Raw genomic sequence first — 57,671 nt, 5'->3', positions numbered from 1 at the left:
GTTATTCGGCTTATTCAAGTCAAATAACGGTTGTAGATGAGAAAGAAGGAAGCTTCGACTATAAAATTTTTATGAATAATATATTGGACCATAGAGGGTATCGCTTTTTTCAATCGAGTTTTGATCCCGATGAAAAAGGCACGATTCTATCTGTAAACCACGATTATTGGGGCACTTTAATTACCTATATTGGTTATTTTTTACTATATTTTGGATTGTTGGCTATTTTGTTTACTAAAGGATCTCGTTTTGGCGATTTAAAAAACCAATTAGAAAAAGTAAAAGCCAAAAAAGCAAAATTACTAGGAGTTTTTATTTTATGTTTTGGGTTGAATTCGTTTGCTCAAACACATTCTGAAAACGATGGACATAACCACAGAGCGAAACCAACAAAGACGCAAATAGATTCTGTTTTGGCAGCAAACATCACCCCAAAAGAGCATGCCGATGCCTTTGGACATTTGGTGATACAGGATTTAAGTGGGCGTATGATGCCGGTGAATACGTATGCCTCCGAAATGCTTCGCAAATTAAGCAAGGATGATACTTATGGCGATTTTGATGCGAACCAAGTGTTTTTATCAATACAGGAAAGCCCAATGCTTTGGTACAACGTGCCAATTATTTATTTAGCAGCTAAAAAAGCAGATACCATAAGGCATCTTATTCAAGTAGATACCAAAGAAAAATATGCAACCCTTGCCGATTTTTTTACTGAAAGAGGTGAATACAAATTAACCCCATTTTTAGATGATGCTTATAAAGCTTTAGCGCCTAATGGATATCAAATGCAAATTAAAGAAGCAGACCAGCGTGTTAATTTACTATATAACACCATTGAAGGAGCTTCGTTAAAAATATTCCCGATTCCAAATGATGAAAACAACAAATGGATTTCTGCTTACGATTACCAACATGGTGATTATAAAGTACAAGATTCCCTTTATGGAAACTTTATAAAGAATGGTTTCAGAATGTATTTGTATACATTAAATACAGCGAAACAAACGGGCGATTTTTCTGAAGCAACAAAGTTATTGGACGCTTTCAAAAAAACACAACATCAAATTGGGGCTTCGGTCATGTTGAGCGATAAAAAAATCAAAACTGAAATTCTATACAATAAGTACGATATTTTTAAAAAACTATTTAGTTGGTATTTATATGCAGGCAGCTTATTGTTTGTGTTATTAATTGTTCAGATTTTTAAGGAGAAAAGCAACCCTTTAGATACTTCCATAACGGTTTTTAAATTCATCATTTTAGGGTTGTTTATTTTACACACTTTAGGGTTGATTACACGATGGTATATCTCTGGTCATGCACCTTGGAGTGATGCTTACGAATCGATGATTTATGTGGCTTGGGCAACGATGCTTTTTGGATTGATCTTTGGAAGAAAAAGTGATTTAACCATGGCATCTACAGCATTTGTAACCGCTATGTTGCTTATGATTGCCCACTGGAACTGGATGGATCCCGCCATCGCCAACTTGCAACCTGTTTTAAACAGTTATTGGTTGATGATTCATGTGGCGGTTATTGTGGCAAGTTACGGTCCCTTTACTTTAGGGATGATTCTGGGTGTGGTATCATTATTATTAATGATTTTCACCACCGAAAAGAATAAACTTAAAATGGATTTAAACATTAAAGAACTTACCATCATAAACGAAATGGCGCTAACCGTAGGCTTGGTGATGCTAACTATAGGAAACTTTTTAGGAGGCATGTGGGCAAACGAAAGCTGGGGACGCTATTGGGGTTGGGATCCAAAGGAAACTTGGGCACTTATTAGTATCATGGTTTATGCCTTTGTTATCCATATGCGATTAATTCCAGGACTTCGTAGTAGATGGTTTTTTAACCTCATGTCCATTGTCGCTTTGTCAAGTATTATTTTTACCTATTTTGGGGTTAATTTTTACCTATCGGGTTTACATTCATACCAGTCAGGTCAACAAATTGCGAGTTTTAATATTATTGCCATAACCATTGCTATAGTTGCTTTATTAGCCGTTTTTGCATATCGTGGGTACTCTAAACATTATAAAAAATAATTTAGTACATGACAAAAATCCAAATATATTCAGATGTCAGTCTGAGCGCAGTCGAAGACATTGGAAGTATTGTTTTTAATAGCATTTCGACTTTAGTTTATCTTGAGCATTATCGAAAATGAAAATATATTTTTATTTGAAAATAAAAGCGTAGCTTACGAAAGGCTCAATGTGACACGCTTCAATTTTTGTCATGTACTAAAAAAAAACAACTGTTGTTATGGCTAAAACGGGTCGGGATAAAAACACAAAAAACAAAGCAAAGCATTCCAGGTTAATGGTTCAAAAAAAGAACAAGAAAAAGGAAGAGGAGCAGCTACGAAAAGAACGTTTAAAAGCCATTATTCAAAAAGCAAAACAAGATAAAAAGGATTAGAAACTGTTTAAGTTTTATTATTGGAATGTTTTAACTTAATAACATGGCGCTCGCGATAGCGGGGAATTTTTTGAATGTTTTAGTTTCCATAATATAAAATAAGAGCATAAACCATACGTACCGAACCAAAATAGGTTGTATAAAACCAAATCGAATTTGTTTTTTACAAGTGTGGTAAATTTCACAAAAAACCTTATATTTGGTTCATGGAAACAGCAACAAAACCAAACCACATAGGCAGAAAGATTAGCCGTATCAGAGAGCTAAGAGGCATGAAACAAGAAACACTAGCCGAAGAACTGGGCATTAGCCAACAATCCGTTTCTCATTTGGAACAATCCGAAACCATTGAAGATGACAAACTGGAGCAGATTGCAAAAGTTTTAGGAGTTACCAAGGAAGCAATTGAAAATTTTTCTGAGGAAGCTGTTTTTAATATTATGAATAATACATTTCAAGATAATAGTTCGAACAACAACAATTACCTTTGCACAATTAATCCCCTAGAAAAAATTGTTGAACTCTACGAACGTCTTTTAAAATCAGAACAGGACAAAATCGAGTATTTGGAAAAGCTCCTCAATAAATAATACCATACCAGAAGAAAGTAATTGCTAATTTATTTAATTCCCTTTTATATGTTATCCGGCTGAAAGGAGCATATTTAAAGGGAATTTTATTTCACGGTGTTGTAGTGCGTTTTTTTATTTATTATTCTTCCCAAATGCAATTTCAAAAGAAGAGTAACCTTTAGCCTTCAACTTCATTTTTTCTAAAAGGTTTTTATTTTCATTCTTATATTTGTCGTTAGAAATATGATTGTATATTTTAATCAAGTCATTATAATCCCATTCTTTTCTTTTATTAATGATATGATTGCTTTCAGAAAGATAAATTTTCAGATAATACTCAACATTTCCTCTTCCAAATCCCTGCGATTTAATTCTAATTGAAGTGTTTTCAATTTTGTCTGACTCACTCCAATCTGTGTCAATTTCTTTGCCTTGTATTAAAATATTTCCATTATTTATTTCAATCCGATTAATAGAATTTCTAACCATAAAATGAGTAATAATTGCCCAAACAATGGAATAGCCAAGAATTATATAGAGAGTAAAATTCAAGTCAGTCAATTTATAACTAATCAAGGATATAATAGTAACTACAATAACTGGTGAGAAAAATTCGGTTTTGAATCTTGCAAAATAATTTTTGTTTTCTATTGTTTTATATTCTATTTCCATTTTTTATCAAAAACGCATTAACCTTTGATTAAGCACTAAACTAAGCATTATTTATACGGTGTTACCACCAGTTATTTCTTTTCCTCTTGTTTAGGAAATTCATAATCTATTTTTCCTTTAATTCCATAGAAATAGAGATATTGTCCGTGAGCTGTAATATGTAAATGTGATCCCCATTGTTGTGCTATTCCAGCAGAAATTAAAAATGCTACATTGTCATCAAATTGCGAATAGCCCCTATAAAAAGGTTTTTCTTCCTCAGCTATTTCATTTAGAAAATCAATTGCAGTTAGATTTAATCTTTCTGTGCAATATGATAAATTTAAAAAACCTTGCCAATCAAATTTGTCATTTAGATGAGAAGCAAAAAGGTTAGCAAGTATTTTCGATTTTTCAATTTCTAATATTCTTTCGTTGAGTATCATTATTTGTTCAACTACTGAATTTCGATATTTTTTGTCGGTTTTAAATTTCTTTTGAAATTCAATTTTTATTGAGTCTTTGAGCTTTGCAGAATGAAATTCTTTTAGAAATGTCAATAATTTTTTTGCAAAATAAATCTCCCGAACTTTCATTCCACCTTTTACAATACCAACAATAGACTTTACAATTGGGATTTCTTTAATTGCTTCATTATCTAAAAAAGAATCCAATGCCAATTCAGCATAATTAACTGTCAAATCCATAGTTGGTGATTCTAATCCATCTTGAATTACTTTTTCAATTGATTTTTCATTCTTTTCCTTTGGTTTCATCGGTTTGTTCTAATTGGTGGTAACAACCATATAACCACAACAAACAGCTATTCAATTGTAGTTATATTCTTTATACATGCAATATATTACTTTTTAATAAGCTATTAAATAAAAAAAAACACGCCTTGTTGCAAAATGTAGTTTCTTATATATGCTTTCTTTAGCTTTAATATTGCTACGAAGTCACTGACTTTAAAGAGCTGGTCTAACGGGCTAATAACCGGTTCTGTCAACAGGACGTTTATGTTGGATCGTACCGACCATAAGAACGCTATTTATTGTGCCTTGTTTTTTTCTTGTTTAATTATTCCGATGACCTTTGTCAATTTATTCATGCTATTTTTTGAATTCAGTCTAAACAAAAACTCAATAAATACAAACCTTAAAGTTAAAATGAATAGAATAATTCTTAATGCATTTTCTAATTCGCTCCGAATTAATGAAATAATTAATCCTGAAATGACAAACAAAATTAAAGCCCCTAAAAGCAGTTTGTATATTTTACTTATTTGAATTTCCAATATTCCATTTTTGTTATCTAATTTTCCTTTAATGATACAAAATGACCCAAATATTTTTTTTGCTAATTTTATTTCAAAACTATTTTGATTTATCTTTCCGATAAATATTTTATTCCATTCCACAATAAATTGTTCGTCCGACAAAGTTTCATTTTGTAAGTCAGAAAGAGTTTTCGAACTCTCATTCTTTAAGTCAATTAAATACTTTGTTTCTGGAAATATCTTCAATTAGTTCAGGTTTTTTAAATGAGGTACAACACCCATACAACCACAACAAACAGCAATTCAATTGTAGTTATATTCTTTATACATGCAATATATTACTTTTTAATAAGCTATTAAATAAAAAAACTTATTGCAAAATGTAGTTTCTTATATATGCTTACTTTAGCTTTAATATTGCTACGAAGTCACAGACTTTAAAGAGCTGGTCTAACGGGCTAAGAACCGGTTCTGTCAACAGGGCGTTCATGTTGGGTCGTACCGACCATGCGAACGCTAGTTATTGGCAATAGTCTTTTTCGTCATTCATAGTTTACTACTTTGTTGTCTTTTATGATTATAAAAAAGCTATTACCATAGGACACATTTTGTTTCATTCTTTCAGAATACGACGGAACCATAATCGGTAGATTTTCTATAGTTTCAAGTCCGATTTTTTCTAATTCCTTGTTGATTGATTTAATTGAACTTTTCCAAGGTTTGGTTGAGCCGTCAATTTGTACTAAAAAACCAACTTTCAAAGTGTCATTTTCAATTCTAATATTTTCTTTTTCCAATCTCTTTAGCACTAAATCTCTAACTTTATTGTTCATACAGCTTATTTTGGTATCACTATTTTCACAATCTGGGAAAGTTGGTTCTTGACTGCTAACGATTGGATTTTCAATATTCGGTATCGGTTTTCGATTTCGTTTAATCAACTCTGCGTTTTCATAATCAGGTTTGTCTTTTAGATTGACTGCTTGGTATGATAGATATATTTTATGAGATGGAAAAATCTTTTTTGACGTGTCATACTGGTTTGACATCGTTATGTTCAATTCTACATCTGTTTTTCCAAGTGACCATTTTACCTGTTTATTGTATGAATTGTTGTCGTCGACAATAGTTGGAAGATTTCCCGTTATCGTTCCTTTTCCATAGTTTTTTGTTAAAGACTGTTCCAACATTGAATAGAATTTGGCTAAATCATTTCTAAAGTCTTTACTTTTTCTATTGTTCAGTTTTTTATTGTGATTTGCCACATCCCATTCGTTTCTAATTTCTTTAATTAAGCTGTCTTTCTTGAAAAAAATATACCGAACTATTAAATCAACATCGGGAACACTCCCGTCAGACCTTATGTATGAAATTAGCCCTAAATCCTTATTAGTTGTTTTATAGTCAGAGTCCGAAATTTTTCCACCAACAAAATCCTTTTCTTTTTCAAAATAGTCTTTTAGCGAGCTTGAATTTATATCAACACTTTGATTTTGACCTATCCCAACAAATGGTAGTAAGAAGATTAGGAATAGTAATAGTTTGTTCATTAATTCACGGATGTTTTTCAAGATTATTGCTAACAATCGTATAACCACAACAAACAGCAACTCTATCGCAGTTATATCGTTTATGTATGCAATATATTACTTTTTTACCTATGGATTTATAAAGGTTTATGCTTTTTGTTTAAAAGCCATTATAGACCATGTTTTATTGCGCAATAATCGTCTTGAACTTAGACTGCAATAACTTCCATAAAAAACAAACGCCCTTAAAAGGGCGCATTTATATCTTGTTTTTATAAAATTATGGGCTTGTGCAACGGTTATCGGTAACTGGCTTTTTATATTTTTAGTTTATTCCAAAAGGATTTTTTCGGAATTATATTTTTTCTTTTATTGTCAAGTACTTCTTTAGAATTGGCTTTTATCAACAAATCTAAAAAGGCATTATATCCATTTCCGATTTTATATTCTAATTCATTTTTATAAAGAGGAAACAAAGAGTAAATATTAATAATTTTCCCATTTTTTTTAATTTGTGTAAACTTTTCATCAAAAGTTACAGGAGGTAATATTATTCCACCAACAAAGTCCGTTTCAGCGCTATAAGTTTGCAAATCCGCTGTAGCCTGAATTGTATGCCCAATTCCAATCCAAGTATCGTATTGATGAGGAAATTTAGCTGTTTGTTTGAGCATAGAAATAATCCAGTCATTTATATTTTCACCAGTATAAACTTGCTGAAATTCAATATCTTTTGGTATGAGTAACATTAGCTCGGCAAATCTTAAATCTTCTTTATTCTTTGCGCCTTCCTCAACATTCATTTCAAGCGAACTCATTCCGGAAGTCAATAAAATATTAAAAGAATGTTTTTTAGAATTTATAAAGTAAATATGTACTTTAAAATCAAACGTCATAATTTCATGGAAAACTTTTATTTCACTTTCGGAATAATATTTATCCAAATGGTCAGAAATATATTCGGCGTGCTCGTCAAAATATTTCTTGTTTTGAAAATGGTCTAATGTTTCTTTTAAGTTCATTTTTTTAGCTTATTGCCAACGTGTTTGTGCAAAGTTGCGTGTTTGAGGGCGAGGATTTTGCTTCGCCAGTTCGCTGCGCTCGTGTCCGAAGGAAAATCGGAAGCCAGCAAACAAGCAACCAACTTTGTGTTAGCTAAAACTAGCAATTTTTTATACACGGTGTGTTCGTTTTTTACCATTCAACAAATTCCGTATATTCTTTATTTCTATAATCTGCAAAGTCCTTTATTTTATTCAATTCAGCGTTCTCAATATTTAATTCCCAAATAGATGAATTTTCACTCCAAGGGTCAGTAAGAATTTCAACTATTTTTTCGTTTTTTATTCTCAAAGAGTGAATCCATTCAAACGATTCATTTCGATATTTTTTTCTTTGAGTTGGTTTCCACAAAATCAGATGAATTCCACCTATAATTGTCCAATTATTATTTGAGTCAATAATTCCACAGTTTGGGCTTCCATAAAATTCTTCTTCGAATAAAATTTTCCCGCTAGATTTTTCTTTTAATTGAACTAATTCGTGTTCAAATTCAAGTTTCAATTTTTCTGTTTCGTAAAGAATATTCATTTATTTTCGAAGTTTTTTAAATGACACACAACAATTGTATAACCACAACAAACAGCAACTCCATTGTAGTTATATGGTTCATGTATGCAATATATTACTTTTTAATAAGCTATTAAATAAAAAACTTAGTCTAAAATATAGTTTCTTTTATATGCTTACTTTTCTTTAATATTGCTACGAAGTCACTGACTTTAAAGAGCTGGTCTAACGGGCTAAGAGCCGGTTCAGTCAACAGGGCGTTCATGTTGGGGGGTATCGACCACACGAACGCTAGTTATTCTACACCGTTTTTATTTCAGCGTAAGAATTTAAAATTCAACTTATTTCCATCAATTAGTAAAATTCCGTCCTTTTCGCTTTCTGCAATCTCAAAAGTAAGTACTTGTTTTCCGTTTTGTAATTGTTGATTGAATTGAGGATAAAACTTAAAATCAAAAGTATAGATTGGTTTCATTTTTCCGTTTTCAATTTCGGCAATGTAAGTTCCGTCATCATCATTGTATATATGCACTAATTTGCTTTTAGCAACAAAGGAAGTCGGAATGTAAAAATCCATTGTATCTAATACTTTTTCAATTCCTTTTTGATTTTCACTTCCAAAACGTCTTTTAAAATCCCATTCCGATTTTTCAAGCTTTCTTGGGTCAGAAATTTTATTGACACTTGCAAATCCAATCATATGTCCCATATAATTAGTGACAAAATATTCAGCTCCGATTTTGTTTACAACGATTGGGCAAGTAGATGAACCCTCAAATAATTCATTGGTTTTTTTATCTTGGAAGAATATTGTTCCTCCCCATTCTCCTCGACAAGTTGAATACACATTAAATTGTTCGTCTTCGTACGTTTTAAATGCTCTTGTTTCGGTCGGTTGAAAATCTGCAACATATTTTCCTAAAACAAAATTTTCCTCATCAAATTGGGCTCTTTGTAGAAATAGACTATCATTTTCTATTCGAATGTCATAGTAAATCATATTCTGTATTCCTCCAGGTATAAAAACATCCTCAACAAAACTCCCATTTTTGTCAAGTACAACCATTTTCTTTAAAGACTTTGTTGTGTTTTCTCGATTTGTTTCAAACATACAGTAATACTTATCATTAAAATAAGTTACTTTTCTTAAGTCTCCGTTTATTGAAAAGTCAAAAGTGTCTTTACTTATTTTAAATTCCGAACTTTTATTAGATATTTCTGTTCTATTAATTGCCAATGTTTTTTTATTTCGGTTTTTTCCGCAAGATGCAATTAGGATAGAAATTAATAAAATCAGAAGTATGTTTTTCATTTAGTTACAAAGTTTTTTTCAAATGGTGTAGAACACTCATATAACCACAACAAACAGCAGCACCATTGTAGTTATATCGTTAATATGTTTACGAATATAATAAAAAACGACCTACAAAAAACATTTTAAAAATGTAAAGTAGGTATGACGGCAGTCTTAGTTTAGTTTCGTTCGCCCTTTGTTCGGGCAAATCCCCATCCAAAAAATAGACCCCCGAACCGTAGCTGAACAAAACCCGAACAAAACGCTAGGACACTTGCTTTTTTATTTAAGAAAATAAATGGACCTCAAAACGTAACAAGCTTCAATTTAAGCCTGCCAGAATTTAACTAAACTGCTTTGCTAAAAAATCAAAAAGCCCTTGAAAAGGGCTTAAATGAATTCGTTTTTTATGAATTTATGGACTTGTGCAACGGTTACCGGTGTTACCCAATGTTTTTTACTCGTACACCAAAGATAGTCTATCGTTCTCATAATTTTTTACTCTTATATGGGGAATGAATTCTTCGATTCTGTCAATCTTAAATATTTGGATGTATGAATGTTTCCTTCCTTTCTTTGGTCTTTTTAATTTATACACAATACCTGTATCAATGTAATCTAGCGTGAATTTTACCGATTTCTTTTGTGTTAAGAATTGAAATGCTCTTGAACTTATATTATCTGTTATTCCAAAAATTAACATCTGTTTTTCAAAGTCAATATCAGAAATATCAAACTGAAGTCCATATTGTTTTTCAAAAGCAATCAGTCCATGTTGTGTATTTATTTGACCAGAATAAACTCTATCATTTTCTTTTCTAGTTACAAGTTCAGAAAAAACTTCATTTATTTCAATCTTTTGATATTTCTCATATTCGTGCTGCGGGTTTGATTGAAATATGAGAAATAACACTCCTACAAAATAATATACTAACTTCATGACTTGCTTGGTTTAAATATTGGGTAACAATTGTATAACCACAACAAACAGCAATTCAATTGTAGTTATATTCTTTATACATGCAATATATTACTTTTTAATAAGCTATTAAATAAAAAAAAAACACGCCTTATTGCAAAATGTAGTTTCTTATAGATGCTTACTTTTTCTTTAATATTGCTACTAAGTCACAGTTTTTAAAGAGCTGGTCTAACAGGATAAGATCCAGTTCAGTCAACAGGGCGTTCATGTTGGGTCGTACCGACCACACGAACGCTAGTTATTAGCATACGTTTTTTAATTCAGTTAGTTCATTTATTATTTTTGGAAAATTAGTTGGGTCAAATTCAAATTCCATTTTTACAAGATCTGAATCTTTTTGGTAAGGACTTTCTTTTTGAATTTTCAGCTCCACAGATAAATGTCCGAGATTGTCAATATTCCGAAATCTTAAATAAAATTCGTCTGGACTCATACTTTCCATTTTAATGTCTCCAGTTCTGGTTTTGTCTAATTCAGTTAGCTTTTGAATGAAAGATTCCAAATCCGTTAACGAAATCCAAATCGGCCGATTAAATTCAGCATTTAATTCCTCAGTTGATAGATTTATTTTCAAACGATAACTCGGATAATTTACAGTTTCAAAATCAGATATATTCAGTTCTATTTTTCGATTTCCTATTTCATTTTGTATCGTCATGTTCAAATGTATGCTAATGTGTATAAGATTAGTTGCGAGGATTTTTGTAAGTAGGCTTGCACTAACAGTTAATTTTATATGGTATTCTAGTTATTAGGTGCAGTTTTTATTCCATTTTTTTTCTATTCAAACCCAAGTTTAAGGTCAAACTCAAAAGTCCTTTATCGATTGGCTGAAAATTTTTATTTGTCAAAATCAAGTGCGGATTTATCGTCAATTTACCTTTTTCTCCGCCAATTCCAATGAAAGGAACTAATCTTAAAGTCCAATTATCAAAGTCTGTATAAGTTACCAATTCTGTTCCAATAACAATTCCCATCAAATTTATAGCTCCGCTTATTTTAGGACCAATTGTGAATTTTTCTGTATTCAGTCCAATTTCAGTTCCAATTCCATATTGATACCCACCACCGTGTCTCCCACCATACATTGCTTTGTTTATTCCGATATCAAGTAGGTGAAAATTTTTGTCATTCGGGTCGCCGAAGCTATAATTATATCCCAAATTCAGATTCAGAGATTTATAATGGTCATAGTCCCTTTCCTTTCGGTTTTGTCCAAATCCGACACTTATTAAACAAACTAAAAATATAATTGTTATCTTAATTTTCAATGTTGAGTTTTTTTTTCAAATTGCACCTAACAATTGTATAACCACAACAAACAATAACACCATCGTAGTTATATCGTTTATGTATGCAATATATTACTTTTTAATAAGCTATTAAATAAAAAAAACACGCCTTGTTGTAAAATGTAGTTTCTTAGATATGCTTACTTTAGCTTTAATATTGCTACGAAGTCATAGACTTTAAAGAGCTGGTCTAACGGGCTAAGAACCGGTTCAGTCAAAGGGCGTTCATGTTGGGGCGTACCGACCATGCGAACGCTAGTTATTGCTAACTGTTTTTTATTTTCCGAAATATGGATCAAACAATTTAATTATAATTCGGGTCATATTTTTTTATTTCAATTCTTTTAGAACTTAATTACAAACCGTTCAAATCTAAATATGGAATTGAAATTCCAAGCAACAAAACTACTAATATGACTATTTCAATTTTTCTTCTAGCAGATTCCGCTAATCCATAAGTTATTAATGTCGTTACTGCTAAATATATTAATGAACTGAATAAATAATTGTTTCGAACAATATTGGCGAATAATAAACTGAATAAAATATTAAAACTTCCATATTGTCCAATTACTCCATTGAAACTTAATAAAAAACTTATGGAATTAATTAACAAATAAAGGATTGCCAAAATTCTAATATTTTTTTTTGTCATTTTATAAGTCGATTATCCATGGTCTGTTCAAATAGTTGGCAACGTTTATATGTATATCTTGGAAAGTTGCGTGTTTGCGTGCGAGGATTTTCCGAAGGAAAATCGGAAGCCGGCAAACAAGCAGCCAACTTTGTGTCAGCTAAAACTAGTAATTTTTTTTTACGGTGTTGGCACACGTTATTTTATTTTTTTCATAATAACATCTGTAATTGGCGCGCAATCTGTTCCACCAGTTGAATTATCAATATATTTAATTTTAACTTTAGTAGAGTCCAAAGCAACTCTTATATAAATTACGTATTCTTTCTGGTCATTTGAATATTCATCAGTATCATATCCATATCCGTCGTCATCCACATCAATTTCTGAATCCGTCCCGTAATTTTTATTAAATGCTTTTCCATAATATTCAGTATCACAAGGCATAGTTTCTGAACTTAAATAATAGTCGATACTGTCTTTTGATATAAATGTAATTCCGATTAATTGCCTAGAATCCATTCCTTTGTATTCATAAACTTTAGAATACTTAGCAGAAAGAAAGTCAAACATTTTTTTGGTCGATTCTGAGTTCATTTCCGTTGAATCAACTTGAGTTTTGGTTTCAGATCCGATTTCTTTTTCTAATTCAGAGCTATTCAATTGTTCAGATTCAGTTGTCTTATTTTTACAACCAATGAATATTAAAATCAGAATAAATATTTTTATAGTTCCTATTTTCATCTAATGTGTGCCAACAATTGTATAACCACAACAAACACCATCCCCATTATAGTTATATCGTTTATAGGTTTACGAATATAATAAAAATCCACCTACAAAGAACATTTTAAGAATGTAAAGTAGGTATGACAGCAGTCTTAGTTTAGTTTCGTTCACCCTTTGTTCGGACAAACCCCCATCCAAAAAATAGACCCCGAACCGTAGCTGAACAAAACTCGAACAAAACGCTAGAGGACGCTACGAAAGGCAAGTGCCAAAGCACCGTAGCACCCGTATTTGGAACACTCACTCAGTTTCTGGGACTTCGAAAAGTAAATACCATAGGCATAGCGCAGGCAAACAAGGTGATGCACATGTCCGCTGTTGCTTATAACGTTAAAAAGTATTTGAAGTTTACCAAAAAACTACCAAAAAGCAGTGCTAGAGAACTTGCTTTTTTATTTAAGAAAATAAATGGACTTCAAAACGTAATAAACTTCAATTTAAGCCTACCAGAATTTAACTAAACTGCTTTGCGAAAAAATCAAAAAGCCCTTGAAAAGGACTTAAATGAATTCGTTTTTTATGAATTTATGGACTTGTGCAAGGGTTACCATTGTAGCACGTTTTTATTTTATTAATATTTCAATGTCTTTTGGAGTGAAATTTTCTTCTATTCCGCTGTAGACAGTATGACAATTTCCTTTTATAGTTATTTTGTGATTTACGAGAAGTTCCGATTTCTCTACACTATCTGCTATATTTAATTCAGGTATTTCAAAAATTATTTTTTCTTTGTTTTCTGAAATCATTCCCTTAAAAGTTTTTTTAAATGGTTGAGTCTTTGAAATGGTAAATTCATCCAAATACTCGCTTTCGTCTTGAGTTAAACTCGGTCCCTCAATGAAATGTTTTTTTAATTCTTGAGAAAACCCTTGGTCTTCTACATTTGAATGAAATGAGATTTTCAGATTATTTAGATTTTTAAAAATTCGGATTTTCTTTTCTCCGCTTTTAGGATAAATCAAAGCAGTTATTTCAAAATTATCATCCGTTTTGTAGGTTTCTTTGTCAGTCGTAAAATACATTTCGGTATCAGAAAAGTCATTTTTATTACAACTAAAAGTCAAAATCAAAAGCAGGAAATATGTTAATTTATTCTTCATTTCTCAAATGTACTACAACAATTGTATAACCACAACAAACAGCAATTCAATTGTAGTTATATTCTTTATATACGCAATATATTACTTTTTAATAAGCTATTAAATAAAAAAAAACACCTTATTGTAAAATGTAGTTTCTTATATATGCTTACTTTTTCTAATATTGAAAAGAGCTGGCAGTTTAAAGAGCATCAAGCCATGTATCCAACAAGTAGAAACTCAAAATTGTAACGGTTTGGAAGGATTGGGGAGATTGTGCGCTTTTGGGTTTTAGGGGCGGTTTGTGCATTGGTAAAAACTAAAGGTGCTTAAATGTGCGGTGGACTTTTCTAAATCATGGCATGAAAACTAATGGTATAGTGCTTAGTATTTTTAATCAAAACCCATTTCTGAGTAATACCATCTTTTATCCACTTGTATAATCCTGTATGATGCTCCAATAATACTGTCATTTCCAAAATTCCGAGGATTTTTATTGAAATCATAAATTATCCGTCTCTCCACATCAATTATGCTACTTGACCTATTAATAAAAATAATCAGACTGTCATTTTCTTCGATGAATCCAGAATAATTCGGATTTTTCTTCCCGCTATTTTTTACAACTAAATCAATGTCCAAGTCACGAATATCTCCAATTATGAATTCATCAATTTCATCTCTGTCATAAGTTCCATTGTCATATTTCTCTATTTTTGACACTAAATTGTTCAGGTCATCTTTATACTCCAAAACCCTATTTTCATCAAAAGGGCTACAAGAAATAAGAGTTGATGATAAAATAATTAGGACATTTTTTTTCATATTATTACAACTTTTTGCGTGTATGGAAAGTTATGTGTTTAATAGAAATGACTTTACAAATAAAAATCGGAAGCCAGCAAATATGCAACCAACTTTGTGTTAGCTAAAACTAGCAATACGGTGCCACACGTTTTTTAATTAAATAATCTTCCTTTTTCTCTTTCATTTTTCATATAGTCAATAATCGCTAACCACATTATGGCACTTGATATTATTTGATATTCATCGCTGATAATGTGTAAATAAGTCAGAAGACCATTCGTGTAAGCAGCAAACACCCAAAAAAGCTTTAAAAAATCAAGTCGTTTTTTTATTGGTTTATTTAGAAAACTTAAAGTATAAGTTATCACAATTCCAATAAAACCAACAGTCATAATCAGTCTGTTGTATTCCCAATGTAATATTCTAAGCAATGCTGCAATTAAAATTATTGCAATAAAAAGTTTAGCTATTTTGAAATATCTGGTCTTTATAAATGTTCCATTGAATAGTAGCATTAGAAATCCGATAAATTCACTAATTCCAAGTCCGAGTTGAGTCCAAAATTCAGTATCTGGATTATCGTTAAATTGTGATATTAAAAAGCCGATTAGAGCTATTACAAGTCCAATTCCGATGATTGCTATATAATAAAAGTTCTTTGTTTTCAAATGTTGGGTAACAATTATATAACCACAACAAGCACAATTCAATTGTAGTTAGATGGTTTATGTATGCAATATATTACTTTTTAATAAGCTATTAAATAAAAAAAACACGCCTTATTGTAAAATGTAGTTTCTTAGATATGCTTACTTTAGCTTTAATATTGCTACGAAGTCATAGACTTTAAAGAGCTGGTCTAACGGGCTAAGAACCGGTTCAGTCAAAGGGCGTTCATGTTGGGGCGTACCGACCATGCGAACGCTAGTTATTGTGCCTTGTTTTTTTCTTGTTTAATTATTCCGATGACCTTTGTCAATTTATTCATGCTATTTTTTGAATTCAGTCTAAACAAAAACTCAATAAATACAAACCTTAAAGTTAAAATGAATAGAATAATTCTTAATGCATTTTCTAATTCGCTCCGAATTAATGAAATAATTAATCCTGAAATGACAAACAAAATTAAAGCCCCTAAAAGCAGTTTGTATATTTTACTTATTTGAATTTCCAATATTCCATTTTTGTTATCTAATTTTCCTTTAATGATACAAAATGACCCAAATATTTTTTTTGCTAATTTTATTTCAAAACTATTTTGATTTATCTTTCCGATAAATATTTTATTCCATTCCACAATAAATTGTTCGTCCGACAAAGTTTCATTTTGTAAGTCAGAAAGAGTTTTCGAACTCTCATTCTTTAAGTCAATTAAATACTTTGTTTCTGGAAATATCTTCAATTAGTTCAGGTTTTTTAAATGAGGTACAACACCCATACAACCACAACAAACAGCAATTCAATTGTAGTTATATTCTTTATACATGCAATATATTACTTTTTAATAAGCTATTAAATAAAAAAACCTAGTCTAAAATATTCTTACATATGCTTACTTTTTCTTTAATATTGCTACGAAGTCACAGACATCAAAGAGCTGGTCTAACGGGCTAAGAACCGGCTCAGTCAACAGGGCGTTCATGTTGGGTCGTGCCGACCACACGAACGCTAGTTATCGTGCTTAGTTTTTTTCTTCGGCTTGTTCAAAAAGTTGATTGATAATTTCCTGATATTCTGATGTGTCGAATTCGGATTCTGTAATAAAATCATTGAATGCTTTATTATTCATCCATTTTGGCTTTTCAAAAGGATAACCACCATGTAATCCTAATGCCATGTCAAACCTCAATTTACTTCCCATAGCTGTCATTTCATCAAATGTTGAATGAGATAGCCATAAATCCATTCGTCTTTTAGCTTCAATATAAATTTCAAGTATTCGGTCTTCAGATATTTTTGATGATGTTGTCATTTTTAGTTTTTATTTCGTTTCGTACCAATTTTTATAGGCTAAGTGCTTGTCAAATTCCTCATCATTCATTTTGAACAGAATCTTTGAATATTCCCTTGATTTCGAAATTCCCTTTTCGTTCAGAAAATCAGTAATCATAAAATACACAGAAGGATGTTCAATATCATCCATTTTCAATGTCGAATATCTTTTTCTTGATTTTGGGTATTGTTTCCAAAACCTTTTGTAATCACTATAAATTTGGTCTGTTACTTTCGAAATTATTTCACTTAGTAATTCAATCGGAACCTGATTGTCAGAAAGTCTAGCGTAATACTCTTTAATTTTAGAGTAAAAGTCCTTTTTAGGTTCAATTTTATTTTCAGTTTTCCAGAAAAGCATTTAAGTCAACTGTAATACAATATTTTCGTGTTCTTTTATTATTTCAATTATTCGGTCATAATATTTTAATTCCGATTTGCTTTTTTCACTGCGATGCCATTTTAAGATATATTCCTCGTCAACATCGTGAACTCCAAATCCGCCATACAAAACATCATTAAATGCGTTTAAATTCCGTCCAATTTTCCAATTCAGTCCGAAAGTCATTTTTGATTCTACCTCTCGATAAAATCCTTTCATATTTGAAAATTTATTTCCGTTTATCTCGATTATTCGCATTTTGGTAAATTAAGCACAACACTCATATAACCCCAACAAACAGCAACATCATTGTAGTTATATCGTTTATAGGTTTACGAATATAATAAAAATCCACTTACAAAAAATATTTTAAAATGTAAAGTAGGTATGACAGCAGTCTTAGTTTAGTTTCGTTCGCCCTTTGTTCAGACAAACCCCCATCCAAAAAATAGACCCCCGAACCGTAGCTGAACAAAACTCGAACAAAACGCTAGAGGACGCTACGAAAGGCAAGCGCCAAAGCACCGTAGAACCCGTACTTGGAACACTCACTCAGTTTCTGGGACTTCGAAAAGTAAATATCATAGGCATAGCACAGGCAAACAAGGTGATGCATATGTCCGCTGTTGCTTATAACGTTAAAAAGTATTTGAAGTTTACCAAAAACAACCAAAGAGCAGTGCTTTGTTAGGTTCCTATTGTTTATAAACCATTTTTCTCTGAACTTGTTTTTTAGGGAATTTTAACAGAAACCTTTCCGTTTAAAGTGTTTCCATCTCTTAAAATTGTATTACAAAAAATCAATGTTAATCTTTCACCATCATTGTTAACAAATAATTCAGTTTCAGGAGTAGAATAATATTCCATCAATGCTTGATTACTAGATTTTACAAGCTCTCTTTGTATGTTAGAAATGTCGAACTCATAATTTACACCAAAATATTGTCCTGTTTTTGGATATCCATTGTTCAATTCATTAAACCTGATTTCAAAAATATCTGGCCACGTCCCGAATCTAAATCCAACGTTTCCATCTGAACAGCAATTTGGATCGGTAATTTCTACATTTGCACTTTTCCATGTTCCAGCAAAACTATAATAATTATCTTTTTCAAAAGCACAGGGAATAGCAGAAGTAGTGAATGAAATCCAATTATCCTTTCCGTCAGAACCATTTATTGTATAGGCGGTATAATAATAGGTGGTATTTGGTTCTAAAGAGTCAATATCATGACTAAAAACATATGTTCCTGTATAGTAATCTACCTTGCCTTCAAGTTCGATTACTTGATCATTACTTGAATCATTTTCATCTCCAGCTCTAAATATAAAGCCCACTTTATAAGTATCGGCACTTAGAAAAGCTCTATTAGAAAGATCAATAAAACCATTTAGTCTTACCGAGTTTTCAGAAATATAAGTGGTATATGACGTTACATACGGAGCTTCATAAATTCCTTTTCCTGTTTCAGTTTCCGTTTCTTTTTCACTGCAAGAAGTCATTATACATACAATGGCTAGAAAAGCAAGTAGTTTATTCATTCTGTTTTTTTTAACTAACTTAAATGCTTAATTAAATAAAAGGGCATTTTTATTTAGAGCATTCAGCATTATATTTTTCAACAATTTGAATTAAGTCTTGGTAACCAATTTTACCTAAAGATTTTATAAAACTTATGACTTTTGGACAATCTGAAAAATATTCAATTAGAATTTCATTCCTTTTCTTATGTAAAAGTAAATCTGCTTTAATTCTGGTGCCAGCAAATTCTTGCGGCCTTTTTAAAAAATAGTCTACTGTAGATGTCTTCAGATCCCATACTGTAACTTCTTTATATAATTCACAATAACCTTCTAATATGATTTCGGTAAACTCCAAATTCTTTTTCTTTTTATTTTTATTAAGGGGTTTATGAGTAGTAACAAATGTTTTGTCAGATTTATGATTTAATATAACAACTTTTGAAACCTCATTTCCAGGAATTTCAGATGCTTTTTTAAAAGTCCCTTTTGAATATATAAAATTATTTTTCTTAAGGGAGAAGTATCCAATATCTGCAATGATTTTAGTACCGTCAGTTTTATAAATTGTATCATTTTTTTGACAATAAACACTCAAGGATGTGCAAATTATTAATAATAAAAATGTTTTTTTCATATCATTCTTTTGACTAAGTTATACAGCAATAATACTGAATTTTTTATTAAAATGATTAGCAAATACAATTAATATAATTTAAGCTATTTGTAGAAATAAATTATCCAATTCTATTTGACTTTATTTCTGGTGGTTACAACAAGATTGTGTTGATTAAGCCAAAAGCGTTATGTAGTTTGTTAAAGTGATTTGGTGTTCCAATGGATGAGGGTTCCTTTTTTGTTTTATAGCTATAGTAGTATTCTCCACTATAGTTGCATATTGAAAATCTTTATTCAATTCTATTCTTGGTCTTTTTATATAAACAGAAACAATACCGTTGAAAAAATCTGCCCACATAGTTTTCATAGTCAATTCGTCCAGAACATTGCTGTGATATTTGAATAAAATTTTCTCGTATTTTTTTCGGTTTCTGTCATTCCGAAATGTTGCACAACACTCGTATAACCACAACAAGCAGCAATTCAATTGTAGTTATATTCTTTATACATGCAATATATTACTTTTTAATAAGCTATTAAATAAAAACACACACCTTATTGTAAAATGTAGTTTCTTATATATGCTTACTTTTTCTTTAATATTGCGACGTAGTCACAGACTTTAAAGAGCTAGTCTCACGGGCTAAGAGCCGGTTTAGTCAACAGGGCGTACATGTTGGGGCGTACCGACCATGCAAACGCTAGTTATTGTACGCAGTTTTTTATTATCTCAGTTATAATTTTTCATTCAAATCTTGTCTTCCGATGATTGTCATTATTTCGACAATGTTTTCATTGATTTTATAATAAATACTATCAACTCCACATACGCATCGTCTATATCCTTTTTTAATATAGTCAACGGATTCAAAGGAAAAAGGTCGTTCGGCAATAATGTCAAAATATTCAAAAAAAGATTCGAAATATTTGTCCGCTTGGGTCATTCCAAATTTTTCAACTCCGTAATGGTGAATTCGAATCAAGTCATTTTTAGCTTCATTTGTCAGTTTGTATTTAGCCATTTAGCAAGGACTTTGATTGGGCTAGAATACTTTCTTTACTGTCATTAGTAAATCCGCTGTTTTCAGCTTTTTCCAGTTTAGCTCTAATCCAGTCAATTTGAACTTGTTGTTTTCGGGCTTGCCTGATTAAATCGTTAACTAACTCACTTTTACTTGAATATTCTTTATTGTCAACTTGGGCTTTTAACCACTCGTCGTTCGGCTTTGTAAAAGATATACTTTGTCTTGACATAATTTTATTATTTGATGTAAAAATACACCAAAATCGAATCAAGTGCAAATTTTATGATTAATTAAGTAAATTACAACAAAGTCAAAACGTTTAACCATTTTAAACAAAACATTATTAGAATTGTAACTCCAGTACTAACGAAAACTACACTTTTCCAATAATAAATTCTCGCTAGTTTCCACATCTTTTTACGATATTCCTTTTTTCTATAATCAGCAGTAAGCTTCCAAATAAGAAAAGCAATTATTAAAAAAAGTGATATTGTTATAGGGTATGACTGCAGTCTTGGTTTAGTTTCGTTCGCCGTTTGTTCAGGCAATCGTGAAAGGTGAATCGTGAAAGGGGATTCGGGAATAGCGTCCTGTCATCGTTTTAAAACATCTTTTAACCTCTCGGGTTCTGTTCTTGCTGAATCTTATAATTCTGAATTCTAAATCATCAATCGTTAATCGTTAATCAGAAATTCGTGAAAGGGGAATCGGGAATGGTTGTTGGTTGTTGGTTGTTGGTCAACTATAATCAGGGAGGTTCAAATCGTGAATCGTGAAAGGTGAATTCGTGAAAGGGGAATCGTCAATCGTCAATCATCAATCGTTAATCAGTCTCTTAGAGTAATTTTTTAATTTTATCAAAATCAATTTCTTCAAACTTTTTTATTACTAAATCGGCTTTACTATAGTCTTGGTTTTTTGAGTGGAAACTATCATAACCTATACAAAATATGCCAGCACCTTTAGCGGCTTCAATACCATTGGTAGAATCTTCAATGACAATACATTCATCAGCTTTAAAACCAGAAGCTTTAACAGCGTTAATGAAAATTTCGGGGTGCGGTTTCGATTGTTTTAAATCGGCGCCACTCAATTTTGCAATAAAATATTGATTTAAATCAAACCGATTAAAAATACGCTCAATACTCGGCATGGTGGCAGACGATCCTAAAACCAAGGTGGTACCATGATGGTGTAAATCTTTTATTAAATCCAAAACACCTTCAATTAAATCGAAATCAGTACTGTTATTAAAAACATAATCAAAATGCTTTCTTTTTAACGACACTAAGTATTCTGGGGTTTCTTTTAAATTAAAACATTCACAGACTTGTTTGCAAACGTTAATAGTCGATTTTCCCGTAAAAGTTTCATATAATGAGTCGGATACTTTAACATTCACATCCTTAAACATCCTGTGGTAAGCATAATGGTGTAGAGGTTCGCTTTCAATAATAACCCCGTCCATATCAAAAATAACGGCTTTTAGCATTTCAATTTTTTTTTTGCGAAGATAAAAGAATAGAAAACAATAGCCTAAAATCTGGTTCTTGGGTTTATAATAAAGGTCGAAGTTTAATTATAAAATAAAAATTAATTAAAAACTTATACATTTAGCAAGTTATTACATGTTAGAATGATAAATTGAAAAGTTTAAACGAGTTCTATGCATAAAACTATCTGATTTTTAGAAATTTAACTTAAATGGAGAGAATACAAGCAACATATTTTATTGAAACACCTTATAAGGTAGAACAAGCCGCGGCAGTACTTGCAGGTGAACAATCTAGTGGCACTTTTGTGTCAGTTCCCGGTGAAACAGACGAACTTAAAACACGTTTTGCAGCTCGGGTTGAAGCTATTGTAGTATTGGATGAGGTTTCCGTACCCAGTATGCCAGGCGAAATAATTGATAACAAAACCTATACACAGGCCAAGGTGACCGTATCTTGGTCGGTAGAAAATTTTGGATATAATATTCCAACATTGATATCCACACTTCAAGGCAATTTATATGAATTACGTCAGTTTACAGGGCTTAAATTAGACGATTTTGAGTTGCCAGAGTCTTATAAAAGCTATTTTAAAGGGCCTAATTATGGCATGAACGGCACTAAAAAACTAGCGAGTGTTGGACCAGAACGCCCCATGATTGGTACCATCATTAAACCAAGTGTAGGTTTAACCCCAGAATATACAGCCAATTTGGTTAAAACGTTGGCTGAAGCAGGTATTGATTTTGTTAAAGATGATGAGCTGCTAGCGTCTTCAGGAAACTCGCCTTTTGCAGTTAGAGTTGAACAGATTATGAAAGTGATTAATGATTATGCTGATAAAACAGGTAAAAAAATCATGTACGCCTTTAATATTACGGGCGATTTAGATACGATGAAAACCAATTACGAAACGGTTGTTAATGCGGGAGGTACTTGTGCGATGCTAAGTATTAACAGTGTTGGTTGGGCAGGAGTGAAGCAAGTCTGTGATTGGGGAGAGCTCTCCATTCATGGACATAGAAATGGTTGGGGCATGCTAAACAGGCACCCACTTTTAGGTATAAACTTCCCGGCATACAATAAAATTTGGCGATTGGCAGGTGTCGATCAAATGCATGTGAATGGGATAAAGAATAAGTTTTGGGAATCAGACGATGCCGTGGTACGTTCCATAAAATCGTGCCACACACCCTTTTTAAATAGTGAGTCCGTTATTCCTGTAGTATCTTCTGGGCAATGGGGCGGACAAGCTTTTGAAACTTATAAACGAACACATACAACCGATTTACTTTATATGGCCGGTGGTGGTATCATGGCACATCCATCGGGTCCTGCGGGAGGTGTACGGGCATTGCATCAAGCTTGGGATGCTGCCGTAAAAGGCATGACTTTAGAAGAAACAGCGAAGCAGTATAAAGAATTTGGGGAATCTGTGGTTAAATTTGGTTAAGCTTCATGGGAAAGACTAAAGATATTTTATTGGCCTTTTATGGTGATGACTTTACGGGGTCTACCGATGCCCTTGAGTTTTTAAGTAAAGCAGGTGCAAAAACCGTGCTTTTTCTTGAAAATCCAACCACAGAACTTTTGGAGCAATTCAAAGATTTGGATGCCATTGGTGTTGCGGGAATGACGCGTGCCATGATTCCTGATGACATGGCCAAGGTTTTAGACGAAGCCTTTCAATCTTTAAAAGAATTAAAGCCACGTCATGTACATTACAAAGTCTGTTCAACCTTCGATTCTTCACCTGAAATAGGAAATATAGGAACCGCCATTCAGTGTGGCGTAAATGCTTTTAAGAATGACTTCACGCCTATTTTAGTGGCAGCACCCAATTTAGGGCGTTATTCAGCATTCGGGCATTTATATGCACGTATGGGGATTGGCAGCCAAGGCGCTATTTACAGGTTGGATAGGCACCCGTCTATGAGTAAACATCCTATTACCCCGTCGCATGAAAGTGATTTAAGAGTTCATTTATCAAAGCAAATCAATCAGCCAATGGGGTTAATCGATTTGATGGATTTAAGTAAAGATGTTTCAGAAATAAAAGAAAAACTTTCGGATGACATAGAAGCAGGTAACCAGATCGTATTTTTTGATGCGATGTACGAAAACCAAATGCAAATTATAGGTGAAGTTATTGATGCTAAAGTTGATGAAAACACACCACTTTTTTCGGTTGGTTCGTCTGGTATAGAAAAAGCTTTGGGTGATTATTGGGCGAAAACAGGCACACTGAAACTACGCCATGATTGGAAACCATTAGAAGCATGTTACCCGATGTTGGTACTTTCGGGAAGTGTATCTCCAGTTACGGCATCTCAAATTAATTGGGCAGTTGCTAACGGATTTGAAGACATAGCAGTTTCAGTTGAAGCTTTGGAAAACGAAGCATTAGAAGCAAAGTTGATTAACGACTATCAGGAAAAAATAGCAACCTTCTTAAAGGCAGGTAAAAGCGTTATTCTACATACATCAAAAGGCCCTGAAGATTCTAGATTTCAAGAAACCAAATCATTTTTCAATAAACAAGGTTGGGACGAGCAAAAAATGCGTTCACAAACTGCTAAACGTTTCGGTAAAATTTTAGGGCAATCGGCAAGACGTGCTTTAGAGCAGATTCCAGTGAAGCGATTGGTTATTGCGGGTGGCGACACCTCAAGTTATGTCGCCAGGGAATTGGGCATTAAAGCTGTGGAAATGATAGCTCCGGTTTTTACGGGAGCACCTATGTGTCGGGCATTGGCACCAAATTCACCAGTAAACAATATAGAAGTTAATTTAAAAGGCGGACAAGTGGGCGATGAAACCTATTTCGGTGCTTTACAAAAAGGCAAAAAATCAATTTAAACATATATAAACATAGATCATGGCAAAAACATTAGCATTAATACATACATCGGCAACTTTAGTGCCTCTATTTCAAGATTTAATTGATAAACATTTAAAAGGGAAAGACATTAAAATATTTAATATCGTTGATGATAGTTTAATAAAAAACACCATCGAGCGTGGTAAAGTAACACCCGATACCTCGCGTAGGGTTGTAAACTATGTTGGGTCTGCGGAAGAAGCTGGTGCCGATTATATCATGGTTACCTGTTCATCCATTGGTGCTGCGGTAGAAAGTTCGGTACCATTAACAAAAGTACCTGTGTTGCGTGTCGATCAACCTATGGTAGATAAAGCAGTACAATTGGGTAGGCGAGTAGGTGTGATAGCAACGTTGCCAACAACTCTGGAACCTACAAGCGATTTGGTTAGAAGACGAGCCGTTATTTTAAATCAGGATGTAGAAATAACCTCAAAACTATGTGAAGGCGCTTTTGAAGCTTTAATGGGAGGCAAACCAGAGATACACGACCAAATGGTGGCTTCGGCTTTAAAGGAATTAACAGAAAAAGTAGATGTTATTTTATTGGCACAAGCATCCATGGCTAGGGTTGTGGGGCAACTCTCTGAAGCTGATAAAAAAGTACCGATTTTAGCTAGCCCAGAAATAGCTATGGAATATTTAGCCAACATTTTATAGCCTATGAAGCAGGTTGAAAAGTATGCGTTATGGTTGGGGCTTATTTCGGCAGTTGCTCTTTTATTAGCTATAATAATTGATTGGGAAAACTTTATAGCGCCACTATCTGTGATTTCAGCAATTGCTTTGTCTGTTGGTATGCGGACGGTAGCAGCTTTAAAAAGCTACCAGTACACCGCTTGGATTTTAGTCGCTATTGTTTGTGGCATGTTTTATCCATCCGCCTTTCTACAATGGGGCAGTTTCGATCTTCGTAACAAATGGCTCATACTTATTGTGGTCCAGGTCGTTATGTTTGGTATGGGCACGCAAATGAGCATCAGGGATTTTTATGGTATCAAAACCATGGGGAAAGGGGTTTTGGTTGGGATTCTTTGTCAATTTACCATCATGCCTATAGTAGGATATATGTTAACCCGTATATTTAATTTTGAACCTGAAATAGCAGCGGGCATCATCCTTATAGGTTCATGCTCCAGCGGGTTGGCTTCTAATGTTATGGTTTTTATAGCCAAGGCGAACCTAACGCTTTCGGTAACATTAACGGCTGTAGCGACCTTATTGGCACCTATTATGACGCCATTAATGATGAAACTTTTGGCAGGTACCTATGTTGAAATTGATTTTATAGACATGTGTATGCAAATTATAAAAATTGTGATTGTGCCTATTGGTGCAGCGTTACTTTATGATGTTTATTCACAAGATTTCAAAGGAGCCAGAAAACGTATTAATACAGCCTTTTTTGTAGCATTCGGTTGGTTGTTGGCTATGATTTTTGGACTTTGGAACTTTTTGGAGTCTCTTTCATCTGAAAGTACGATGCAAATCGTAGAACTAATCAATTTCATTTTTGGGGCCGTTATTGTGGGTAAGCTCTATTACCATTTGGTTACTTTCAAACCTACAATCCATAACTTTATGCCCATACTTTCTATGTTTGGTATTGTGTATTTTACAACGGTGACCACCGCAGCAAGTAGAGATAATATACTTACCATAGGCATTTTTATACTATTAGCATCTATTATACACAATGCATTAGGCTATACTTTTGGATATTGGATTAGTAGAGCCTTAGGGTTAGATAAAGATTCATGCAGAACCGTCGCTTTAGAGGTTGGCTTGCAGAATGGCGGTATGGCATCAGGATTAGCTGGTTCTATGGGAAAACTGGCAACGGTTGGTTTGGCGGCAGCGGTTTTCAGCCCTTGGATGAATATTTCAGGCTCATTATTGGCAAATTATTGGAGGAAGAAAGAAGAAGAAATAGTTTCTAAAGAGGATACGGCATAATTTTTTTGGCGTTACCCTATCGGATCGACATATGAATATCAATTTATTCTCATTTAGTCTATATGTATTCAGTGTTCAGTGTTCAGTTCAGTCGCAGTTGGTCTCAGTCGCAGTTTTCAGTTGCAGTGGAATTTAATCCAAATACAGATTTTGAAATAGCAGGTTTCTTTTTGAGCCATAACAACTCTGCAACTCTGCAGCTTTGAAACTCTGCAGCTTTGAAACTTTGAAACTTTGAAACTTTGTAGCTCTGCAACTTTGCAACTTTGAATCTTCAATCAGGGACTAATGATTTAAAATATTAACTTGTGAATATAAATATGTTACTATATTAGACACATCAAAAACCAATTTCAATGATGACAAAAGGACGATTAGAAGCATTTACCGATGGCGTTTTAGCAATCATTATAACCATTATGGTATTAGAATTAAAAGTACCCCATGGTGGAACTTTTGAAGATTTAAAACCCTTGCTACCTGTCTTTGGAAGCTATATTCTTAGTTTTATTTACATCGCCATTTATTGGAATAACCACCACCACATGATGCAAACCGTTAAGCATGTAACGGGCAAAATTTTATGGGCAAACATGCATTTGTTATTCTGGTTATCATTAATTCCATTTGTATCAGGTTGGATGGGAGAAAACCATTTTACAACAGCAGGGGTGTTTTTGTATGGCGTCGTTTTATTGGGTGCAGCAATCGCTTATTTTGTATTACAATTTTTAATTATCAAAAGTCATGGCAAAGATTCTATTCTATCTAAAGCCTTAGGAAAAGATTTAAAAGGGAAAGCATCTCCAATACTTTATATTACAGGTATTATTTCGGCATTTTTTAATGTTTGGATCAGTGGTTTTATGTTTGTTTTTGTAGCTATTATGTGGTTAATACCAGATAAGCGTATTGAAAACAAGCTTAAAGAGGAACGTTTTAAAAACGGTTTATAGTTTTTTTCTCAAATCGGTTTTAATAAAAATACCCACTTGTAATCTGTGTAAATTTAGTCCGTTTATCTTATGGTTTAAATACCCCAATTGTATGTTATTGGTTTTGGATATATTTAGACCCACGGCAGCGTAAAGTCTATTTTCTCTAGCTGTGTCTTTTTTTAGATTGGCAAAAAATTCGTTATTAACATTTAAAAAATAATCTTCTGTCAAGGCTATTTTTGAACCTAAGCAATAGCGCAGTCGGTGTTTCGTATCCAATTTGTGCGCAAAATTCAAAAAACGGTGCGCTATTCTTAATCTATGGGAAATAGGTAATTTATTAAGTTTGTGTTTATAGCTTAATTGTTCGTAAATTCTATTTTCATAGAGGTGAGGAAAACCAATATCCGTAAAAGTTCTGTCAATATCCAAATACCCATAAGTTAGGGTGAAAGTAGTGTTTTTGCTTATTTTGTAATTTATTCCTGTGTAAACAAACAAGAGGTTTATATTGTTAAAAACTTCGTAGGATCTTAGTTGTACACCTGTTTTAATGCCAATTTTGTTAGATACTGCGTGGGTTGCATCAAGCATATACCAAGCGCCTAAGGAGCTTTCAGGGGTTTTTTGTGCTTGGCATAAGGGCATAGCAAGAGCAAGAGCTATAAAAGCTGTGATCGTTTTCATTTTTTAAAAATTTGAATTTTAATAAGATAAAAGGAGCTCAGTTTGAGCTCCTTTTACGGCTAGTAAGTACCTGTTAAATGTGTTCTTCTAAATGATGGTGTTCATCAATTAGTGGTCCACCTTCTATAATTTGTTGAGATGCTTGATGTGCAAATTTCTCGAAGTTTAAGTGGAATGAATGGGCTAGTTGAATCGCTTTTCCAATGTATGCGCCTTTTTGTAACCAAGTATTCATAGGATCTAACATTTCTGTTGGAACTCCAGGGCAATATTTAGGCATAAATAAGCCAAAGATGGGATTTTGCTCGTAATCTACATGATCGAGTTCACCATTAAGTATGGCAGTAATCATAGTTCTGGTATATTTTAATTTGATACGGGAACCTACACCATAAGGGCCTGCGCTCCAACCTGTATTAATCAACCATACATTAACACCTGCTTCTTGCATTTTTTTACTTAACATTTCGCCATAAACCGCAGGGTGCAAAGGCATAAAAGGTTCTCCAAAGCAAGCAGAGAACGATGGAACAGGTTCGGTAATACCAGCTTCTGTACCAGCTACTTTTGCGGTATAGCCAGAAATAAAATGGTAGGCAGCTTGACCAGGGGTTAGTTTAGAAACTGGAGGCAATACACCAAAGGCATCACATGTGAGGAAAAATATGTTTTTTGGGTTATTGGCATACAAGGTTTCCTGTATGTTGTCTATATGGTAAATAGGGTAGCTTACACGCGTGTTTTGGGTAATGCTACTATTCATATAATCGACTTCACCGTTATCTTTAAGCACCACGTTCTCAAGTAGTGCTCCAGGTCTAATGGCCCTGAAAATATCTGGTTCTTTTTCTTCGGTTAAATCAATGACTTTAGCATAGCAACCACCTTCAAAGTTAAAAATGGTGTTATCGGCAGTCCATCCATGTTCGTCATCACCAATTAGCTTTCTTTCGGGATCGGCAGATAGGGTTGTTTTTCCTGTACCCGATAAACCAAAGAAAATAGCTGTATCGCCTTTTTTGCCCACGTTTGCAGAGCAGTGCATGGGGAGTACGTTTTTTTCAACAGGTAAAATTAAATTTAATGCAGAAAAAATACCTTTTTTCATTTCGCCGGTATAGGCAGATCCTCCTACTAAAGCAATTTTATCGGTAAAGTTTATAATAGAGAAATTGCCTTGGCGGATACCAAAACCGGCTGGGTCTGGGCAAACATAGCCTGGTGCGCAAAGTACCAACCAATCTTCTTTAAAGTTTTCTAGCTCTTTTTTGCTAGGTCTTAAAAACATATTATATACAAATAAGTTAGACCAAGGAAGCTCCGTAATGGTTCTTATATTTGTTCTAAATTCTGGCTCGGCGCATACATAACCATCTCTGGCATAAAGTTCTTTTCCTGAAAGGTATTTAATCACTTCATTTTTTAGTTTTTTAAAGTTTTCTGGTGATACAGGTTTATTTGTTTTACCCCACCAAACTTTTTCGTTCGTGTAATCGTCTTTTACAATAAAGCGGTCTTGGGGAGAACGTCCTGTAAATTTACCTGTATTAATAGCTAAAGTACCGTTTGCAGTTTCTTTGCCCATGTTTTTTTCAACTGTAATTTGTTGAAGTTCTTCGGGTTGTAAATTCCAATGTACGGTTACGTTTTTTAAACCATAGCTTTCCAAGCTTTTTTGTGGTTTAAGTGTTGTTGCATCATTCATTTTTTTAATTTTAAAGTTCTTATTAATATTTTATTTTAAAAAGGCCAAATAATTGGCACTAGTATCAGTGTTATGACAAAAAGTAGCAGTAGTAAAGGGGTTCCAACTTTTAAGTAATCTAAAAACTTATAGCCTCCTGCAGTCATTACCATAGCATTGGTTGGCGTTCCAATAGGTGTTAAGAATGCTGTTGAAGCGCTTATGGCCACCACCATCATGAACGGCTCGGGCGCTAAGTTTAATGAGCTTGCTGCTAGCATGGCTATAGGAGCCATAAGTACGGCGGTCGCTGAGTTACTTATAACTTGACTAAATAAAGTTGTTAGTAAAAAGACCCCTGCTAATAATACTATGGGGTGTATCGCACCTAAATTATCCACTAGGCCAGTAGCTACAAGTTGTGCAGTGCCTGTTTTTTGCAACGCAATACCCATCGGCAACATGGCAGCAATTAAAACCACGCTGGTCCAACTAATGCCTTTATAAGCTTTGGAAATCGGTACACAGCCAGTGAGTAAAACAATGCCAGCTGAAATTAAAGCAGCAATAGAGCCAGGAACTATATCGAATACCATAAGCGCAATCATTATTAGTAATGAAGCTAAAGCGATGTAAGATTTAAAATTTAGGTTTTCAATATTTTTAGCCATGCCTTCGGGGCTTCCTATTATTACCAAATTTTCATGTTGCTTTTTTAGTTCATCAATGTGTTCCCAAGTACCTCTAATTAAAAAAGCATCTCCAGCTTTTACTACAATCTCTTTATCTTGTAATGGTTTGTTGTTTCTTGAGGCAGCTAATAATTGAATACCAAATCGTTTAAAATAATCCCCTAGTTTGTATTTTCTTCCAACTAAAATAGAATTAGGGTTTACAATTACTTCGGTCATACCAACCTCTTGGTTTATAAGGTTGTGTTTAAGCTCATCCATAATGGGTTCTAGAGGCAGAAGTCCTAATCTGAAAGTAATCATTATTTTGTTTATGGCTTCAGTTTCCCCTTTAACAGTAATGATGTCGTGGTAATATAATTCGGTCTGCGGACTTGGAAATTCTTCAAACGTATGAATGCCTTTTAACACCTTTGGATGCCTTCTTTTTATTCTAATGATGGAAACATTGTAATTTTTTTCAAATAGCCAATCTTCCAATTTTGTATTTATAAGTGGCGATAGTGATCTTATACGTAATCTATAATAATCGTTATCTACTTTATACGCTTCAATCCAATTGTGTAGGGTAGATTCAATATTTACGGGTCGATTATTTGTTTTGTTCTTCGGAAGTAATTTGTATCCTAAATATTTGAAATATAGCAAAGTGGCTATTAAAAGAGGCAGTCCAATTAGAGCAAATTCAAAAAATGAAAATCCTTTGTATCCTGCATCTATTAGCACATTGCTTGCAATGATATTTGGAGGCGAACCTGTTAGTGTTAGTAAGCCTCCCGTATTTGATCCAAATGCTAAGGGCATGAGCATCTTTGATGGTAGTGTACCAATACTCCAAGCCGATGAAATTGTTAAAGGCGTTAGGGTAGCAACCGTTCCTGTGTTGCTTACTAAGCCAGAAAGTAAACCAGCGCCTAATGTTATCATAAACAATAATTTAGGGATGCTTTTGCCGGCCCATTCAACAAATTTTTTGCCAGCTATGGCAGTCCAGCCTGTTTGCGCTATGCCTTCTCCTACAATAAATAGTGCTGCAATCAATATCACAGTTGGATTGCTGAATCCGCTTAAAGTTTCAGTAATATTTAAAATTCCAGTTAAGAATAGACTTAACATCGAAATAAGTGCAACAACATCTGGCGTGAATTTTCCCCAAATAAAAAGTAGTATTGTTATTGCTAAAATGGTGAGCATTAAAGGTACCATATCTAATAATTGTTTATTAAGTTTACAATTTATTAAGCAACCGTAAATGTTTGTAATCCAAGGTTGTTTCAGTAGTTTACAGGATAAAATTAGGCTGTATTATGTTTAAAAAGCATGACATAAGTCAGGCTTTAATAAAGTATAGCATATTTAAATTATTGGTATATTTAAGCTATAATTGATGTGTAATAAGTAAGCGAAAACGTATTCGTAATTAAGAATTTTAGGTATTGTGTTGTTTTTATTTAGAATTATACTTTTAACATTTTATAAACTTTAAGAAAAAGGACTAAATAATTAAATAAACAGCGTTAATTTTGTTATAAAATATTTAAAAAAGATGAAGTTAGACATACTTGCTATAGGAGCACATCCAGATGATGTCGAATTAGGTTGTGGCGCCACCATAGCAAAAGAAATAGCAAACGGTAAAAAAGTAGGTATCATAGATTTAACACAAGGCGAATTAGGAACGCGTGGCACTGCTGAAACAAGATTTGAAGAAGCCGAAAATGCATCTAAAGTATTAGGCGTATCGATGCGTCTTAATTTGAAATTTGCCGACGGTTTTTTTGACAATGATAAAACACATCAATTAGTTCTTATTAATAAAATACGTGAGTACCAACCAGAAATAGTTATTTGTAATGCTATTGATGATAGGCACATTGACCATAGTAAAGGGAGTAAATTGGTAAGTGATGCCTGTTTTTTAAGCGGACTTGTGAAAATTGAAACAAAAACTGAAACTGGCGAATTGCAAAATGCCTGGAGACCCAAGCATGTGTACCATTATATACAGTGGAAAAATTTAGAACCCGATTTTGTTGTTGATGTTTCTGAGTTTATGGAAACCAAGATGAAAGCGGTATTGGCATATAAAACACAATTTTATGATGCCAACAGTAAAGAACCAGAAACGCCTATTTCCAGTAAAAATTTTACCGATAGTATTTTATACCGCGCCAGGGATTTGGGGCGTTTAGTGGGTGTAGAGTACGCCGAAGGTTTTAATGTTGAGCGTTTTGTTGCTGTAGATAGTTTATTCAATTTGAAATAGTTATCAATAAACAGTTTTTTATTTATAAAATTAGTTTAAAATTTTCAAAAAAGTCTTTGTAGAAAAGCTTGAAATCAGTTACATTTGCACTCGCATTAATAATGCATGCTACATGGTGGTTGTAGCTCAGTTGGTTAGAGCATTGGTTTGTGGTACCAAGGGTCGCCGGTTCGAGCCCGGTCTTCCACCCAAAAAGCAAAAGCCTTTCAAGAAATTGAAAGGCTTTTTTTGTGCTCAAAAGGCACATTCAGAAGTAAGAGTACTTTTGAGTAAAACTAACATAAAAAATGACCGATTTTGATTTTCAAAATCGGTCATTTTTGTTATTTGGAGTTTTTTAAGGATAATTTTATAGAAAAGAATGCGTTTTTGTTTCCAACAGGACACAAGTATCCCATCGAAGTTAGCTTTCGTTTTTTTAAGCAGCTAAGTTTTTAAATCGAGAGCTGTAAATTCTTCTTCCAATTTCAAGAGCATTGGCTGTATGGATTCCGAAGAAAATCCAGAGAATCTCGCTCTTTTGGGTTTTGGCCTTGATCTTTTTCAGGTTGTAATGTTCTTTTTCTTTACCAAAGCTTCCTTCAAGACGTGTGGAACGTTCTTTTTTGATTTCTCTGGCCAAAATTTTACGCTGTTCTTCGTTTTTACCAGCCTTTCCTTTTCTGATAAAATCGGTCTGGATTTTGCGACTTGAGGTAAATGTTCGGTTTTTATTGGTAGCATAAATAGCATCTGCCCCCAGTATTTTTATTTTAGTCTTGGTCAGGTTTTGGGCGCAAGATACACTGCTCTGCAAACGGGTCCCTTCATTGAAGGCACGGTACTGGATATGCTCAATAAAATTGATTCCGTCTATTTGAACTTTGTTCACTTTTGCTCCAAATTCTACCTGTTTGGTTTCTTTGCCCCGCACAATTGGACGAATGTAACTTTTGCTGATGCTTACGATTCTATCGGGAACACTTTTTCCTGTTTTAAATATTTGTGCCTGTTGCCGGTAAACTTTGGCAATAATGGATCGTTGTCGCTTGTATTTAGCGGTGGATTCAAATGGATATTGATTTTCTATCTGACCCAGTGCACCGTTAAGTTTGTACAGTAATTTCAGTAACCCTCGGGTTACTTTTGTGCGGTATTTGGATTGTTTCTTTCGTTTTTTCGAATACTCGTTATAGCGTCTGCACCAATCCAGATATTTGGTCCTGGGCAATTTGATTTTCAAAGTGCGGCATAAGGATTCCATTTGTCTGTAGTTCCACTGAACGCATTCCCAAAGCAATTTCTGATTGGTTGGAAAACGCACTTCGCTCTCGTAACAGGTCGCATCGGTAAACATTTTGTCCAGGTCCTTCATATAAGGAATCCAGTTCTTGGCAAGTACTTCTTGGGATCTTCTAATATTTAAACCCTTGGAAAGCTCCATCCTGATTTGGCTCACGATCTTAAAGTTGGTCAGCGGTTTATCGATGGGAATTAGAATATCGCAAAAAAACTGCATGAAAATATTTCCATTCAAAAGCTCGATCAGTTTCTTGTCCGAGCATCCATAATAGTTTTTGAGCATCATCAGGGCAATTTTCCCTTTGGGACTAAAATAGCAATGGGTTCCTTTTTTAGAATCTTTCAATTTGAAAGATTGACCAAGCTCGGAAAAAGGCGTGGAAAGGTAAATTTTGCCCAAATCGGTTTTTAGAAATTGGGCATAAAATCCATCAAAATCTTTATTGATGGCGAAAATTGGAATTTCGTATTGAAATTCGCTTAAACGTATTATTTTTGGCATCACACTTTAAAAGAAAACCCCGTTTTTGGCCCGTTTGGAGCAATTTCGGGGTTTGTTCCTTCTAATATAATACCTATTTTATTGAAAAACAATAGTTTATATTATTATGAATATGCCTCAAAAATTTAGTTTTTAGTCTGCCTTAATCCGCTTATCCCTATTAGCCAATTCCCAAGCGGTATGGAAAATCAAGCGTGCGCGGGTTTCTAATAAATCATATTGAATTTTATCAGGGGTATCGGTTGGTTTATGGTAATCGGCGTGGATGCCATTAAAATAAAAAATAACAGGAATATCATTTTTTGCGAAATTATAATGATCGGAGCGGTAATAAAAACGGTTTGGGTCGTTATCATCATTATAGGTATAATCAAATTCCATATTAAAGTATGCCTTATTAACAGCTTCAGAAACATCGTGTAACTCTTGGCTTAATTTATCAGAACCTATTAAATATAAATAATTGCGCTGGTTTTCGTGTTTAGGATCGACACGTCCAATCATATCTATGTTTAAGTTAGCTACCGTATTTTTTAAAGGAAAAATAGGATCTACATCGGTATAATAGCGTGAGCCATAAAGCCCTATTTCTTCTCCTGTTACGTGCAAGAAGAGTACGCTACGTTTAGGACCATGACCTTTATCTGCAGCCTCTTTAAAAGCTTTGGCAATTTCTAAAATGGCAACAGTACCAGAGCCATCATCATCGGCGCCATTATTTATACTTCCGTTTCTTGAAATACCAATATGGTCTAAATGCGCCGAGATTATAACAACTTCATCTGGTTTTTCTGAGCCTTTTATATAAGCTAATACATTTTCAGAAGCTTTTGCATTATTAGAAAAGAATGTTTCAGGAATTTCTTGAAAATAATCACCATCTGCAATTGGTGAAGGTATTCCTAAATCAACATAGTGGTTTTTAATAAATTCAACAGCTTTTTTTTGACCTGGTTCACCTGTTTTTCTGCCTTCAAATTCGTCGGAAGCATAGATGTAAAGTGCCTCTTTTAAATTATTTTCAGTAATGGTTTTTGCATAATCTGTGGCTTTGTCAGCATTGTTTGCAGTGTTTTTATTTTGACAGGTACTACAGCTTACTATTAGTAAAGTGATGCAAGAAAGCAAGATTGTTCTTTTCATTTGTTGAGGCGTTAATTTTATACTATAATACAAAAATGAATTATAGAAAGCAATTTTTAAGATTAATTTAGGAATTGGTTATTGGCATCTATCTGAAGACGTTTCGATTGATTGGCTATTTGCCATGCCGTTGCAAAAATGAGTTTAGTTCGTTTTTCTAACAAATCGTATGCTATTTTATCGGGTGTATCGGATGGTTGATGGTAATCGCTGTGTTCGCCATTAAAATAGAATATTACAGGAATGTCTTTGCATGCAAAATTGTAGTGGTCTGATCTGGTATAATATTGATTTTTGTCTCTTTCGGCATTATACCTATAATCTAAATCTATATTAAAAAAGGCGTTATTGACTTTTTCAGAAAGGTAATGCAGCTCTTTGCTTAACCTATCTGAGCCAATAAGGTAGATGTAATTTTCATTGTTTTTATGAATATCATCAACTCTACCAATCATGTCAATATTAAGATCGGTAACAGTGTTTTCTAAAGGAAACACAGGATTAAGAACATAGTATTCAGAACCTCGTTTTCCAATTTCTTCGGCAGTGAGATGCAAAAAAAGAATGCTTCGCTTAGGTCCATGCCCTTCTTCTTTTGCAATGTTAAAAGCCTGTGCTATTTCCATGATAGCTACGGTACCCGATCCGTCATCGTCGGCACCACAGTTTACCTGTCCGTCATTGGTAACCCCAAGATGGTCTAAATGCGCAGAAATTATAATCACTTCGTCTGGTTTTTCAGAACCTTTTATATAGGCAAGAACATTTTCGGAAGCTTTAATACCATTTGAAAAAAAGTCTTCAGGTATAGATTGGTAGTAATTGTTAACTCCTAAAGGCGATTTAATGCCTTCTTTTTGATAATACGTTTTAATGAATTCTGCCGCCTTTTTTTGCCCAATTTCGCCCACACGCCTGCCTTCAAAATCTTTCGAAGAAAACGCATATAAATGAGTGCTTAATTCCTTGGATGTTATTGTATTAGCATAATTAATAACTAAAGTGCTGTCTTCTAGTTTTATACTGTCTTTAATACTTTGTATTCTTGCAGTATATTTTGGTGTGGCACAAGTGCCAACTAACGTAAATGCAGAGAGTATGAAAAAGGTTTTCATATATAAATTATGCTGTTTAGTTATCTTATAACTTACAGTAAAACCATTCTCTGGGGCAGGAAAACGTTTAGAATGTTAGTTTCATTTATTAAATTGTTTTACAAAGATACGATAAAAGAAGAAATTACTTACTGCTCTATATCTAAATCTGTTGTATTATTTTCAACATCCTCAAATTCAGATGTTTCAATGTCTAAATTTTCCAATTCTTCAATGGCTTCTTCTTCAAATTGTGCTTCTTTTTCGTTTAGAATTTCGGTGTTTGCCACTTCTGTTTTAATAAAAAATGCTTTATAGGTGGTTATTGCTAAAGCACATGTGGTTAGTAAAAAAGTAAATTGAATAATCTTTTTAACCTCACCAGCTCTTTTTGATAAATAAAAAGCAATACCACCAAAAACCAACGCCGAAGCAGCAGGAAAAACTGCTAAATTTGAAATTGGCAGTACAGAAAAAATAATAGCTAAAATAGAAGCTATGATGGCTAAAATTGTAAATACTTTTTTCATCTGTTATAAATTTAGTTTTTTAAACCTGAAACCGATTTAATTTTTAATTCGCCATTGCCTACAGGTATTTTAAATTTACCATAAACAATTATCTTGTTTTCATCGGCAGTTAACCATAAAAAATTATTGTTTTTTCCTTGTAAAACATGAGTTTCGCTAGAACCAACAGCCAATTTGTAACATGCTTTTTTACCAATAGCTGTAGAGATGGTTTCTTTGCCTAAATAGGTTATAATGCCTTTAATTTCTTCATTATCAAATAATATGGTGAACGATTTTTTTGTGCCTACAGGCATGCTCTTGTAATCGAAAGTTCTCATATAATATAAAGTAGACACAATATCTTTTGTTCCAGAATTAATTTTGATGCTACTGTTTTTAATGGAATTATTCTTTCTTTTCATTACAGATTTCACTGTATGGGCGCTATTGTTAAAAGTGTATTTCATGTTTTTGAAATAGTTACCTTCATTCACGTCTCTATTATATAAGTACGGCGTTAAGCTATGGGGGTTTACATAACTTTCGTATAAATCTCTAATTTTAAAGAAATTGTCCCATTTGCTATAGGTTGCTGCTGTACATTTTAGTCTTAAGAGTGTAGCTTTTGATGTTTTAACTTGGGTAGTTTCCATTATTACTTGGGCAATATCTGTTAAAACGCCAGACATATTGTACGAAGCCGTATAGGTAAGTTTTTCGCCAGCTGCTATAGCTTTGTTTTGAGCAAAAAGTGGAGCGGTTAAGCTTAAAAATAAAACAAAATGAATGAGTGTTCGAGTCATATAATTAAATTAATTTATAATGGAGCAATTAGCATTTATTGTGCCGAAAATACAATGCTTTAAGATATTATACTAATTTTTTTTTGTATTAAATATTTGAGCCCTGCTAACTGACATTTGTCATAGTTTTTTTTGTGAACTCCCTGTATATTTATTGTTTATCAATTTCATTATTAAAGTATTGCATTATGCTAGCTTTTTAAAATTGAATAAACGAAACACCTTAACTAATTAGAAAATAATAGTGAGTATGTCATCTTAAATACCAATGAATATACACATGAAACACCCATGGGAATTGCATTCACACCACGAGGATGATTATTCAGCGTGTTTCATCTAACTAAATTAAAAACAATAAATATTAACAGATGAAACACCATGAGAACAGTTGTTCATACATGGGGATGATTGTTAAAGGTGTTCCATCTGACAATTGAAAAACAATAAATATTAACAGATGAAAGCTATATTGTTACCAACCGACTTTTCTAAAAACTCAATAAACGCTATAAATTACGCTATGGAACTCTATAAGAATGTGCCATGTGTTTTTTATATTCTTAATGTGCAAAAAACATCTTCCTTCATTTCAGATGATATTATGGTTGCCAATGCTTCGGCAACAATTTATAATACCATTGTAGATGCAGCAAAAAAATCAATCACCAATATTATAGCAAAAATAGAAGCCCGATATAATAACGAAAAGCATCAGTTTAAAACGATTGTAGATTATGACAATTTTGTAGATTCTATCAACCAGGTTTCAAAAAAATATAAAATAGATTTAATAATTATGGGAACCAAAGGAGCATCGGGTTTAAAAAAAGTGCTTTTTGGAAGCAATACGGTTCATGTCATTAAACGAAGCAATGTCGCCGTTTTGGCAATACCAGATAATTGTAAATTTTCGGGTTTAGAAAAAATAGCATTCACAACTAGTTTTAAAAAACTATATAAAAAGGATGATTTTAATTTGTTGTCAAGTATGGTGTCTTTAAACTACAGTAAACTGTATGTTTTACATGTGATTTGTGATGACGCTTATTCTGATGAACTTAATAGCGGTATTGATTTTTTTAAATCGAATTTTAGATACCCCATTTTTAAATATTTACAGGTAAATGATAATGACGTATATAAGGCAGTACATGAATTTGCGGTAACAAATGCTATTAAAATGATTGCGATGACCGTAAATAAATACTCTTTTTTTGAACGTTTATTTAATAAGCATGCTTTCGAAAATATGGCATATAATATTGATATCCCTTTTTTGGTAATGAAAAACAGTCAAAATTAATTATTAGAAACAGATGATACCCCATGAGAATGGTAGTCAAACACATAAGGGGATTATTCAGTGTGTTCCATCTGACCAAATTAAAACAATAAATACTTACATATGAAATATTTAATAATTGGATTGCTTGTTTTCAGTATGATTGGTTGTAAGGATAATAGATATACAATCAACATGAATACTGCGGATTTTTATGGGAAAAAAGCAGATCCGCATCCTGGAAAAAAACTTATGGAAATGTATTGTTATGCTTGTCATGATGCAAAAACGCCGGAAGAAAACCGACTTGGACCACCCATGATAGCTATTAAAATGCGCTATATTTTTAAAGACACTTCTAAGGATGAATTTATAAACGATATCCAAAACTGGATTAAAAACCCTAGCGAAAAAGATGCTAAAATGTTTGGAGCTGTCAAACGTTTTGGTGTGATGCAAAAATTGCCATACCCGGAAAATGATGTTGAACAAATAGCCGATTATATTTTTGATAATGACATTGAAGAACCAGAATGGTTTCAAGAACATATGAATCAAAATATGGGTAAGGGAATGAAAGGTATGCGATAAATCCACTCTAAATTATGTAACATTTTTTTTGTTTCTTCGTCATATAAATATCAATCAAAAAAATAACCATCATGAGAGAAGATAATCAACTTTTAGTAATTACCCATTTAAGCCAGTTGGTTACGTTAGTAACAGGTTTTGGTAGTTTGTTAATACCGTTAATAATTTGGCTTACCCAAAAAGACAAAGTGTATCAAATGGATGCGCACGGTAAAAACATAGTAAATTTTCAGTTAAGTTTAATAGTGTATTTTATAATATGTATCCCATTGATTTTACTACTTGGTTTAGGTATTTTAGGTTTTATTGTATTGGGCATTATTTCTATTATATTTCCTATAATAAATGCCATAAAGACTAGTAATGGCGAAATACCAAAATACCCTTTATCTTTTACTTTTATTAATTAATAAATTCCTGTAATGGGGTAGGTTTAAAGATAAATTTAAAAGACCATCAAATAATTAGGCACATTCAGAAGTAAGAGTACTTTTGAGTAAAACTAACATAAAAAATGACCGATTTTGATTTTCAAAATCGGTCATTTTTGTTATTTGGAGTTTTTTAAGGATAATTTTATAGAAAAGAATGCGTTTTTGTTTCCAACAGGACACAAGTATCCCATCGAAGTTAGCTTTCGTTTTTTTAAGCAGCTAAGTTTTTAAATCGAGAGCTGTAAATTCTTCTTCCAATTTCAAGAGCATTGGCTGTATGGATTCCGAAGAAAATCCAGAGAATCTCGCTCTTTTGGGTTTTGGCCTTGATCTTTTTCAGGTTGTAATGTTCTTTTTCTTTACCAAAGCTTCCTTCAAGACGTGTGGAACGTTCTTTTTTGATTTCTCTGGCCAAAATTTTACGCTGTTCTTCGTTTTTACCAGCCTTTCCTTTTCTGATAAAATCGGTCTGGATTTTGCGACTTGAGGTAAATGTTCGGTTTTTATTGGTAGCATAAATAGCATCTGCCCCCAGTATTTTTATTTTAGTCTTGGTCAGGTTTTGGGCGCAAGATACACTGCTCTGCAAACGGGTCCCTTCATTGAAGGCACGGTACTGGATATGCTCAATAAAATTGATTCCGTCTATTTGAACTTTGTTCACTTTTGCTCCAAATTCTACCTGTTTGGTTTCTTTGCCCCGCACAATTGGACGAATGTAACTTTTGCTGATGCTTACGATTCTATCGGGAACACTTTTTCCTGTTTTAAATATTTGTGCCTGTTGCCGGTAAACTTTGGCAATAATGGATCGTTGTCGCTTGTATTTAGCGGTGGATTCAAATGGATATTGATTTTCTATCTGACCCAGTGCACCGTTAAGTTTGTACAGTAATTTCAGTAACCCTCGGGTTACTTTTGTGCGGTATTTGGATTGTTTCTTTCGTTTTTTCGAATACTCGTTATAGCGTCTGCACCAATCCAGATATTTGGTCCTGGGCAATTTGATTTTCAAAGTGCGGCATAAGGATTCCATTTGTCTGTAGTTCCACTGAACGCATTCCCAAAGCAATTTCTGATTGGTTGGAAAACGCACTTCGCTCTCGTAACAGGTCGCATCGGTAAACATTTTGTCCAGGTCCTTCATATAAGGAATCCAGTTCTTGGCAAGTACTTCTTGGGATCTTCTAATATTTAAACCCTTGGAAAGCTCCATCCTGATTTGGCTCACGATCTTAAAGTTGGTCAGCGGTTTATCGATGGGAATTAGAATATCGCAAAAAAACTGCATGAAAATATTTCCATTCAAAAGCTCGATCAGTTTCTTGTCCGAGCATCCATAATAGTTTTTGAGCATCATCAGGGCAATTTTCCCTTTGGGACTAAAATAGCAATGGGTTCCTTTTTTAGAATCTTTCAATTTGAAAGATTGACCAAGCTCGGAAAAAGGCGTGGAAAGGTAAATTTTGCCCAAATCGGTTTTTAGAAATTGGGCATAAAATCCATCAAAATCTTTATTGATGGCGAAAATTGGAATTTCGTATTGAAATTCGCTTAAACGTATTATTTTTGGCATCACACTTTAAAAGAAAACCCCGTTTTTGGCCCGTTTGGAGCAATTTCGGGGTTTGTTCCTTCTAATATAATACCTATTTTATTGAAAAACAATAGTTTATATTATTATGAATATGCCTAATTATTTGATGGTCTTTTTCATTTTTAAATATATAAGATTCCTCATTCGAGGGAATGACAAAACTAACTATTCAGCATTACGGGCATTACTAGCATAGTTACTTGCTCACCATCATCTAAACCATCAATAGGCGTTAAAATACCGGCTCTATTAGGCATACTCATTTCTAACTGTACCTCATCAGAATTTAAATTGTTTAGCATTTCGGTTAGAAAACGTGAGTTAAAACCAATTTGCATATCATCGCCTTGGTAATCGCAGGTTAAACGCTCTTCGGCTTTGTTGCTATAGTCGATGTCTTCTGCAGAAATATTAAGTTCAGCTCCAGCAATTTTTAAGCGAATTTGGTGGGTTGTTTTGTTCGAGAAAATACTAACACGACGCACTGAGTTTAAAAACTGTGTTCTGTCAATTACTAATTTGTTAGGGTTTTCTTTAGGGATTACCGCTTCGTAATTAGGGTATTTACCATCAATTAAACGGCAAATCAACTCTGAATTCTCAAAAGTGAATTTTGCATTCGAATCGTTATATTCAATAGTAACTTCATTTTCACTACCAGCTAAAATGCCTTTCAATAAATTCAAAGGTTTTTTAGGCATTATAAATTCCGCTACTTGGTTTGCTTTTACATCTTCACGCGTGTATTTTACTAATTTGTGTGCATCGGTTGCAACAAAAGTTAAGCCTTGTGTTGAGAATTGAAAAAACACGCCACTCATTACTGGGCGTAAATCGTCGTTTCCCGCAGCAAAAATAGTTTTACTAATAGCCGTTGCCAATACATCGCCAATAACCACTGTTTTACTTGGGTCTTCAAGTGAAACGGCTTTAGGAAATTCTTTTCCGTCAGCATAGGCTAAGGCATATTTACCATGATTAGAGCTAATTTCAACCGTATTGTTGTCTTCAATAACAAAAGTTAATGGTTGCTCTGGAAATGTTTTTAAAGTATCTAATAACAAACGAGCAGGAATAGCAACACTACCTTTACTATCGCTTTCTACTTCTAGTGAAGATGCCATAGTGGTTTCTAAGTCGCTTGCTGAAACCGTTAACATTGAACCATCTAATTCGAATAAGAAATTATCTAAAATAGGTAAGGTGTTCGAACTATTAATAACACCTCCTAAAACTTGTAATTGTTTTAATAAATAGGTACTTGATACTATAAATTTCATGTGTTAATATTTATTTTTTTAAAGGACACATGCAGTTCGCTATTAATCATTTCCTTAGAGAATGAAATTTTGAACATGCTCGTTTCATGCGTTAGTTTTAATTTTTTTTAAGTTAGATGCTTTATGGTTTCTATTTGTTTACTTTAAAAAAGTGTTGTAAAACAGAGGTGTTTCATCTAAAAAAGAACTTAGATTAAGTTTTAATTATACTACTTACAAATATATTCTTTACCTATTAATATTGGAAACAAACTTATTAACATTTATTACTGGGTATGTGGGAAACTTTAGTGTAAAATCTACGAGCTAGTTGGCGTATTTTTTTCTTCTAAAATAATTGAAAAGCACTCCAAAAGCCCCTAATAGCAGTAGCGGAAGTAAAATGTTTATAACTTGCCATTTGGTTTTTTCGTCAGCAATTTTTTCCTGATTTAAAAATTCAACGGTTATTTCTTTCGAACGAATGTTTATAAGTCCGTTGTCATCCAATAAATAATTAACAGCATTCAGTAAAAATTCTTTGTTGCCATAGGTTTGCCCCGTCCATCTATCAAATCCTAATTCTTGAGGAACGTTCTTAAAAACATCGTTTTTTATAACATCACCATCGGCAATAACAATCATTTTTGTAGGAACGCTTTTGTTTATTTCTTTTTGAAGTTCGAAAGGCTTTATTCGATTGGCGTAAACCGAAGTGAATTCACCTTCCAATAAAACGGCTAAGGTTTGGTTTCCTTTATTGAACGTTGCTGGATCTGGGTCTTGCGTCACAATTTCCAAACTAATTTCTCTGGGGGTGCCTTCTAGTTTTGTTAAAGGGGCACTTTCCAATAAAATGGTTTTCTTAATGTCATTTTTAAGTGTGTCTATTTGATTTGCAAAATCAAACTTTACCAAATTTAGATTGTTAACTATGGGATGGTTATCATTAGTTGAAGCTAAAGGCGCATATGGCCAACGGAGGTGCTGAAACTGTGACTCACTGCCTTCACCCATAGCCAATGTAATAGGGGCAGAGTAAAGTGTGCTTACCATAACTGGATTGATTCTCACGCCATATTTAAAAAAGAAATCGGTGACATTTAAATCCCTGCTGGTAGCAAAGTTTTTACCCCTATCGTTGTAAAGACTGTCTTTTTCCATAGCAACCGCATCAATAAGCCATAAACTTTTGCCACCATTCATGGTATATTGGTCTAAGACTAGTTTTTCTTCTTCGGTAAAGGCTTCAGTAGGTTTTGCCGATATTATTAAATCGAAATGGTTCAACCCATCCAATGTTTTTTGAGGATTATTCGCAACACTATCTAAAGTAAAGGGCGCAATAAAATAGTACTCACCTAATTTTCTAATAAAACTGGCAATGTATTTGTCGGCTAGTTGTTTATTTCCTTTTAAGATAGCTATGCTTTTATGTTTTGGGTTTGTTAATTTGCTAAACCCATCGGCAAAGGCATATTCTAAATGTTGTACCGAGTTGGTTACCAGATCTTGTTGCGAAGCGCCTATTTTGTTTTTTACAAGCGAAATAATAACCGTTTTACCATTATAACTAGCCAAAGCCCAAGGAAAAATAATGGCTTGTGATGTTTTTCCGTTTTCTTGAACACTCAATTGCATTGGGGTTAGACCTCTGTCTGTTAATTGCTGAATATGGCGTTCGCGGGTGGCATCATCTTCCAATGGATTAATAAAATTGAAAATGATGTTACTGTTTTCAGATGAAAACTCTTCAAGCAATTGTTTCGTTTCGTTTTGAAGGCGTCTAAATTCCGAAGGAAAATCTTCACCACTTAAAAACACATCTATTTCGATAGGTGAATCTACGTTTTTAATGATATTAATTGTAGCCTCGCTTAAGGTATAGCGTTTGTCATCAGTTAAATCGAAACGTTTAAAAGCTAAACTACTTATGTAGTTAATAGCTATTAGAGCAATTAATAATATGGTTATATGTTTAAGGTGCTTCTTCAAACTTTGTTTCTAATTGGTATTGTTTAACACTTTCAACTTTATTGTTTTTGAATTCCAACTCCAAACACTCTTGAGTTAGGTTAAAAGCTCCAGGTTTATAGCCTAAATTATAGTTCCATTTGTTAGGCGAATTGGCTTTAATACTATCATCCCAACCATACCATTCGCTGCTTCCCAGAATAGCTTTTACTTCGCTTTTGGTTTTACCTTTAAACATTTGCAGCTTGGTCATTTCGTTACTCATTTCGTAGCGTAAAGCCGGTTTATCTGTCCAAGCTTCGGCATCAAAATGTTTTTCGTGGTGGTAGCTGCTAAAAATGTTTATAAGCGGATAAAACACATAAAAATAAACAATGGGAGTTAATACGATGCTTATTAAAAAACTTAACCATTTACGTTTGTCTATAGTATTGGTAAATGCCCAAACTAACAGGAAAACGACTATTAAAAAAATAACGAACAGCGGTGTTAAAATCATTTTTATTCTTTATTAATATTCAGTTTCGTTAGCATTATAAAAAATGCTGTAATACTTAAAAAATAGATGATGTCTCGGGTGTCTATGACGCCTCGACTGATGCTTTTGTAGTGGGCGTTCATACCCAATTGTTCTATAAAATTACTTGAAGTGTAGTCGGCAACACTTTCAAAACCAATATAAAACATAAAGCAAATAGCGACTGATGTTATAAAAGCCACTATTTGGTTGTCTGATAAGGTAGAAGCGAATACACCAATAGCTGTGTAGGCAGCAATTAAAAACAACAAGCCAAAGTAAGAACCTAAAGTACTTCCAAAATCCAAATTGCCAACAGGATTTCCTAATTGGTAAATGGTGTAAACATATAATAAAGTTGGTAAAAGGGCGATTAAAATTAAAACGAATGCACCAAAATATTTACCTAGAACAATGTTTAAATGCGTAATAGGTTTGGTGAGTAAAAGTTCTAAAGTACCTTGTTTTTTTTCATCTGAAAAACTACGCATAGTTACCGCAGGAATTAGGAAAATTAATATCCATGGAGCTAGTAGGAAAAACGATGATAAATCGGCAAACCCATAATCTAATATATTGTTTTCACCTTTAAAGAACCACAAGAATAAACCATTAAGCAATAAAAAGAAACCAATAACCAAATAGCCAATGGGCGATGCGAAAAATGTATTTATTTCTTTTTTAAGTATGGCAAACATTTAATTTAGTTAAAAGTTAAAAGTTAAAAGTTAAAAGTTAAAAGTTAAAAGTTAAAAGTTAAAAGTTAAAAGTGTGAATTTTGCCTACTGCCTACTGCCTACTGCCTACTGCCTACTGCCTACTGCCTACTGCCTACTGCTTAAAGCCATTCAACAAATTCGTTTCAAAATTACTAAGAAATCTCAGTTTAACAATTCTTATAAACATTTATTATTCAGTAATTATTCTTAACTTTTAGGAAGCATGGATTCGGTACTAAAATTAACGCTAATAGCATCCATCAAGCCCAACCCCATTAAAGTAGAAGCACTACCTACTGTAGCACTATTACTTTTGTAAACGGCAATTTCTAAAAAGCCACCCGAATTAAAAACCACCAAACCTCTGCCTTCATCATGCCTTTTTTCTTCAGGAATTTCAAAATTCACAATATCGCTATAGCGATTATGTATTTTTTTAAACTTATTATTTCTTGCCGAAACTTCAAAAGACCTTCCTTTTTGTATGCTTTCAAAAAATGGACGCTTAATATTTGTTACCACATTACCATAATTATCAACATAAATAACGCTACCTATAATTTGGGTTTTATCATCGTTCACAAATGGGGTAATATGTTTTGTAGGTTTAATTTCTGGTATGGTTTTGCCAATAACCTCTAGGGTACCACCACGTGCAATGTGGCAAGCCACTTTTACAAAAACGTCTAGTACCGGAAAACTGGTTTGTATTTTATCGTGGATATTGATTTCAACAATTTTTTCGGGTGCAATTTCAGAGCAAATCATGCTCATAATCCCATTATTGGCACAAATAAAATAATGGTCGTCTAGTTTTAAGGCAATATGTTTGTTTTCTTCGTTAATTTCAGAATCTATACCTATAATATGTATCGTGCCTTTTGGGAAACTGTTGTAAGCATTTTGAATGATATAACCAGCCTCTAAAATATTAAAAGGCGACACCGAATGTGAGATATCAACAATTTTAACATTGGGTAACTCACTGTAAATAGCGCCTTTTGTTGCGCCAGCAAAGTGATCTTTTTCTCCAAAATCGGTAGTTAATGTTATTATCGCCATTGGCAAATTGTTGATATGTTTTTAATGTTAGTACACCCAAATTTGTGTATTTTTGAGCTTTAACAGATATGTAACAAACCTACATAAATTTTTTGTTTTCATTTTTATGTTTAACATTAAAAATATAGGTTCGTGAATACTTATTTGTCAAAATAAAAAACTGAATAAAACTAATAAATCATTTCGTCTGAGTAAACAATATTGTCAGTAATCTTAGAGGAAATTTTAAACAAATTCTACGCCTTTGAACGAAATTATCATCGAACTTGAAGAAATCACTCCAAAAGAATTTTTTGGAGCCCAAAACACCAATATTGAACTCCTAAAAAAATATTTTCCTAAGCTTAAGATTGTAGCCAGAGGTAATAAGATCAAGGCCTTTGGCGACGACGAGCTGTTAGAAGAATTCGATCGCCGCATGAAAATGCTTTTGAATCATTTTACCAAATACAATAAGCTTGATGAAAACGTTATAGAGCGTGTACTCACAAGCCAAAGTAGTGACGATTATTCTACGTCCGATTCAAGCGGCGAAGTTTTGGTACACGGTGTTGGAGGCAAACTTATTAAAGCACAAACAGCTAACCAACGTAAATTGGTAGAAAGTATGCGTGCCAATGATATGGTTTTTGCCATAGGACCTGCAGGAACCGGCAAAACCTATACAGGTGTTGCTTTAGCAGTGCAAGCGCTTAAGAACAAAGAGGTGAAACGTATTATTTTAACCCGTCCAGCAGTTGAAGCAGGGGAGAACCTTGGGTTTTTACCGGGCGATTTAAAAGAAAAGTTAGACCCTTACATGCAGCCTTTATATGATGCGCTACGAGATATGATACCTGCCGAAAAATTGGCAATGTACATTGAGAACGGTACCATACAAATAGCGCCATTAGCGTTTATGCGCGGACGCACGCTCGATAATGCATTTGTAATTTTAGATGAAGGACAAAATACGACACATAACCAAATGAAAATGTTCTTAACCCGTATGGGTAAAAACGCCAAATTTTTATTAACTGGCGACCCAGGGCAAATAGATTTGCCACGACGTACCATTTCTGGTCTTAAAGAAGCTTTGTTGATATTAAAAAATGTAGAAGGTGTGGGGATGATATTTTTAGATGATAAAGATGTGATTCGTCACCGTTTGGTTAAAAAGGTTATTGAGGCATATAAAAGCATCGAACACGTAGATTGATTAAATGTACTATTGTTTATTTGTTTATTCGTGGATTTGTTGATTTGACTAATGGCTATTGACTATTGACTAATGGCTAGTGACCAATGGCTAGTGACTATTATTTGTAGAAAGCCTATAGTAAACCTTTTTGCCAAGCTTGTCGATATATTTTAATTTACAGGTAATTATTATCGGTTTCGACAACCAACTTGATAAATTAAATTTAAAGGACTTTTTAACCTTTTTTTATTTTGGAATGTTTATATCATATAATCAATTAGTTAGAAATTAGGGTTGCTGGCTTATCTTTTAATTCTATAAAATTCTATAAAAATCGTGTAACTGGTTTTCTGTTTATGTTGTCGAGATTTGCAATACAAACATTTAAAAAAAAGATACATGAAAAAATTATTTTTAATCATCGGAATCGGATTAATAGGATCAACTTCAATTTTTGCACAAGAAACTGAAATAGACATCACACCAAATAATTCTTGGTTTAAAGCTGGCGTAACTGCTAGTGTTCCAGTGGGCGATACAGGCGATGTATCGTCATTTAATTTAGGTTTAGATCTTAGAGGACAATATTTATTCAATCCCAATTTTGCCATTGGTGCCGCTTCTGGCTATAGTCATTATTTTGGAAAAGATGGTTTTGAAGATTTTGGAGTCATTCCTGTAGCAGGGTTTGTCCGTTATTATTTTACACCTAAAGGCCTGTTTTTGGGAACGGATATAGGATACGGTTTTTTAACCAATGTTGATAATAATGAGGGAGGTTTATATGTAAACCCTCAAATTGGTTACCATAACTACGATTGGAATATTTATGCTTTTTATCAAAACACATTTGCAGAAAATGATGTCGATATACAAAACGTTGGTGTAGGTGTTACTTATAATATCCGATTTAAATAAATTTTAATATTAAAAAAAATACAGAAAAAAGGAGCATGCTTATGTCTCCTTTTTTTATTTACTTATTGAAGTGGTTTAAACTTTTTTTAATTGGCTAAAAAATCGCCCTTTTTTGCCCACTTTGCGTCTTTTTTTCTTTCCGTAGCGATGCTATGCAACTCTAAAAAGGCTTCGATTGGACAAAAAATGACTGATTTTCACTTCAATCAAAAAAGTTTAAACCACTTCATTGTTTGGCATCGTTAAACAAATTACATTTGCAAAACAAACAACACACGACTGTTAATGAATACAATCACAAGTACCGATTTCAATTTCCCAGGACAAAAATCTGTTTATCACGGAAAAGTTAGAGAAGTTTATAACATCAACAACGAGCAATTGGTAATGATTGCAACCGACAGGTTATCGGCATTCGATGTCGTGATGCCAAAAGGAATTCCGTACAAAGGACAAATACTAAACCAAATAGCCACCAAAATGATGGCAGCGACAGAGGATTTAGTACCAAACTGGTTAACAGCAACACCCGACCCTAATGTAGCTGTAGGGCATTTGTGCGAACCTTTTAAAGTTGAAATGGTAATTCGTGGGTATATGAGTGGACATGCAGCACGTGAGTATAAAGCAGGAAAACGCATGCTTTGTGGTGTAGCTATGCCAGAAGGCATGAAAGAGAACGATAAGTTTCCAGAACCTATTATAACACCTGCAACCAAAGCAGAAATGGGCGATCATGATGAAGATATTTCAAGAGAAGATATTTTAAAGCGTGGTATTGTTTCAGAAGCAGATTATGTGGTTTTAGAAGATTATACCCGTAAATTATTTCAAAGAGGAACAGAAATAGCCGCAAGCCGAGGCTTGATTTTGGTGGATACCAAATACGAATTTGGTAAAACTAAAGATGGTAAAATAGTATTGATTGATGAAATACATACCCCAGACTCCTCACGTTATTTTTATGCTGATGGCTATAAAGAAAGACAAGCCAATAACGAACCCCAAAAGCAATTAAGTAAAGAGTTTGTACGCCAGTGGCTCATAGCCAATAACTTTCAAGGTTTAAAAGGACAAACCGTACCTGTTATGAGCGACGCGTATATTGAAACCGTTAGCGAACGCTATATAGAACTTTATGAAAACATTACAGGAGAAACCTTTGTAAAAGGTGATGTAAGCAATATACAAAAACGTATTGAGAATAATGTTTTGGCGTATTTGAAGTAACATTTAAGATGCTATCTAAAAGTCTAGTTCTATGTTCATATTGAGCACTTCGACAAGCTCAGCACAGGCTTTGTCGAAATATTTTAACTTATTGGCAATCAATATCGGTTTCGACAAGCTCAACCTGACAAATTAATCTTAGACAGTTTTTTTTGAATTACACATCTTCTTTTCTTCCCTATTTGTTGTCTTCTTATCATATGAGTCCTGCACCCAAAGCAAGCGAAATCATTATCAGCATGATCGCAACCGTCACTTGTAAAAAGTGTAAAGTAACTTTCTTCAGAAGTTTATTGCCTAAAAAAGATCCAGCAATTCCCGCTAATGTTGCACAAATTACCAAAGTCAAATTGTCGGTCAGTCCTGTTTTTGTAAATCGTGTTGCATAAACACTCAATCGAGTAAAGTCTACAAAAGTTGAAACCACAACTGCCGTTCCTATAAATGCTTCTTTTGAAAGGCCTGCTTTGATTAAAAACGCACTTCGCATAGCGCCTTGATTACCAGAAAGTCCACCAAAGAAACCACTTAACGCTCCGCCAATGGGTAATTTGTCCTTACCGAATTGTAAATTATTGAAGTATGGAATAAGATCTATACTTGCGAATATAATAAGCAAAATGGAAATGATAAATTTTACGGGATAAACTTCAAAATGCTTTCCAAATGCATCATAGGCAAACAATGGTTGCAGGTTGGTTATGTTTAATAAAATCCAAGAACCAGCAATAGCGGCAACTACGGCAGGAATACCAAAACGCAACAAAACGTCTTTGTTGGCATTACGCCCCACCAAAAATAGTTTGAAAATATTATTGAAGAAATGAACGACTCCTGTTAGGGCGATTGCTAATTCAACAGGAAAGAAAATCATAAAAACAGGCGTTAGGATTGTTCCAAGTCCAAAACCCGAAAAGAATGTAAGAATGGCAACAAAAAATGCTACTAATGATATAACTACTATGTCCATTTAATTTTTTGGGTTATTCAGTTTATTGTCAACCGACCAGTAGCCACCGCCTTTGATTAACAAAAAGATACTGCCCAGTAACATGGCCCAATCTGTTCTACTTCCATGCATCATTTCCCAAAAACCTTGATTGGCTAAAATGCCTGCCTTTGTGGTTGCAATGGCAACAAGCATAATGATAATGAGAGGAATACTCGCCAATCGTGTAAGCAGACCAATTAAAATCAATGCACCGCAAAGAATCTCAAATGTGCCGACAAAATTTCCTAAAAATTCAGGTGAAGGCAATCCGATTTTTTCAAACCTTCCAGCCCCACGAATGGCAGGAAAAATAAATTTTTGAATACCTTCGGAAAAGAAAACAGTACCAACCATTAAGCGAATGATAATGGTGGTTTTTGAATTATCTGAACGGATTATTCTTTGAAACATACTATGTGATTTGTATTTTTTTAAAACTGCAAAACACAAAATTTTGAATGGTGCCAAAAGGTGTTTTGTGGTCAAGTGTGATACATTTTATTTTATCAAAGATATTTTTTAGTCGTTCGATCATTGAGTTCTCCGAATACTGTTTGATTTCAATGCCACTGCATTTGGTCGGACCTTGTTCTGAAAAAGTCCCAATAACCAAAATTCCTGTTGGCTTGATGCTACGTTGTGCGGTTTCTAGATAGCTTGAAATCTCTTGCTCATCTGTAAGAAAGTGAAAAGCTGCCCGGTCGTGCCAAAAGTCGTATGGTTCCGTAGACTGAAATTTTGCTACATCTGTAACAACCCATTTTACTTTTTCAGCTTGTTTCCCAAGTCGTTTTTTTGCTTTACCAATGGCTGTTTCTGAAATGTCAAGCACGGTAATGTCTTGATATCCTTTACGTAGTAAGTGGTCAACCAAAAAACTATCTCCACCACCAATGTCAATGATTTTAGCAGTTGTTGGCACATTGAATTGGTTAATAAAGTCAAGTGAAGTTTCAGGTGTCGGTTCATACCAACTCACTTCATTCGGTTGCTTGGTTTGGTATATGTTTTCCCAATGTTTTTTTCTATCGAAATTTTCCATGTTTATTTTCTAATAGGTGATTGGCTCTTAAAATCTAGAAAACGATATAAAAGTAATCCGTTGGGTGAAATTAAGAAAATTTAATTTATAACGAATTTTGATTATAATTTAGTCAATTTAGTACTCAAGTGTCAGTCTGAGCCTGTCGAAGATACTAGAAGATACATTTCGACAAGCTCAATGTGACAATTTATATAAAAATTAGTGTTGATAAAGTAATTCACCCAACGGGTTAAAAGTAATAATCAAGTTTAGGTTAGCCAAACAATAACGATTAGCGTCGTTTCTTTTTAACACCTACTTGTTTCGATTTAATGCGTACAAAAATGAGTTTATGGCGACTTTTAGGGTTTTCACGTTGCTCCAACTCAAAAATATCAATCGACTTTATTAAAGGTGTGAGTTTCTCAAAACCAAAATTTCTGGAATCGAAATTGGGCTGTTTTTTTTGTAGTAGACTACCAACATCGCCAAGAAATGCCCAACCATCATCATCCGACACATCCGAAATGGTGGTTTTAATCAATTCAATATCTTTTGGGGTTATTTTATCAACGCTGTCTTTAACGGCATCAACATCTTTATCTTGTCTGTCGGTTTTATTTTTTAATATTTCGACATAAATAAATTTATCGCAAGCCACAATAAATGGATTTGGGGTTTTCTTTTCACCAATACCAATGACTTGCATACCTGCTTCCCGCAACCTGACGGCCAAGCGTGTAAAATCGCTGTCGCTCGATACCAGACAAAACCCATTTACTTTCCCCGAATATAGTACATCCATGGCGTCAATAATCATGGCAGAATCGGTGGCATTTTTCCCGGTGGTGTAACCGTACTGTTGGATAGGTGTTATGGCATTTTCAAGCAAGAGGTTTTTCCATTTTGATAGGTGGGGTTTGGTCCAGTCGCCATAAATACGTTTAATGGTTGGATTGCCGTATTTGGCGATTTCTTCCATCATTTCTTTTACGTGTGCCGATGGGATATTATCGCCATCAATAAGTACTGCTAAATTTATATTTGTGTCCATGGTATTTTTGTAGTATTCAATAGTGGGCATGCAAGTAACCCACAGAATAGCGAAGTTAAGTTTTATAAACCAAAAAAGGAGTTTATTTTGTTTTCTTTTTAGGTTTGCTAGCCTTAGCCAATGGATTAAAAGCTAAGCATACATCGAGCCAATACGATAAATCATCATCAGCATCAAAACCTTCGGGAGTTACAAAAATATAGCCTTTCATAGGACGCCCTGTAAAATCCATTGGTAGGCAGTTTGGTTTTTCAAGTTCAGCTTCGTAAACAGCTTCCCCAATGCGTGCCATGAGTAAATTATCGCCAAATTTTTTATCGAAATGAATACCACAAAGCATTTTATTATCCACTTTAAAACACAAACCACCCATCATCTTTAGTTCTTCAAAAAGAACGTGTTTTTCTTTAAGTTGCTGACGAATCCTATCGGCTAAAAATATATCGTAAGCCATCGTATTATCTTTTAAATAAACTCATAAACCTTCTGGCTAAATTATAAACAAAGTGATTGGTGCGTGCGTAGTAAAACGAGATAAGACAAACTACTATAACAAACAATGCTGCCCCCAAAATCACTTCTAAAGGGTTTAAGGATTGATTGAAAAAATGTTTTAAACCATAGCCAGTAAAACTTCCGTAAAGAATAATGAAATGTATCACGTACATAGATAATGTTTTTTCACCTATTCTAGAAATTATGGATTGCTTTAAATAACGTTCTAGGGTATAAAACAAGCCAAAAAGTACCAAAACATTGCCCATTCTAATAAACAAATAGTTAAAATCGGCACATCTGTACAACAATTCATATCCTGTGACTCTATGCAGATAAAAGAGAAAATCTGTAGAATAAAAAATCAATAAAAAGCCAGCAACAAAAAATGTTGCAATGGTAAATTGTTTAAACCGATTACGATGTGCATGCCTAAAAAACACCGTAGAAAAAAACGCCCCAAATGCCGAATATCCAAACCATGGTAAAATAGTAAATATGGAGCCATTAACTTTAGTCATGTAATTTGCAAAAAAAAGTGGGACGTCATCAATAACCAAATCTCTATACAACGGTTCCGATAAAAAACAAGCACAACCAATGCAAAAAAGGACTATAGAAAATATATAGCTATGGTTTTTGAATATGGAATACAGGCAAACCAATAGTATAAGTGACAAACCAATGCATTGCAGTACATCTATAACCAAAAAATACGGACTGAAATACCCCGTAAACCAGCTTACCAAATTAACACGTAAACTATAGCCAATAAGCAACAATAGAAAACCTCTAAATATCCCTTTTTTTATGCGTTTTTTATCGTTGCCTTTAGCGTTAGCCCGCAACAGTAAATAAGTAAAAACCAATCCTGAAATGGTAAAAAACACAGGAGCTGTAATACCCCTAAAGTAGGACCAAACATTATAGGCTGTATAAATAGGATTTCTGTAAAGAGGATCTAATAGCGTATCTATAAAATGCCCTTGAAGCATCATTAAAATAGCAAATGCTCGAACGGCATCAATAAAATATAAGCGGTTAGTATGCAATCCTAAATTTAGTTTTTAAGGGTAAATATACTTCTAAAAATTATAATTCAGTAAAGCTTAGATAATATATTTATGTAATTATATTAAGATATTCTTAATAAATAAAGTAATCTTTTGAAAATCTGATATAATACATAATGCAACTATTGCTATTTATTAATCTTAATAAGCAACTAAGGATAAAAAAGGCAAATTTAATTAGATTTAAAAGGTAAATATTATATTAGCGGTCTTGTTTCCCATTTTGCCAATAGGTAAAAAGTTAATTAAATTGTGTCATTTTATTGAAACAAGTCAAGATGAGGTATCATTTTTATTTTAAAAAAGCAATATAAAATGACATTTGGTTTGTTAGACTGAGCTTGTCGAAGTCTTATTACCAACAGTGTTGGTTATTGATAATTGTTTATTTGTTGAATTGCTTAATCGTTTAATCATTAATTGATTAGCATGTGCCTCTGTCAGACTGAGCTTGTCGAAGTCCTAATTTTAAAAAACGCATGGGTAGTTTCAATAAGTACAACATAATTAAAGATGCTTTTATCAACATAAAAAATAAGCAGTAAAGTGCAGGATGGAATAAAACATAAAAGATTATTTATTTGACAGACACCTTTAATATTGAAGCTTGATAAAATAAATTAACTATATAAATTAACATTAAAACTCAATAATATTAACTAACTAAATAAAAACTAAACATGACAAAAAACAATGCAAAAGCCTATTGGAAAGAAAACATTAAATACCTGTTCATACTTTTAACCATTTGGTTTTTGGTATCATATGGAGCAGGCATTTTATTTAAAGATACCTTAAATCAGATAAAAATGGGAGGCTTCAAATTAGGATTTTGGTTTGCGCAACAAGGCTCTATATATGTGTTTGTTGTTCTCATATTTGTGTACGTTCGCCTAATGAATAAACTTGATAAAAAATATGGTTACGATGAATAGTTTATTTATAGCAGCGTCTTTAGGGGTGCAAAATTGGACATATATTATAGTAGGTATTACTTTTACACTTTATATTGGAATTGCCATTTGGACAAGAGCAGGTTCTACCAAAGAGTTTTATGTTGCAGGAGGTGGTGTATCGCCTTTAGCTAATGGAATGGCAACTGCAGCCGATTGGATGAGTGCAGCATCATTTATATCCATGGCAGGGATCATTTCTTTTGCAGGATACGATGGCGCAGTATATTTAATGGGATGGACAGGCGGTTACGTGCTTCTTGCTTTATTATTAGCTCCTTACTTACGAAAATTCGGAAAGTTTACCGTACCCGATTTTATAGGCGACAGGTACTATTCTAACACTGCACGGATGGTGGGCGTTATTTGCGCACTTTTGGTATCGTTTACTTATGTAGCTGGTCAAATGCGAGGCGTTGGCTTAGTGTTTTCCCGTTTTTTAGAAGTTGATATTAATACAGGGGTTATTATAGGTATGATAATCGTTTTGTTTTATGCCGTTCTTGGTGGTATGAAAGGTATCACGTATACCCAAGTAGCACAATATTGCGTGCTTATTTTTGCTTTTATGGTGCCAGCTATTTTTATTTCTATTCAAATGACTGGAAACCCGATTCCACAATTAGGATTTGGCGGTAAATTGGCCGATGGTTCAGGAATGTATTTATTAGATAAATTAGACGGTTTAAGCACCGAGCTTGGTTTTGCCGAATATACCGAAGGTTCAAAATCTATGATAGACGTGTTTGCCATAACTTTAGCATTAATGGTAGGTACAGCAGGTTTACCGCATGTTATTGTACGCTTTTTTACAGTTAAACGCGTAAAGGATGCCCGTAAATCGGCAGGCCTGGCGTTATTATTAATTGCTATTTTATATACAACAGCGCCGGCTGTTTCTGTTTTTGCAAGAACCAATATGATTGAAACGG

61 protein-coding genes, 1 tRNA gene and 1 pseudogene (2 of these 63 only partly in view) are annotated in these 57,671 nt (G+C 33.5%); 20 read left to right on the top strand and 43 right to left on the bottom strand.

Annotated elements, in window-relative coordinates; translation table 11 throughout:
• The 3 genes from CJ739_RS19285 to CJ739_RS19280 all read left to right on the top strand — a co-directional run.
• On the top strand, positions 1-2,060 hold the 3' portion of the coding sequence (locus tag CJ739_RS19285; RefSeq protein WP_117178306.1) for a cytochrome c biogenesis protein CcsA. The gene continues 1,129 nt to the left of window position 1, outside the view; 2,060 of the gene's 3,189 nt are visible here — the last part of the coding sequence; its start codon lies off the left edge, out of view; it ends in the stop codon at positions 2,058-2,060.
• Between the two features lie 220 nt (positions 2,061-2,280).
• Positions 2,281-2,436 (top strand): hypothetical protein, encoded by a 156-nt coding sequence (locus CJ739_RS20425; protein WP_162880273.1) that lies wholly within the window; start codon positions 2,281-2,283, stop codon positions 2,434-2,436.
• A 206-nt stretch (positions 2,437-2,642) separates the two neighbouring features.
• Positions 2,643-3,026 carry a helix-turn-helix domain-containing protein gene (locus CJ739_RS19280; RefSeq protein WP_117178304.1) on the top strand — a complete coding sequence of 128 codons (384 nt, stop codon included), beginning with the start codon at positions 2,643-2,645 and terminating at the stop codon, positions 3,024-3,026.
• A 114-nt stretch (positions 3,027-3,140) separates the two neighbouring features.
• On the opposite strand, the gene CJ739_RS19275 is transcribed toward CJ739_RS19280, so the two are convergent.
• From CJ739_RS19275 to CJ739_RS19205, 11 genes are all read right to left on the bottom strand, one after another.
• A complete protein-coding gene (locus CJ739_RS19275) occupies positions 3,141-3,680 on the bottom strand; it encodes a hypothetical protein (protein WP_117178302.1) in 540 nt (179 codons plus the stop codon).
• 71 nt (positions 3,681-3,751) lie between these two features.
• Entirely contained in the window at positions 3,752-4,435 is a 684-nt protein-coding gene (locus tag CJ739_RS19270; RefSeq protein WP_117178299.1) for a hypothetical protein, read from the bottom strand.
• Positions 4,436-4,710: 275 nt separating this feature from the next.
• Positions 4,711-5,184, bottom strand: coding sequence for a hypothetical protein (locus CJ739_RS19265; protein ID WP_117178268.1), 474 nt, complete (start codon positions 5,182-5,184; stop codon positions 4,711-4,713).
• A 296-nt stretch (positions 5,185-5,480) separates the two neighbouring features.
• Positions 5,481-6,488, bottom strand: coding sequence for a hypothetical protein (locus CJ739_RS19260; protein ID WP_162880272.1), 1,008 nt, complete (start codon positions 6,486-6,488; stop codon positions 5,481-5,483).
• Positions 6,489-6,784: 296 nt separating this feature from the next.
• Positions 6,785-7,489, bottom strand: coding sequence for a suppressor of fused domain protein (locus CJ739_RS19250; protein ID WP_117178293.1), 705 nt, complete (start codon positions 7,487-7,489; stop codon positions 6,785-6,787).
• A gap of 172 nt (positions 7,490-7,661) precedes the next feature.
• Positions 7,662-8,057: a hypothetical protein gene (locus CJ739_RS19240; protein ID WP_117178289.1), complete on the bottom strand. Its 396-nt coding sequence runs from the start codon at positions 8,055-8,057 to the stop codon at positions 7,662-7,664.
• 295 nt (positions 8,058-8,352) lie between these two features.
• Positions 8,353-9,348: a hypothetical protein gene (locus CJ739_RS19235; protein WP_117178287.1), complete on the bottom strand. Its 996-nt coding sequence runs from the start codon at positions 9,346-9,348 to the stop codon at positions 8,353-8,355.
• A gap of 439 nt (positions 9,349-9,787) precedes the next feature.
• Positions 9,788-10,270 (bottom strand): hypothetical protein, encoded by a 483-nt coding sequence (locus CJ739_RS19230; RefSeq protein WP_117178285.1) that lies wholly within the window; start codon positions 10,268-10,270, stop codon positions 9,788-9,790.
• A gap of 283 nt (positions 10,271-10,553) precedes the next feature.
• Positions 10,554-10,970 carry a WapI family immunity protein gene (locus tag CJ739_RS19225; protein ID WP_117178283.1) on the bottom strand — a complete coding sequence of 139 codons (417 nt, stop codon included), beginning with the start codon at positions 10,968-10,970 and terminating at the stop codon, positions 10,554-10,556.
• A 106-nt stretch (positions 10,971-11,076) separates the two neighbouring features.
• On the bottom strand, positions 11,077-11,583 hold the full coding sequence (locus CJ739_RS19220; protein WP_117178282.1) for a hypothetical protein: 507 nt from the start codon (positions 11,581-11,583) through the stop codon (positions 11,077-11,079).
• A gap of 853 nt (positions 11,584-12,436) precedes the next feature.
• Positions 12,437-12,982 carry a hypothetical protein gene (locus CJ739_RS19205; protein WP_117178276.1) on the bottom strand — a complete coding sequence of 182 codons (546 nt, stop codon included), beginning with the start codon at positions 12,980-12,982 and terminating at the stop codon, positions 12,437-12,439.
• 242 nt (positions 12,983-13,224) lie between these two features.
• Between CJ739_RS19205 and CJ739_RS20795 the strand changes: the two are divergent.
• Positions 13,225-13,399 (top strand): annotated as a pseudogene (locus CJ739_RS20795) (transposase); the annotation flags it as partial.
• 191 nt (positions 13,400-13,590) lie between these two features.
• Here CJ739_RS20795 and CJ739_RS19195 read toward each other — a convergent pair.
• The 7 genes from CJ739_RS19195 to CJ739_RS19165 all read right to left on the bottom strand — a co-directional run bounded on the left by CJ739_RS19195 (position 13,591) and on the right by CJ739_RS19165 (position 17,545).
• Positions 13,591-14,127, bottom strand: coding sequence for a hypothetical protein (locus CJ739_RS19195; protein ID WP_117178274.1), 537 nt, complete (start codon positions 14,125-14,127; stop codon positions 13,591-13,593).
• A 372-nt stretch (positions 14,128-14,499) separates the two neighbouring features.
• Complete coding sequence (locus tag CJ739_RS19190; RefSeq protein ID WP_117178272.1) at positions 14,500-14,931, bottom strand: hypothetical protein; 432 nt, start codon at positions 14,929-14,931, stop codon at positions 14,500-14,502.
• A gap of 134 nt (positions 14,932-15,065) precedes the next feature.
• Complete coding sequence (locus CJ739_RS19185) at positions 15,066-15,581, bottom strand: hypothetical protein (RefSeq protein ID WP_117178270.1); 516 nt, start codon at positions 15,579-15,581, stop codon at positions 15,066-15,068.
• A 260-nt stretch (positions 15,582-15,841) separates the two neighbouring features.
• Positions 15,842-16,315, bottom strand: a complete 474-nt coding sequence (locus CJ739_RS19180) for a hypothetical protein (protein ID WP_117178268.1) — start codon at positions 16,313-16,315, stop codon at positions 15,842-15,844.
• Between the two features lie 279 nt (positions 16,316-16,594).
• Positions 16,595-16,885, bottom strand: a complete 291-nt coding sequence (locus tag CJ739_RS19175) for a hypothetical protein (protein WP_117178266.1) — start codon at positions 16,883-16,885, stop codon at positions 16,595-16,597.
• 9 nt (positions 16,886-16,894) lie between these two features.
• Positions 16,895-17,266, bottom strand: coding sequence for a hypothetical protein (locus CJ739_RS19170; protein WP_117178264.1), 372 nt, complete (start codon positions 17,264-17,266; stop codon positions 16,895-16,897).
• Positions 17,267-17,545: a barstar family protein gene (locus CJ739_RS19165; protein WP_117178261.1), complete on the bottom strand. Its 279-nt coding sequence runs from the start codon at positions 17,543-17,545 to the stop codon at positions 17,267-17,269. It abuts the gene before it with no gap.
• A 163-nt stretch (positions 17,546-17,708) separates the two neighbouring features.
• Here CJ739_RS19165 and CJ739_RS19160 point away from each other — a divergent pair, with 163 nt between their 5' ends.
• Positions 17,709-17,978, top strand: coding sequence for a transposase (locus tag CJ739_RS19160; RefSeq protein WP_236951561.1), 270 nt, complete (start codon positions 17,709-17,711; stop codon positions 17,976-17,978).
• A gap of 41 nt (positions 17,979-18,019) precedes the next feature.
• Here CJ739_RS19160 and CJ739_RS19155 read toward each other — a convergent pair whose 3' ends face one another.
• The 5 genes from CJ739_RS19155 to CJ739_RS19125 form a co-directional block, all read right to left on the bottom strand.
• Complete coding sequence (locus CJ739_RS19155) at positions 18,020-18,829, bottom strand: hypothetical protein (protein ID WP_117178259.1); 810 nt, start codon at positions 18,827-18,829, stop codon at positions 18,020-18,022.
• A 49-nt stretch (positions 18,830-18,878) separates the two neighbouring features.
• Positions 18,879-19,445 (bottom strand): hypothetical protein, encoded by a 567-nt coding sequence (locus tag CJ739_RS19150; RefSeq protein WP_162880271.1) that lies wholly within the window; start codon positions 19,443-19,445, stop codon positions 18,879-18,881.
• A gap of 715 nt (positions 19,446-20,160) precedes the next feature.
• Complete coding sequence (locus CJ739_RS19140; protein WP_117178253.1) at positions 20,161-20,448, bottom strand: type II toxin-antitoxin system RelE/ParE family toxin; 288 nt, start codon at positions 20,446-20,448, stop codon at positions 20,161-20,163.
• A complete protein-coding gene (locus CJ739_RS19135) occupies positions 20,441-20,680 on the bottom strand; it encodes a ribbon-helix-helix domain-containing protein (RefSeq protein WP_117178251.1) in 240 nt (79 codons plus the stop codon). The genes CJ739_RS19140 and CJ739_RS19135 overlap by 8 nt, the downstream gene beginning before the upstream one ends.
• 606 nt (positions 20,681-21,286) lie before the next feature.
• The gene (locus CJ739_RS19125; RefSeq protein ID WP_117178246.1) at positions 21,287-21,943 is read right to left on the bottom strand and encodes an HAD family hydrolase; all 657 of its coding nucleotides are present in this window, start codon (positions 21,941-21,943) and stop codon (positions 21,287-21,289) included.
• Between the two features lie 212 nt (positions 21,944-22,155).
• Between CJ739_RS19125 and CJ739_RS19120 the strand changes: the two genes are divergently transcribed.
• The 5 genes from CJ739_RS19120 (at position 22,156) to CJ739_RS19100 (ending at position 27,737) form a co-directional block, all read left to right on the top strand.
• Positions 22,156-23,397 carry a ribulose-bisphosphate carboxylase large subunit family protein gene (locus CJ739_RS19120; RefSeq protein WP_117178244.1) on the top strand — a complete coding sequence of 414 codons (1,242 nt, stop codon included), beginning with the start codon at positions 22,156-22,158 and terminating at the stop codon, positions 23,395-23,397.
• A 5-nt stretch (positions 23,398-23,402) separates the two neighbouring features.
• Complete coding sequence (locus tag CJ739_RS19115; RefSeq protein WP_117178242.1) at positions 23,403-24,803, top strand: four-carbon acid sugar kinase family protein; 1,401 nt, start codon at positions 23,403-23,405, stop codon at positions 24,801-24,803.
• Positions 24,804-24,822: 19 nt separating this feature from the next.
• Positions 24,823-25,485 carry an aspartate/glutamate racemase family protein gene (locus CJ739_RS19110; RefSeq protein ID WP_236951560.1) on the top strand — a complete coding sequence of 221 codons (663 nt, stop codon included), beginning with the start codon at positions 24,823-24,825 and terminating at the stop codon, positions 25,483-25,485.
• Between the two features lie 3 nt (positions 25,486-25,488).
• Complete coding sequence (locus tag CJ739_RS19105; protein ID WP_117178238.1) at positions 25,489-26,781, top strand: bile acid:sodium symporter family protein; 1,293 nt, start codon at positions 25,489-25,491, stop codon at positions 26,779-26,781.
• Between the two features lie 356 nt (positions 26,782-27,137).
• On the top strand, positions 27,138-27,737 hold the full coding sequence (locus CJ739_RS19100) for a TMEM175 family protein (protein ID WP_335645413.1): 600 nt from the start codon (positions 27,138-27,140) through the stop codon (positions 27,735-27,737).
• Here the strand turns inward: CJ739_RS19100 and CJ739_RS19095 are convergent.
• From CJ739_RS19095 to CJ739_RS19085, 3 genes are all read right to left on the bottom strand, one after another.
• A complete protein-coding gene (locus CJ739_RS19095; RefSeq protein ID WP_117178234.1) occupies positions 27,732-28,406 on the bottom strand; it encodes a DUF2490 domain-containing protein in 675 nt (224 codons plus the stop codon). The two genes, CJ739_RS19100 and CJ739_RS19095, sit on opposite strands and share 6 nt — an antisense overlap.
• Before the next feature lie 73 nt (positions 28,407-28,479).
• Positions 28,480-30,111 (bottom strand): phosphoenolpyruvate carboxykinase (ATP), encoded by a 1,632-nt coding sequence (gene pckA / locus CJ739_RS19090; protein WP_117178232.1) that lies wholly within the window; start codon positions 30,109-30,111, stop codon positions 28,480-28,482.
• A gap of 35 nt (positions 30,112-30,146) precedes the next feature.
• Complete coding sequence (locus tag CJ739_RS19085; RefSeq protein ID WP_236951559.1) at positions 30,147-31,988, bottom strand: SLC13 family permease; 1,842 nt, start codon at positions 31,986-31,988, stop codon at positions 30,147-30,149.
• A gap of 340 nt (positions 31,989-32,328) precedes the next feature.
• On the opposite strand from CJ739_RS19085, the gene bshB1 reads away from it, so the two are divergent.
• A complete protein-coding gene (bshB1, locus tag CJ739_RS19080; protein ID WP_117178230.1) occupies positions 32,329-33,048 on the top strand; it encodes a bacillithiol biosynthesis deacetylase BshB1 in 720 nt (239 codons plus the stop codon).
• Between the two features lie 114 nt (positions 33,049-33,162).
• Positions 33,163-33,238 (top strand) — tRNA-His (locus CJ739_RS19075).
• A 228-nt stretch (positions 33,239-33,466) separates the two neighbouring features.
• Here the strand turns inward: CJ739_RS19075 and CJ739_RS20680 are convergent.
• From CJ739_RS20680 to CJ739_RS19050, 5 genes are all read right to left on the bottom strand, one after another.
• On the bottom strand, positions 33,467-34,831 hold the full coding sequence (locus CJ739_RS20680) for a transposase (protein ID WP_117172267.1): 1,365 nt from the start codon (positions 34,829-34,831) through the stop codon (positions 33,467-33,469).
• A 132-nt stretch (positions 34,832-34,963) separates the two neighbouring features.
• Entirely contained in the window at positions 34,964-35,974 is a 1,011-nt protein-coding gene (locus tag CJ739_RS19065; RefSeq protein WP_117178228.1) for a M28 family metallopeptidase, read from the bottom strand.
• Between the two features lie 62 nt (positions 35,975-36,036).
• The gene (locus CJ739_RS19060; protein WP_117178226.1) at positions 36,037-37,089 is read right to left on the bottom strand and encodes a M28 family peptidase; all 1,053 of its coding nucleotides are present in this window, start codon (positions 37,087-37,089) and stop codon (positions 36,037-36,039) included.
• A gap of 128 nt (positions 37,090-37,217) precedes the next feature.
• Complete coding sequence (locus CJ739_RS19055) at positions 37,218-37,598, bottom strand: FUSC family protein (RefSeq protein ID WP_117178224.1); 381 nt, start codon at positions 37,596-37,598, stop codon at positions 37,218-37,220.
• Between the two features lie 11 nt (positions 37,599-37,609).
• Entirely contained in the window at positions 37,610-38,383 is a 774-nt protein-coding gene (locus CJ739_RS19050) for a DUF3108 domain-containing protein (RefSeq protein WP_117178222.1), read from the bottom strand.
• A gap of 460 nt (positions 38,384-38,843) precedes the next feature.
• Here CJ739_RS19050 and CJ739_RS19045 point away from each other — a divergent pair, with 460 nt between their 5' ends.
• The 3 genes from CJ739_RS19045 to CJ739_RS19035 all read left to right on the top strand — a co-directional run bounded on the left by CJ739_RS19045 (position 38,844) and on the right by CJ739_RS19035 (position 40,669).
• Positions 38,844-39,689 (top strand): universal stress protein, encoded by an 846-nt coding sequence (locus CJ739_RS19045; protein WP_117178220.1) that lies wholly within the window; start codon positions 38,844-38,846, stop codon positions 39,687-39,689.
• A gap of 102 nt (positions 39,690-39,791) precedes the next feature.
• A complete protein-coding gene (locus CJ739_RS19040) occupies positions 39,792-40,259 on the top strand; it encodes a cytochrome c family protein (RefSeq protein ID WP_162880270.1) in 468 nt (155 codons plus the stop codon).
• 71 nt (positions 40,260-40,330) lie between these two features.
• Complete coding sequence (locus tag CJ739_RS19035) at positions 40,331-40,669, top strand: DUF4870 domain-containing protein (RefSeq protein ID WP_117178216.1); 339 nt, start codon at positions 40,331-40,333, stop codon at positions 40,667-40,669.
• A gap of 235 nt (positions 40,670-40,904) precedes the next feature.
• Here CJ739_RS19035 and CJ739_RS20675 read toward each other — a convergent pair whose 3' ends face one another.
• The 6 genes from CJ739_RS20675 to CJ739_RS19005 form a co-directional block, all read right to left on the bottom strand.
• On the bottom strand, positions 40,905-42,269 hold the full coding sequence (locus CJ739_RS20675) for a transposase (protein WP_117172267.1): 1,365 nt from the start codon (positions 42,267-42,269) through the stop codon (positions 40,905-40,907).
• Between the two features lie 182 nt (positions 42,270-42,451).
• Positions 42,452-43,570: a DNA polymerase III subunit beta gene (gene dnaN, locus CJ739_RS19025; protein ID WP_117178214.1), complete on the bottom strand. Its 1,119-nt coding sequence runs from the start codon at positions 43,568-43,570 to the stop codon at positions 42,452-42,454.
• Positions 43,571-43,876: 306 nt separating this feature from the next.
• Positions 43,877-45,544, bottom strand: a complete 1,668-nt coding sequence (gldG, locus tag CJ739_RS19020) for a gliding motility-associated ABC transporter substrate-binding protein GldG (RefSeq protein WP_117178212.1) — start codon at positions 45,542-45,544, stop codon at positions 43,877-43,879.
• Entirely contained in the window at positions 45,528-46,022 is a 495-nt protein-coding gene (locus CJ739_RS19015) for a hypothetical protein (RefSeq protein ID WP_117178209.1), read from the bottom strand. Before CJ739_RS19015 ends, gldG begins: the two co-directional genes overlap by 17 nt.
• Positions 46,023-46,024: 2 nt before the next feature.
• On the bottom strand, positions 46,025-46,738 hold the full coding sequence (gene gldF / locus CJ739_RS19010; RefSeq protein WP_117178207.1) for a gliding motility-associated ABC transporter permease subunit GldF: 714 nt from the start codon (positions 46,736-46,738) through the stop codon (positions 46,025-46,027).
• A gap of 228 nt (positions 46,739-46,966) precedes the next feature.
• Entirely contained in the window at positions 46,967-47,821 is an 855-nt protein-coding gene (locus CJ739_RS19005) for an SAM hydrolase/SAM-dependent halogenase family protein (RefSeq protein ID WP_117178205.1), read from the bottom strand.
• A 244-nt stretch (positions 47,822-48,065) separates the two neighbouring features.
• Here CJ739_RS19005 and CJ739_RS19000 point away from each other — a divergent pair, with 244 nt between their 5' ends.
• From CJ739_RS19000 to CJ739_RS18990, 3 genes are all read left to right on the top strand, one after another.
• On the top strand, positions 48,066-49,019 hold the full coding sequence (locus tag CJ739_RS19000) for a PhoH family protein (RefSeq protein WP_117178203.1): 954 nt from the start codon (positions 48,066-48,068) through the stop codon (positions 49,017-49,019).
• 381 nt (positions 49,020-49,400) lie between these two features.
• Positions 49,401-49,919: a hypothetical protein gene (locus tag CJ739_RS18995; RefSeq protein WP_117178200.1), complete on the top strand. Its 519-nt coding sequence runs from the start codon at positions 49,401-49,403 to the stop codon at positions 49,917-49,919.
• Positions 49,920-50,204: 285 nt separating this feature from the next.
• A complete protein-coding gene (locus CJ739_RS18990) occupies positions 50,205-51,149 on the top strand; it encodes a phosphoribosylaminoimidazolesuccinocarboxamide synthase (RefSeq protein ID WP_117178198.1) in 945 nt (314 codons plus the stop codon).
• A 196-nt stretch (positions 51,150-51,345) separates the two neighbouring features.
• Here CJ739_RS18990 and CJ739_RS18985 read toward each other — a convergent pair whose 3' ends face one another.
• The 6 genes from CJ739_RS18985 to CJ739_RS18960 form a co-directional block, all read right to left on the bottom strand.
• Complete coding sequence (locus CJ739_RS18985; protein ID WP_117178196.1) at positions 51,346-52,119, bottom strand: sulfite exporter TauE/SafE family protein; 774 nt, start codon at positions 52,117-52,119, stop codon at positions 51,346-51,348.
• On the bottom strand, positions 52,120-52,551 hold the full coding sequence (locus CJ739_RS18980) for a DoxX family protein (RefSeq protein WP_117178194.1): 432 nt from the start codon (positions 52,549-52,551) through the stop codon (positions 52,120-52,122).
• Position 52,552: 1 nt separating this feature from the next.
• A complete protein-coding gene (locus tag CJ739_RS18975; RefSeq protein ID WP_117178192.1) occupies positions 52,553-53,182 on the bottom strand; it encodes a class I SAM-dependent methyltransferase in 630 nt (209 codons plus the stop codon).
• A gap of 274 nt (positions 53,183-53,456) precedes the next feature.
• A complete protein-coding gene (locus tag CJ739_RS18970) occupies positions 53,457-54,218 on the bottom strand; it encodes an NYN domain-containing protein (protein ID WP_117179147.1) in 762 nt (253 codons plus the stop codon).
• An 82-nt stretch (positions 54,219-54,300) separates the two neighbouring features.
• Positions 54,301-54,672, bottom strand: coding sequence for a TfoX/Sxy family protein (locus tag CJ739_RS18965; protein WP_117178190.1), 372 nt, complete (start codon positions 54,670-54,672; stop codon positions 54,301-54,303).
• Positions 54,673-54,676: 4 nt separating this feature from the next.
• On the bottom strand, positions 54,677-55,765 hold the full coding sequence (locus CJ739_RS18960) for a heparan-alpha-glucosaminide N-acetyltransferase domain-containing protein (RefSeq protein ID WP_117178188.1): 1,089 nt from the start codon (positions 55,763-55,765) through the stop codon (positions 54,677-54,679).
• Between the two features lie 701 nt (positions 55,766-56,466).
• Between CJ739_RS18960 and CJ739_RS18955 the strand changes: the two genes are divergently transcribed.
• Positions 56,467-56,721: a DUF4212 domain-containing protein gene (locus CJ739_RS18955; RefSeq protein ID WP_117178186.1), complete on the top strand. Its 255-nt coding sequence runs from the start codon at positions 56,467-56,469 to the stop codon at positions 56,719-56,721.
• Positions 56,714-57,671: the 5' portion of a sodium:solute symporter family protein gene (locus CJ739_RS18950; protein WP_117179145.1), read on the top strand. It continues 764 nt past the right edge of the window; the window shows 958 of its 1,722 coding nt (coding positions 1-958); the start codon lies at positions 56,714-56,716; its stop codon lies off the right edge, out of view. The genes CJ739_RS18955 and CJ739_RS18950 overlap by 8 nt, the downstream gene beginning before the upstream one ends.

This window comes from Mariniflexile sp. TRM1-10, assembly GCF_003425985.1.
GTDB lineage: Bacteria > Bacteroidota > Bacteroidia > Flavobacteriales > Flavobacteriaceae > Mariniflexile.
The sequence above is the reverse complement of the archived record's forward strand: the minus strand, read 5'-3'. Positions and strand labels throughout refer to the sequence as shown.

What these genes read in the sequence shown, in the direction of transcription:
- pckA (WP_117178232.1), bottom strand. Translation starts at nt 30,111, where the DNA reads ATGAATGATGCAACAACACTTAAACCACAAAAAAGCTTGGAAAGCTAT.
- CJ739_RS18965 (WP_117178190.1), bottom strand. Translation starts at nt 54,672, where the DNA reads ATGGCTTACGATATATTTTTAGCCGATAGGATTCGTCAGCAACTTAAA.
- CJ739_RS19120 (WP_117178244.1), top strand. Translation starts at nt 22,156, where the DNA reads ATGGAGAGAATACAAGCAACATATTTTATTGAAACACCTTATAAGGTA.
- CJ739_RS19005 (WP_117178205.1), bottom strand. Translation starts at nt 47,821, where the DNA reads ATGGCGATAATAACATTAACTACCGATTTTGGAGAAAAAGATCACTTT.
- CJ739_RS19235 (WP_117178287.1), bottom strand. Translation starts at nt 9,348, where the DNA reads ATGAAAAACATACTTCTGATTTTATTAATTTCTATCCTAATTGCATCT.
- CJ739_RS19125 (WP_117178246.1), bottom strand. Translation starts at nt 21,943, where the DNA reads ATGCTAAAAGCCGTTATTTTTGATATGGACGGGGTTATTATTGAAAGC.
- CJ739_RS19240 (WP_117178289.1), bottom strand. Translation starts at nt 8,057, where the DNA reads ATGAATATTCTTTACGAAACAGAAAAATTGAAACTTGAATTTGAACAC.
- CJ739_RS19140 (WP_117178253.1), bottom strand. Translation starts at nt 20,448, where the DNA reads ATGGCTAAATACAAACTGACAAATGAAGCTAAAAATGACTTGATTCGA.
- CJ739_RS19190 (WP_117178272.1), bottom strand. Translation starts at nt 14,931, where the DNA reads ATGAAAAAAAATGTCCTAATTATTTTATCATCAACTCTTATTTCTTGT.
- CJ739_RS18985 (WP_117178196.1), bottom strand. Translation starts at nt 52,119, where the DNA reads ATGGACATAGTAGTTATATCATTAGTAGCATTTTTTGTTGCCATTCTT.
- CJ739_RS19275 (WP_117178302.1), bottom strand. Translation starts at nt 3,680, where the DNA reads ATGGAAATAGAATATAAAACAATAGAAAACAAAAATTATTTTGCAAGA.
- CJ739_RS19175 (WP_117178266.1), bottom strand. Translation starts at nt 16,885, where the DNA reads ATGACAACATCATCAAAAATATCTGAAGACCGAATACTTGAAATTTAT.
- CJ739_RS19165 (WP_117178261.1), bottom strand. Translation starts at nt 17,545, where the DNA reads ATGCGAATAATCGAGATAAACGGAAATAAATTTTCAAATATGAAAGGA.
- gldF (WP_117178207.1), bottom strand. Translation starts at nt 46,738, where the DNA reads ATGTTTGCCATACTTAAAAAAGAAATAAATACATTTTTCGCATCGCCC.
- CJ739_RS19155 (WP_117178259.1), bottom strand. Translation starts at nt 18,829, where the DNA reads ATGAATAAACTACTTGCTTTTCTAGCCATTGTATGTATAATGACTTCT.
- CJ739_RS19040 (WP_162880270.1), top strand. Translation starts at nt 39,792, where the DNA reads ATGAAATATTTAATAATTGGATTGCTTGTTTTCAGTATGATTGGTTGT.
- CJ739_RS19225 (WP_117178283.1), bottom strand. Translation starts at nt 10,970, where the DNA reads ATGACGATACAAAATGAAATAGGAAATCGAAAAATAGAACTGAATATA.
- CJ739_RS19115 (WP_117178242.1), top strand. Translation starts at nt 23,403, where the DNA reads ATGGGAAAGACTAAAGATATTTTATTGGCCTTTTATGGTGATGACTTT.
- CJ739_RS18970 (WP_117179147.1), bottom strand. Translation starts at nt 54,218, where the DNA reads ATGGACACAAATATAAATTTAGCAGTACTTATTGATGGCGATAATATC.
- CJ739_RS20425 (WP_162880273.1), top strand. Translation starts at nt 2,281, where the DNA reads ATGGCTAAAACGGGTCGGGATAAAAACACAAAAAACAAAGCAAAGCAT.
- CJ739_RS19055 (WP_117178224.1), bottom strand. Translation starts at nt 37,598, where the DNA reads ATGAAAAAAGTATTTACAATTTTAGCCATCATAGCTTCTATTTTAGCT.
- CJ739_RS18955 (WP_117178186.1), top strand. Translation starts at nt 56,467, where the DNA reads ATGACAAAAAACAATGCAAAAGCCTATTGGAAAGAAAACATTAAATAC.
- CJ739_RS19195 (WP_117178274.1), bottom strand. Translation starts at nt 14,127, where the DNA reads ATGAAGAATAAATTAACATATTTCCTGCTTTTGATTTTGACTTTTAGT.
- CJ739_RS19060 (WP_117178226.1), bottom strand. Translation starts at nt 37,089, where the DNA reads ATGAAAACCTTTTTCATACTCTCTGCATTTACGTTAGTTGGCACTTGT.
- CJ739_RS19035 (WP_117178216.1), top strand. Translation starts at nt 40,331, where the DNA reads ATGAGAGAAGATAATCAACTTTTAGTAATTACCCATTTAAGCCAGTTG.
- CJ739_RS19230 (WP_117178285.1), bottom strand. Translation starts at nt 10,270, where the DNA reads ATGAAGTTAGTATATTATTTTGTAGGAGTGTTATTTCTCATATTTCAA.
- CJ739_RS20680 (WP_117172267.1), bottom strand. Translation starts at nt 34,831, where the DNA reads ATGCCAAAAATAATACGTTTAAGCGAATTTCAATACGAAATTCCAATT.
- CJ739_RS19270 (WP_117178299.1), bottom strand. Translation starts at nt 4,435, where the DNA reads ATGAAACCAAAGGAAAAGAATGAAAAATCAATTGAAAAAGTAATTCAA.
- CJ739_RS19065 (WP_117178228.1), bottom strand. Translation starts at nt 35,974, where the DNA reads ATGAAAAGAACAATCTTGCTTTCTTGCATCACTTTACTAATAGTAAGC.
- CJ739_RS19105 (WP_117178238.1), top strand. Translation starts at nt 25,489, where the DNA reads ATGAAGCAGGTTGAAAAGTATGCGTTATGGTTGGGGCTTATTTCGGCA.
- CJ739_RS19280 (WP_117178304.1), top strand. Translation starts at nt 2,643, where the DNA reads ATGGAAACAGCAACAAAACCAAACCACATAGGCAGAAAGATTAGCCGT.
- CJ739_RS19050 (WP_117178222.1), bottom strand. Translation starts at nt 38,383, where the DNA reads ATGACTCGAACACTCATTCATTTTGTTTTATTTTTAAGCTTAACCGCT.
- CJ739_RS20675 (WP_117172267.1), bottom strand. Translation starts at nt 42,269, where the DNA reads ATGCCAAAAATAATACGTTTAAGCGAATTTCAATACGAAATTCCAATT.
- CJ739_RS19085 (WP_236951559.1), bottom strand. Translation starts at nt 31,988, where the DNA reads ATGGTACCTTTAATGCTCACCATTTTAGCAATAACAATACTACTTTTT.
- CJ739_RS19015 (WP_117178209.1), bottom strand. Translation starts at nt 46,022, where the DNA reads ATGATTTTAACACCGCTGTTCGTTATTTTTTTAATAGTCGTTTTCCTG.
- CJ739_RS18975 (WP_117178192.1), bottom strand. Translation starts at nt 53,182, where the DNA reads ATGGAAAATTTCGATAGAAAAAAACATTGGGAAAACATATACCAAACC.
- CJ739_RS19170 (WP_117178264.1), bottom strand. Translation starts at nt 17,266, where the DNA reads ATGCTTTTCTGGAAAACTGAAAATAAAATTGAACCTAAAAAGGACTTT.
- CJ739_RS19150 (WP_162880271.1), bottom strand. Translation starts at nt 19,445, where the DNA reads ATGAAAAAAACATTTTTATTATTAATAATTTGCACATCCTTGAGTGTT.
- CJ739_RS19045 (WP_117178220.1), top strand. Translation starts at nt 38,844, where the DNA reads ATGAAAGCTATATTGTTACCAACCGACTTTTCTAAAAACTCAATAAAC.
- CJ739_RS19110 (WP_236951560.1), top strand. Translation starts at nt 24,823, where the DNA reads ATGGCAAAAACATTAGCATTAATACATACATCGGCAACTTTAGTGCCT.
- dnaN (WP_117178214.1), bottom strand. Translation starts at nt 43,570, where the DNA reads ATGAAATTTATAGTATCAAGTACCTATTTATTAAAACAATTACAAGTT.
- CJ739_RS18995 (WP_117178200.1), top strand. Translation starts at nt 49,401, where the DNA reads ATGAAAAAATTATTTTTAATCATCGGAATCGGATTAATAGGATCAACT.
- CJ739_RS18990 (WP_117178198.1), top strand. Translation starts at nt 50,205, where the DNA reads ATGAATACAATCACAAGTACCGATTTCAATTTCCCAGGACAAAAATCT.
- CJ739_RS19100 (WP_335645413.1), top strand. Translation starts at nt 27,138, where the DNA reads ATGATGACAAAAGGACGATTAGAAGCATTTACCGATGGCGTTTTAGCA.
- CJ739_RS19135 (WP_117178251.1), bottom strand. Translation starts at nt 20,680, where the DNA reads ATGTCAAGACAAAGTATATCTTTTACAAAGCCGAACGACGAGTGGTTA.
- CJ739_RS19250 (WP_117178293.1), bottom strand. Translation starts at nt 7,489, where the DNA reads ATGAACTTAAAAGAAACATTAGACCATTTTCAAAACAAGAAATATTTT.
- CJ739_RS19260 (WP_162880272.1), bottom strand. Translation starts at nt 6,488, where the DNA reads ATGAACAAACTATTACTATTCCTAATCTTCTTACTACCATTTGTTGGG.
- bshB1 (WP_117178230.1), top strand. Translation starts at nt 32,329, where the DNA reads ATGAAGTTAGACATACTTGCTATAGGAGCACATCCAGATGATGTCGAA.
- CJ739_RS18980 (WP_117178194.1), bottom strand. Translation starts at nt 52,551, where the DNA reads ATGTTTCAAAGAATAATCCGTTCAGATAATTCAAAAACCACCATTATC.
- CJ739_RS19095 (WP_117178234.1), bottom strand. Translation starts at nt 28,406, where the DNA reads ATGAAAACGATCACAGCTTTTATAGCTCTTGCTCTTGCTATGCCCTTA.
- CJ739_RS19205 (WP_117178276.1), bottom strand. Translation starts at nt 12,982, where the DNA reads ATGAAAATAGGAACTATAAAAATATTTATTCTGATTTTAATATTCATT.